35 protein-coding genes are annotated in these 42232 nt (G+C 60.2%); 16 read left to right on the plus strand and 19 right to left on the minus strand.

Features of this window, described 5'->3' with window-relative positions:
* Window positions 1-172: 172 nt before the first annotated feature.
* The 3 genes from BMY98_RS22685 to BMY98_RS22695 all read right to left on the minus strand — a co-directional run bounded on the left by BMY98_RS22685 (window position 173) and on the right by BMY98_RS22695 (window position 4578).
* On the minus strand, window positions 173-463 hold the full coding sequence (locus tag BMY98_RS22685; protein WP_074892622.1) for a DUF2845 domain-containing protein: 291 nt from the start codon (window positions 461-463) through the stop codon (window positions 173-175).
* 26 nt (window positions 464-489) lie between these two features.
* A complete protein-coding gene (locus tag BMY98_RS22690) occupies window positions 490-3450 on the minus strand; it encodes a DUF748 domain-containing protein (protein WP_074892623.1) in 2961 nt (986 codons plus the stop codon).
* Between the two features lie 111 nt (window positions 3451-3561).
* Window positions 3562-4578, minus strand: coding sequence for a class I SAM-dependent rRNA methyltransferase (locus BMY98_RS22695; RefSeq protein WP_074892624.1), 1017 nt, complete (start codon window positions 4576-4578; stop codon window positions 3562-3564).
* A gap of 902 nt (window positions 4579-5480) precedes the next feature.
* On the opposite strand from BMY98_RS22695, the gene mgtA reads away from it, so the two are divergent.
* Window positions 5481-8216, plus strand: a complete 2736-nt coding sequence (gene mgtA, locus BMY98_RS22700) for a magnesium-translocating P-type ATPase (RefSeq protein WP_074892625.1) — start codon at window positions 5481-5483, stop codon at window positions 8214-8216.
* Between the two features lie 262 nt (window positions 8217-8478).
* Here the strand turns inward: mgtA and BMY98_RS22705 are convergent, their stop codons facing one another.
* Window positions 8479-9657 carry an acetyl-CoA C-acetyltransferase gene (locus tag BMY98_RS22705; RefSeq protein WP_074892626.1) on the minus strand — a complete coding sequence of 393 codons (1179 nt, stop codon included), beginning with the start codon at window positions 9655-9657 and terminating at the stop codon, window positions 8479-8481.
* Between the two features lie 302 nt (window positions 9658-9959).
* Between BMY98_RS22705 and BMY98_RS22710 the strand changes: the two genes are divergently transcribed.
* Window positions 9960-10529, plus strand: a complete 570-nt coding sequence (locus tag BMY98_RS22710; protein WP_074892627.1) for a hypothetical protein — start codon at window positions 9960-9962, stop codon at window positions 10527-10529.
* 71 nt (window positions 10530-10600) lie between these two features.
* On the opposite strand, the gene pgi is transcribed toward BMY98_RS22710, so the two are convergent.
* The 10 genes from pgi to dksA form a co-directional block, all read right to left on the minus strand.
* Complete coding sequence (pgi, locus tag BMY98_RS22715) at window positions 10601-12265, minus strand: glucose-6-phosphate isomerase (RefSeq protein ID WP_074892628.1); 1665 nt, start codon at window positions 12263-12265, stop codon at window positions 10601-10603.
* A gap of 346 nt (window positions 12266-12611) precedes the next feature.
* Window positions 12612-13463 (minus strand): pantoate--beta-alanine ligase, encoded by an 852-nt coding sequence (panC, locus tag BMY98_RS22720; protein ID WP_074892629.1) that lies wholly within the window; start codon window positions 13461-13463, stop codon window positions 12612-12614.
* Window positions 13460-14260: a 3-methyl-2-oxobutanoate hydroxymethyltransferase gene (gene panB / locus BMY98_RS22725; RefSeq protein WP_074892630.1), complete on the minus strand. Its 801-nt coding sequence runs from the start codon at window positions 14258-14260 to the stop codon at window positions 13460-13462. The genes panC and panB overlap by 4 nt, the downstream gene beginning before the upstream one ends.
* Window positions 14261-14470: 210 nt before the next feature.
* Window positions 14471-14953: a 2-amino-4-hydroxy-6-hydroxymethyldihydropteridine diphosphokinase gene (gene folK, locus BMY98_RS22730; RefSeq protein ID WP_074892631.1), complete on the minus strand. Its 483-nt coding sequence runs from the start codon at window positions 14951-14953 to the stop codon at window positions 14471-14473.
* Between the two features lie 6 nt (window positions 14954-14959).
* A complete protein-coding gene (locus BMY98_RS22735) occupies window positions 14960-16357 on the minus strand; it encodes a polynucleotide adenylyltransferase PcnB (RefSeq protein WP_074892632.1) in 1398 nt (465 codons plus the stop codon).
* A 754-nt stretch (window positions 16358-17111) separates the two neighbouring features.
* Window positions 17112-18551: a sigma-54-dependent transcriptional regulator gene (locus tag BMY98_RS22740; protein WP_074892633.1), complete on the minus strand. Its 1440-nt coding sequence runs from the start codon at window positions 18549-18551 to the stop codon at window positions 17112-17114.
* 22 nt (window positions 18552-18573) lie between these two features.
* Window positions 18574-21528: a sensor histidine kinase gene (locus BMY98_RS22745; RefSeq protein WP_139214562.1), complete on the minus strand. Its 2955-nt coding sequence runs from the start codon at window positions 21526-21528 to the stop codon at window positions 18574-18576.
* Complete coding sequence (locus BMY98_RS27045; RefSeq protein ID WP_002552060.1) at window positions 21512-21688, minus strand: hypothetical protein; 177 nt, start codon at window positions 21686-21688, stop codon at window positions 21512-21514. The genes BMY98_RS22745 and BMY98_RS27045 overlap by 17 nt, the downstream gene beginning before the upstream one ends.
* 120 nt (window positions 21689-21808) lie before the next feature.
* Window positions 21809-22696, minus strand: a complete 888-nt coding sequence (gluQRS, locus tag BMY98_RS22750; RefSeq protein WP_074892635.1) for a tRNA glutamyl-Q(34) synthetase GluQRS — start codon at window positions 22694-22696, stop codon at window positions 21809-21811.
* Window positions 22697-22872: 176 nt separating this feature from the next.
* Complete coding sequence (gene dksA, locus BMY98_RS22755) at window positions 22873-23316, minus strand: RNA polymerase-binding protein DksA (protein ID WP_065988293.1); 444 nt, start codon at window positions 23314-23316, stop codon at window positions 22873-22875.
* Between the two features lie 350 nt (window positions 23317-23666).
* Here dksA and BMY98_RS22760 point away from each other — a divergent pair, with 350 nt between their 5' ends.
* Window positions 23667-24839, plus strand: a complete 1173-nt coding sequence (locus BMY98_RS22760; protein ID WP_074892636.1) for a pyridoxal phosphate-dependent aminotransferase — start codon at window positions 23667-23669, stop codon at window positions 24837-24839.
* Complete coding sequence (gene sfsA / locus BMY98_RS22765) at window positions 24839-25582, plus strand: DNA/RNA nuclease SfsA (RefSeq protein ID WP_074892637.1); 744 nt, start codon at window positions 24839-24841, stop codon at window positions 25580-25582. The genes BMY98_RS22760 and sfsA overlap by 1 nt, the downstream gene beginning before the upstream one ends.
* Here sfsA and BMY98_RS22770 read toward each other — a convergent pair.
* Window positions 25560-25889 carry a Rieske (2Fe-2S) protein gene (locus BMY98_RS22770; protein WP_074892653.1) on the minus strand — a complete coding sequence of 110 codons (330 nt, stop codon included), beginning with the start codon at window positions 25887-25889 and terminating at the stop codon, window positions 25560-25562. The two genes, sfsA and BMY98_RS22770, sit on opposite strands and share 23 nt — an antisense overlap.
* Before the next feature lie 212 nt (window positions 25890-26101).
* On the opposite strand from BMY98_RS22770, the gene BMY98_RS22775 reads away from it, so the two are divergent.
* The 3 genes from BMY98_RS22775 (at window position 26102) to deoC (ending at window position 28819) form a co-directional block, all read left to right on the plus strand.
* Window positions 26102-27085, plus strand: coding sequence for a FecCD family ABC transporter permease (locus tag BMY98_RS22775; RefSeq protein WP_175514206.1), 984 nt, complete (start codon window positions 26102-26104; stop codon window positions 27083-27085).
* Window positions 27085-27852 (plus strand): heme ABC transporter ATP-binding protein, encoded by a 768-nt coding sequence (locus BMY98_RS22780; RefSeq protein WP_074892639.1) that lies wholly within the window; start codon window positions 27085-27087, stop codon window positions 27850-27852. Before BMY98_RS22775 ends, BMY98_RS22780 begins: the two co-directional genes overlap by 1 nt.
* Before the next feature lie 190 nt (window positions 27853-28042).
* A complete protein-coding gene (gene deoC / locus BMY98_RS22785) occupies window positions 28043-28819 on the plus strand; it encodes a deoxyribose-phosphate aldolase (protein ID WP_074892640.1) in 777 nt (258 codons plus the stop codon).
* A gap of 189 nt (window positions 28820-29008) precedes the next feature.
* Here deoC and BMY98_RS22790 read toward each other — a convergent pair whose 3' ends face one another.
* The 3 genes from BMY98_RS22790 to BMY98_RS22800 form a co-directional block, all read right to left on the minus strand.
* The gene (locus BMY98_RS22790) at window positions 29009-29287 is read right to left on the minus strand and encodes a TfoX/Sxy family protein (protein ID WP_074892641.1); all 279 of its coding nucleotides are present in this window, start codon (window positions 29285-29287) and stop codon (window positions 29009-29011) included.
* A gap of 244 nt (window positions 29288-29531) precedes the next feature.
* Window positions 29532-29876, minus strand: a complete 345-nt coding sequence (locus tag BMY98_RS22795; protein WP_074892642.1) for a pentapeptide repeat-containing protein — start codon at window positions 29874-29876, stop codon at window positions 29532-29534.
* Window positions 29877-29977: 101 nt separating this feature from the next.
* On the minus strand, window positions 29978-31513 hold the full coding sequence (locus BMY98_RS22800; RefSeq protein ID WP_074892643.1) for a bifunctional aminoglycoside phosphotransferase/ATP-binding protein: 1536 nt from the start codon (window positions 31511-31513) through the stop codon (window positions 29978-29980).
* 133 nt (window positions 31514-31646) lie between these two features.
* Here BMY98_RS22800 and mrcB point away from each other — a divergent pair, with 133 nt between their 5' ends.
* Genes mrcB through BMY98_RS22815 form a run of 3 tightly spaced genes read left to right on the plus strand, consistent with a single transcriptional unit; the run spans window position 31647 to window position 35077 of the window.
* Window positions 31647-33968, plus strand: a complete 2322-nt coding sequence (mrcB, locus tag BMY98_RS22805; protein WP_074892644.1) for a penicillin-binding protein 1B — start codon at window positions 31647-31649, stop codon at window positions 33966-33968.
* 31 nt (window positions 33969-33999) lie between these two features.
* On the plus strand, window positions 34000-34755 hold the full coding sequence (locus BMY98_RS22810; protein WP_074892645.1) for a tetratricopeptide repeat protein: 756 nt from the start codon (window positions 34000-34002) through the stop codon (window positions 34753-34755).
* Complete coding sequence (locus tag BMY98_RS22815) at window positions 34748-35077, plus strand: YqcC family protein (RefSeq protein WP_074892646.1); 330 nt, start codon at window positions 34748-34750, stop codon at window positions 35075-35077. Before BMY98_RS22810 ends, BMY98_RS22815 begins: the two co-directional genes overlap by 8 nt.
* Before the next feature lie 3 nt (window positions 35078-35080).
* Here the strand turns inward: BMY98_RS22815 and BMY98_RS22820 are convergent, their stop codons facing one another.
* A complete protein-coding gene (locus BMY98_RS22820) occupies window positions 35081-35509 on the minus strand; it encodes a DUF4124 domain-containing protein (protein ID WP_074892647.1) in 429 nt (142 codons plus the stop codon).
* Window positions 35510-35919: 410 nt separating this feature from the next.
* On the opposite strand from BMY98_RS22820, the gene BMY98_RS22825 reads away from it, so the two are divergent.
* From BMY98_RS22825 to msrQ, 6 genes are all read left to right on the plus strand, one after another.
* Window positions 35920-37644 (plus strand): acetolactate synthase 3 large subunit, encoded by a 1725-nt coding sequence (locus BMY98_RS22825; RefSeq protein WP_074892654.1) that lies wholly within the window; start codon window positions 35920-35922, stop codon window positions 37642-37644.
* Between the two features lie 2 nt (window positions 37645-37646).
* Window positions 37647-38138 carry an acetolactate synthase small subunit gene (ilvN, locus tag BMY98_RS22830; protein WP_074892648.1) on the plus strand — a complete coding sequence of 164 codons (492 nt, stop codon included), beginning with the start codon at window positions 37647-37649 and terminating at the stop codon, window positions 38136-38138.
* Between the two features lie 46 nt (window positions 38139-38184).
* Window positions 38185-39201: a ketol-acid reductoisomerase gene (gene ilvC / locus BMY98_RS22835; RefSeq protein ID WP_074892649.1), complete on the plus strand. Its 1017-nt coding sequence runs from the start codon at window positions 38185-38187 to the stop codon at window positions 39199-39201.
* 147 nt (window positions 39202-39348) lie between these two features.
* The gene (gene pssA / locus BMY98_RS22840) at window positions 39349-40197 is read left to right on the plus strand and encodes a CDP-diacylglycerol--serine O-phosphatidyltransferase (protein ID WP_074892650.1); all 849 of its coding nucleotides are present in this window, start codon (window positions 39349-39351) and stop codon (window positions 40195-40197) included.
* A 71-nt stretch (window positions 40198-40268) separates the two neighbouring features.
* Complete coding sequence (gene msrP, locus BMY98_RS22845; RefSeq protein WP_074892651.1) at window positions 40269-41282, plus strand: protein-methionine-sulfoxide reductase catalytic subunit MsrP; 1014 nt, start codon at window positions 40269-40271, stop codon at window positions 41280-41282.
* Entirely contained in the window at window positions 41282-41902 is a 621-nt protein-coding gene (msrQ, locus tag BMY98_RS22850; RefSeq protein WP_074892652.1) for a protein-methionine-sulfoxide reductase heme-binding subunit MsrQ, read from the plus strand. The genes msrP and msrQ overlap by 1 nt, the downstream gene beginning before the upstream one ends.
* The last annotated feature ends 330 nt before the right edge of the window (window positions 41903-42232 follow it).

The raw sequence follows: 42232 nt of genomic DNA on the forward strand, positions 1-42232 counted from the left end.
TGCGGCAGGCTTGAGTCCGCGGGGGTCTAAACACATCCTACTGAAGCACCGCGCACTAATAGTGGGACCGGCTTCAGCCGGGAAGGCGTCGGGTGTCACTCCGCAAATGTACGGTGTTCACACTGGCCTCTTCCCGGCTGAAGCCGGTCCTACAATAAATCTTCCGCAGCCATTACCTCCCGCGTTTGCTATCAATCCTCACCAAGCGCCCGCCTTCAAACCGCAAATACTGGTACATGCCGTTGCTCGGGCCGTAGATCCATTCCTGGACCTGCACCTGATCCACCTGGCGGTAGTGATTGACGGTTTCCTTGTAGCCGATGATGTCCTGGCTGACCGGCTGGCCGCATTTCTGCTGCACTTCAAACATCCGGTCGCCGACGCTGATCAGCTGGCTGCCGCAGCGCAATGTATCCGCCTGGGCCACGCCCACCAGGGCGGTCATACCGAGAATCAACGCCATCCTCGTTATCGCATTCTTCAAAATCATTACTCGCTGTCGAGGTGCAGGGGGCTGATGACGCGGCCGTCTTTCTCCGGCTTGCCAAGGGTGGTGTCGATGAAATACACCCGCTCATCCGCCAGTTGGCCCTTGTCGACCAGATAATCCTTGATGCTTCCGGCCCGGGCCTGACCGAGCTGACGGAGCAGCAGTGCGCTCGAACTCCAGGAGTTGAGCACCGCCTCGCGCAGCTTGTTCTGACGCTCTTCCTTGCCCAGGTTCACCCACTCGGCCGGCGGTTGCTGTTTCAGGCGGGTGCGATAAATGCCGTCAAGCATCGGCGCCTTTTCATCCACAGGCACCGTCAGATCACTCGGCTGCGCAGGCACCTTGTCGCCGCGACGCTGAAGAATCTTGTAATACGTGCTCTGGTATTCGCGCTCCAGTCGTTGCTGGGCAAGCAATGGGCCGTCACTGGCTTCAGCGCTGGTGCCTTCAATCTCAAGACGCAACGCTGGACGTGCCTTCAGTCCCGCCGCCAGCTTGTCCAGCGAAGCCATCGCCTCAGGGCTCAATTCATCAGCCCCTGGCGCGAAGGCCACCGTACCCAAATCCTCGGATCCGCCACCGCCGCTGATCAATCCGCCGATGAATTTGAACGGCGCCGCTGCAGCCTTCACCACCAGATTGCGCAGGGTCTGCCAGACGATCGGCATGACGCTGAACTGCGGATTGTTGAGGTCACCCGTTACCGGCAGCTCGATGGAAATCTTGCCGTCGGTGTCCTTGAGCAGGGCAATCGCCAGTTTCAGCGGAAGGTTCACCGCGTCCGGGCTGTCGACCTTTTCACCCAATTGCAGCTGCTCGACCACCACCTTGTTCTCAGCCTTCAGCTGGCCTTTGGTGATCAGGTAATGCAGATCCAGATTTAAACGACCCTTGCGAATGCGATAACCGGCGAACTTGCCGGAGTAGGGCGTCAACGTGGTCAGTTCCACGCGCTTGAAGCTGGTCGCGATGTCCAGACTCGCCATCGGGTTGAACGGGTTCAGCGCACCCTTGATGGTCACCGGCGCGTAACGGTCAACCTTGCCGTTGATATTCACCGTCGCAGGTTTGTCCTGGCGGTTATCCAGCGTGCCGATCTTGCCGTTGAGCTGCTGAACGGCCGTGGCGAAGTTCGGCGTCAGGCTGAAGTCGGCGAAGTTGGCCGAGCCGTTGGTGATGTTGACCTCGCCAATGCGAATGCCCATCGGCTTTTCGCTGCTGGCGGCGGCCTTGGCTTTCGGCCCGGCAGGCGCCAGGCCGGCAGGCTGCGGAATCAGCAGATCGTCGATATTGGTCGAGCGATCGTCGGCAATCATGAACCGCGCATACGGCTGATCGACATTGATCGCAGCGATGGTCAGGCTATCGCCCAGCTGGAAATTCAGGCCCTCGACATTCAGTCGCTGCCACTTCACGAAGTCCCGCGACTTGAGCGTGTCGAGGGTGTGCAGCTGATCCACCTGCGCCTTGCCGGTAATGCCCAGCGCCAACGGCTCGGTGCTTTTCAGGTCCACCGCCAGATCGCTGTTGAGCATGCCGCTGCGCACTTCCAGACGAATGAACGGCGTGACGTAGGACTGCGCGACACGCAAGTCGATATCGCGGGTGGTGACATTGAGGTTGGCGCGAACCGGCGCCAGATTCACTTCGCCCTCGGCGGTCAGCTTGCCTTGCTTGCCCACACCGGTGTCGAGCTTGAGCTTGAAGGGCGACTTGTTGAGGCTGTCGAAGCCGGTCAGGTCCAGGTTCAGCGGGCCGACATCAATCGCCACAGGCTCCTTGGGCACTTTGTCGGCAAGGTGAATCCGGTAATCGCGCAGCTGCATATCGCGCAGCAACACTTGCCAAGGTTTGCTCGGCGCCGCCGGTTTTGCGCTGGCGGTGGTTTCCGTACTGGTAGCAGTGGCGGGCTGCTGTTTTTCAGCCTCAACCTTTTTCGCCTGGGATTTAGAAGGCTGACTGGCGAACAACTTCTGCCAGTCCAGCTCACCGTCCGACTCCCTTGTCGCCCAGGTTTCCAAGCCTTCACTGCGAATCTTGCCGACGCTCACCAACTGCTTGGCCAGATCGATCGACGTGTCGCTCACGCTGAGTTTTTTCAGGCGAGCCAGCGGTCTGCCGTCCGGGGCGTCGATGGCGAAGGGCGCGACACTCAGGGACGTTTTGTCCAGCAACAGCTCGGTTTCCTTGGCCAGACTGAGTTTGTAATGGGTATCGAAATTCAGCACGCCGTCTTTGAGCACCAGGGGCAGCGCGTCGCGCACGTAGGGCCACCAGACTTCCATCTTGCCGTCGGTGATTTTAAGCGTGCCTTCGGACGAGATGGGCACAAGGCTGATGCGCCCGACCCAGTCGATCTGACCGCCGTTAGGTCCGGCGGCAACCAGGGTCATGTCGGCGTTGTCTTCCGGCAGCGTGCTGAGGTTTTTCAGCTCGAAATTCAGCGCGTCGTAGAGAAACTCGATGGGCTCGCTGGGGCGCATGTCCTGGAAATGCACGTAGCCGTCGGCCAGCTTGATCTCGCCGATGCGCAGCGGAAACGGTTTGCTTGGGGGCTCGTCGGGTTTTGCAGGTTCGCCGGCGGGCAGCTTGAACAGGCCGGCCAGGTTGAGCGTGCCGTCTTTGGCGAACAGCAGCTCGGTCTTGGGTTTATCGAGTTCGACCGCCTTGAGGTGCAGGGCTTTTGTCCACAGGCTGTCGATTTGCAGGTTGGCGTAAAGCCGTGCGAAACCGACTTCCTCCTTGCCCGGCGCCCCGATATTCAGGCCCCAGAGGGTGACTTCCAGACTGTAGGGATTGAGTTCCAGACGATCAAGCCTGGCCGGCACAGTGGCGTAATTTGCCAGTTGCTGATTGATGATTCGCAATGCAACGCCCGGCAGGATCAGAAACCCCAGCACGCTGTAAATGGCGAAGACGGCCAGCAGGGCGCCGATGGCGCGTTTCAATCCTTTGGGCATGTAAGTCGCCGACTCTCTCGATGGGAGGTCCTTGGAGTATGGCACGCCAATCTGGTTCCGAATCCAGTCGCTTCAATCCTTGTGGGAAATTTCCTTAGGCCAGATCACGCATCACAGCTGCAAGATCAATGTCTTGAGCGGGGGCTGTTGATCCTGTGACGGAAAGTCGGCGCCCGGGGTCAGCACCTGGCAGTCGCGCACCGGCCGGCCGATCTTGCTGGCGCAACGCAACACTTGCTCGCGCCAGTCGTCCAGGCTGACCTTCGCCAGATTGTTGCAGCAGATCAGCACACCGTCTTCGGCGGTGGTCAGCAGCGCGGGTTTCAGCAGGCTTTGATAATCGCGCAGCAGATCGACTGTGCCGAACGCGCTCTTGGCCCAGGCCGGCGGGTCCAGCAGCACCAGATCATATTGGCGTTGCTCAAGGCGCACGTAACTTGGCAGCTTGTGGCCACGACGGGAAGCGATGGGCAGCCCGGCCAGTTGGCGAATGGCCGGGAAGTAATCCGACTGGACGAACTCCATGGTCGGCAGCTGCGGATTGAGCAGGCCGTTCTCGCGACCGACGGCCAGATTGCCCTCGGCGAAATCCAGGTTGCACACCTCGCGCGCGCCACCCGCCGCCGCGCTCAGGCCGACGCCGCAGGTGTAGGCGAACAGGTTGAGCACGCTCTTGCCGGTGGCATGTTGCTTGACCCAGCCGCGTGTGTTGCGCAGGTCGAGAAACAGCAGCGGATCCTGCCCGGCATGACGACCGCGCACCCGGTAATTGAGGCCCCACTCATGACCCACCAGATCGGCCAGCGCAGCGTCGTCGGCTTTGTAGATCGGGTCTGTCCGGTCGACCCGCGAGTTGCCTTGGGAGCGGTCGTTGTAAACCAGCATCAGTTCCAGGCCCAGCCGCGCATTGACGGCGGCGTGCAGCGCCAGCAGGGAATCGAGATCCAGGCTGTTGTGAAAGCTCTGCACCAGCAATTGCGGGCCGTAACGGTCGACGGTCAGCCCGCTCGCGCCCTCCTGGCTGCCGTGGAACAGGCGATAAAAGTCGGTGCCTTGGGCGTGCAGTTCCGCCAGCAGGGACTGACGATTATCGAGGGCGACGCTGAGCGCCTGATTCAACGAAGACATGCTCGGCCTTGGGGCAGGAATGAGGGCGTGGGAGTTTATCAGCAAGGCCAATGCCGGTGTTGCCGCCTGTTCGCCAGCAAGCTTCTACGGACTTTCGCACTGCCCTCGCCGCAAACCATTGCAGGAGTGAGCTTGCTCGCGATAGCGGCGTGTCAGACCACATCCTCTTCGCAGACCTATCGCCATCGCGAGCAAGCTCCCTCCTACAGAAACTGAGGTGAGTCAATCAACCTGGAGGTTTCAGATCTGACGCCATCGCGGGCAAGCGCGCCCCTACAGAAACTGAGGTGAATCAGCCGACCTTGGGGTGTCAGAACTAACGCCATCGCGGGCAAGCGCGCTCCTACAGAAACTGAGGTGAGTCAGCCGACGTTGGGGTGTCAGATCTGACGCCATTGCGGGCAAGCGCGCTCCTACAAGGGGTGTCATCGCCCGGTTCCTGAACCGTTCCTGAAGACTTCAGCAAAACCCGCACACCCTTCGTGCTGGCGATTTACTCTCATAAAACCCGGGCGTATGCTTCGCCCGTTTTCAACCAATGCGGAGACCCACAGTGGGTACTTGTTCGAGTGACAGACGTCAGCCGGTGATAACGACCGGCCAATCCTCGGCACGATAACGCGCAGTCTTTTCACTGCCGCTATCTCGCCGACAACGTGAGAAGCGGCAGTGCCCGCGGACTCTGATCAGAGCCCGCTTCCCTGTCCTTTCCCTGACGCCCAATCCTGCGTGATGACCGACGTGTCTGTCGTTCGTCTGCGCATCGGACGCGCGTGGCATTTGCTGCGCGGGCCAGCCTGCGGTGCCTGCTCATGAACGAGCGCGGCGCCTGAGGTCGGCCGTACCCGCTCAAGGTTCCTGTGCTTTCAGCTCCAGCAGCCTTCAGTCCAGGGGACATAACCATGAAGTACACCCTCCTGAAAGAATTCCTCGCAGACTTCGTCCGCACCCGCAAACTCGGCCGGCACTTCCGTCGGCTGGCGACGCTCGACAGCGTGGCCGAGGCCACCGTCAGCCGCGAAGTGCCGCCCACTCTTGCGCAAACCCTGACCCGCGGCGCCAGCAGCGATGTGCCTGAATTGCTCGCACGCCTGGGCAGCCATGCCGACGGCCTCACTGACACCGAAGCGCAAAGCCTGCGCGAGCAACATGGCCTCAACGAAGTCGAGCACGAACAGCCGCTGCCATGGTGGGTGCACCTGTGGCACTGCTACAAAAACCCGTTCAACCTGCTGCTGACCCTGCTGGCGTTCATCTCGTGGCTGACCGAAGACATGAAAGCCGCCACGGTGATTTTCTCCATGGTCGTGCTCTCCACACTGCTGCGCTTCTGGCAGGAGGCACGCTCCAATCAGGCCGCCGACGCCCTCAAGGCAATGGTCAGCAACACCGCGACGGTCATGCGTCGCGCCGACAGCACCCTCGACGCTGACGATAACGCCCGGCAAAAACGGATCGAGCTACCGATCAAGCAACTGGTGCCGGGCGACCTCATCGTGCTGTCTGCTGGCGACATGATCCCTGCGGACTGCCGCGTGCTCAGCGCCAAGGACCTGTTCGTCAGCCAGGCCGCGATGACTGGCGAATCCATGCCGGTGGAGAAATTCGCCCGGCGTCAGGACGTTGATACGGGCAACCCGCTGGACCTGGAAAACATTCTGTTCATGGGCACCAACGTGGTGTCCGGCGCTGCGACGGGCGTCATTCTGGCCACCGGCAACCACACCTATTTCGGCGCACTGGCGCAGCGGGTCAGCGCCACTGACCGCGCGCCGACCTCGTTTCAGGCCGGAGTCAATAAAGTCAGCTGGCTGCTGATCCGCTTCATGTTCGTGATGGCGCCGCTGGTGCTGTTCATCAACGGCTTCACCAAGGGCGACTGGATGGAAGCGCTGCTGTTCGCGCTGTCCATCGCTGTCGGCCTGACCCCGGAAATGCTGCCGATGATTGTTACGTCGACGCTGGCCAAGGGCGCGGTGTTTCTGTCGCGCAAGAAAGTCATCGTCAAACGTCTCGACGCCATCCAGAACTTCGGCGCCATGGACGTGCTGTGCACCGACAAGACCGGCACGCTGACCCAGGACAAGATTTTTCTCGCACGCCATGTCGACATCTGGGGCGACGAGTCCGACGACGTTCTGGAAATGGCCTACCTCAACAGCTACTACCAGACCGGCCTGAAAAACCTGCTGGACGTTGCGGTACTGGAGCACGTCGAGATTCACCGTGATCTGCAAGTCGGCACCGCGTTCAGCAAGGTCGATGAGGTGCCGTTCGACTTCAATCGCCGGCGCATGTCGGTGGTGGTGCAGCAGCAGCGCGAGCCGCATCTGCTGATCTGCAAAGGCGCGCTGGAAGAAGTGCTGGGCGTGTGCAACCGCGTGCGCCACGGCGATGCCGAAGAAGCGCTGACGCCTGAACTGCTCGAGCGCATTCTGAGCGTCACCGCTGCGTTCAACGAAGAAGGTCTGCGCGTGGTGGCCGTGGCCGCGCGTCCTATGGAGGCAGGCCGCGACACCTACGGCCTGGCTGACGAAAGCGACCTGACCCTGATCGGTTATGTGGCGTTTCTCGATCCACCGAAGGAAAGCACGGCGCCGGCCCTCAAAGCGCTGGCCGAGCATGGCGTGGCGGTGAAAGTGCTGACTGGCGACAACGAGCGCGTTACCGCGAAGATCTGCCGCGAAGTCGGGCTGGAGCGTCAGGGCCTGCTGCTGGGCGGTGACATCGAACGCATGAGTGACGCCGAACTGGCGGCCGCGGTCGAGATCACCAACGTGTTCGCCAAACTGACGCCTTCCCACAAGGAGCGCATCGTGCGGCTGCTCAAGGCCAACGGCCACGTGGTGGGTTTCATGGGCGACGGCATCAACGACGCGCCCGCGCTGCGCACGGCCGACATCGGTATTTCCGTGGACACCGCAGTGGACATTGCCAAGGAAGCCGCCGACATCATTCTGCTGGAGAAGAGCCTGATGGTGCTGGAGGAGGGCGTGCTGGAAGGGCGCCGGACCTTCGCCAACATGCTCAAGTACATCAAGATGACGGCCAGTTCGAACTTCGGCAACGTGTTCTCGGTGCTGGTGGCCAGTGCGTTCATCCCGTTTCTGCCGATGCTGCCGATGCACCTGCTGGTGCAGAACCTGCTGTACGACATTTCCCAGATCGCCATCCCGTTCGATAACGTCGATGAGCAACTGCTGAAAAAACCCCAGCGCTGGCAGCCTGCGGATGTAGGACGCTTCATGCTGTTTTTCGGGCCGATCAGCTCGATCTTCGACATCACCACGTTCGCGGTCATGTGGTACGTGTTCGGCGCCAACACCCCTGAGCATCAGACCCTGTTCCAGTCGGGCTGGTTTGTCGTGGGCCTGCTGACGCAGACACTGATCGTGCACATGATCCGCACACCGAAAATCCCGTTCCTGCAAAGCCGTGCGGCGATGCCGTTGATGGTGATGACGGGGGTGATCATGGCCGTGGGGATCTTCCTGCCAATGGGCCCGCTGGCGCACTACTTCAAATTGCAGGCGCTGCCACCGCTGTACTTCGCCATCCTGCCGGTGATCCTGATCGCGTACGTAGCGCTGACCCAGGCGGTGAAAGGGTTCTATGTGCGCAAGTTTGGCTGGCAGTGATCGGCATGTGACGCAGGTCCCACTGACTGACCGCGTGCTTTAGTGGGAACGGCTTTAGCCGGGAAGGCGCCAGGCGCCACACCGCAAAATTCAGGGTGTTCGAACCGGCCTCTTCCCGGCTGAAGCCGGTCCCACTGACTGACCGCGTGCTTTTAGTGGGACCGGCTTTAGCCGGGAAGGCGTCAGGCGTAACACCTCGAAATTGAGGGTGTTCACGCCGGCCTCTTCGCGGGCAAGCGCGCTCCTACAAGAGCCTTTGCTTTTAGCGGGCCAACGCCAGCGCCACGCCTTGTCCGCCACCAATGCACAGCGTCGCCAGGCCTTTCTTCGCGTCGCGCTTGATCATTTCGTGCAGCAGGGTCACCAGCACGCGGCAGCCCGACGCGCCGATCGGGTGGCCGATGGCGATAGCGCCGCCGTTGACGTTGACCTTGTTCATGTCCCAGCCCAACTCTTTGCCAACCGACAATGACTGCGCGGCGAAGGCTTCGTTGGCTTCGATCAGATCCAGCTCATCCAGGGACCAACCCGCCTTGTCCAGGCAGCGGCGGGTTGCGCTCACCGGGCCGATGCCCATGATCGCCGGGTCAACGCCAGCATTCGCGTAAGCGGCAATCCGCGCCAGCACCGGCAAACCCAGTTCTTCTGCTTTGCGGGCACTCATCAGAATGACCGCTGCCGCACCGTCGTTCAGCGACGACGCATTGCCTGCCGTGACCGAGCCGTCCTTTTTGAAGGCTGGCTTGAGCTTGCCCAGGGATTCAGCGGTAGTGCCCGCGCGTGGCTGCTCGTCGGTGGCGAAGGACAGCGGATCGCCTTTGCGCTGAGGAATCAGGATCGGGGTAATTTCATCCACGAAGCGCCCGGCCTCGATGGCAGCGGCGGCTTTCTGTTGCGACGAAGCGGCAAACGCATCCTGCGCTTCACGGCTGATGTCGTATTTATCGGCCAGGTTCTCGGCCGTGATGCCCATGTGGTAATCGTTGAACGCATCCCAGAGGCCGTCGCTGATCATCGTGTCGACCATCGTCGCGTGGCCCATGCGCAGACCGGTTCGCGCGCCCGGCATCACATAGTTGGACAGGCTCATGTTTTCCTGGCCGCCGGCGATGATCACTTCCGCGTCGCCACAGCGAATTGCCTGCGTCCCCAGATGCAGCGCCTTGAGGCCCGAGCCGCAAACCTTGTTCAGCGTCATGGCCGGCACTGTGAACGGCAAGCCCGCCTTGATCGCAGCCTGACGTGCAGGATTCTGCCCGGCACCCGCCGTCAACACCTGGCCCATGATCACCTCATCCACCTGCGCACCGTCCAGACCGGTCTGCGCCAGCAGTTGGCGGATGACGGCGGCGCCGAGATCCACCGCAGGAATATTCGCCAGCGAACCCTGGAAACTGCCTACCGCGGTGCGGGTAGCGGCAACGATTACGACGTCTTGCATGATGCGAATCCTCAGTGGTGTGCGACGCGGCGCCGGCCCGGGCTTGAAAAGGTGAATAAAACAGCAAGGGCAGCCGGATCAAGGGAGAGCATGGTTGCATGAATGACGATGATAATTTAAGCCCTTTTTCGCCTGGTGATGTGGTGACTGCTCAAATGGAGCCCGGGCTTTTTCCTTCAGAGATGTATGACAGAAAGTGTCTCTGATTCCCACTCAGGTTCCGGATCGGGCTGATGTCCGGCACGTGTGAACGCAGTGACAATCGCCGGCCATTCCAGCGGTGATGCTTCAGGAGCCCCCTTTTGTCCAACGATAACCATGGCACTCAAAGTGGCGACAACAGCCTGAACGTCGGCGTCGGCGACTTTCGTGGCGCCAACGTAAACATCAGTCACAACGAGCGCCCGACATTTACACCCGAGCAATTGCGCATTGAGCGCCATCCGGCGTTAGGCGGGCTCAGCGTCGACAGCAAGAACGTTTCCGTCTTCGGTTACATCACCGGGGTGGGCACCATGATCGGGCTCTACTTCACCCTGTACCGGCCGCCCTTTGGCGAGCAGAGTTCGTGGTCAACGTTCTTCATGTTTTTATTCATCGTCGCGGTCATGGCCGTCGTAATGTCAGCCGTGCTTCGTCGACGCAAATTCGAGCATTTCTTCGGCTCCCGGCACTATCTTGAAATCAGCCAGGCAGGGCGTCTGAGGGTAAATCGTCTCACCGCGCAATGCCCGTGGTGCGGGTCCTTGATGCACCTTCGCCGCGTCGGCCCCACGGAAGGGCCGCGTGACGATAAGTTCATCTGCGTGCGCAACCCGGCGCAGCACACCGTGCAACTCGACCCGACGGTGCTGCCCGACATAGAAGACTGAGGCACCCAGACGCAAGAAACCCGCTGCCTCTTGCGAGACAGCGGGTTTCGAGGGTGTTACAGGACGGCAGATCAGCCGCGGTGACGACCGCGGAAGTAGTTGATCAGGCCCTGGGTCGAAGCGTCTTCAGCGACCGTTTCGTCGGTGCCGACAAGGCGGCTGTAAACGCCTTTGCCCAGCTCCTTGCCCAGTTCAACACCCCACTGGTCGAAGGCGTTAGTGCCCCAGACCACGCTTTGCACGAACACTTTGTGCTCGTACATGGCAACCAGTGCGCCCAGGCGGCGAGGGCTGATGCGCTCGACGACAATGGTGTTGCTCGGACGGTTGCCCGGAATGACCTTGTGCGGCGCGACACGCTGCACTTCTTCTTCCGGTACGCCCTTGGCGCGCAGTTCGGCTTCGGCTTCGGGGCGGGTTTTACCCTGCATCAATGCCTGGCTCTGGGACAGGCAGTTGGCGTACAGCCACTGGTGATGGTCGGACACCGGGTTGAAGCTGACGATCGGCACGATGAAATCGGCCGGGATCATTTGTGTGCCCTGGTGCAGCAGCTGGTGGTAAGCATGCTGACCGTTCGCGCCGACGCCACCCCAGATGACCGGGCCCGTGTCGGTTTTGACCGGCACGCCGTCCTGGCGAACGCTCTTGCCGTTGGATTCCATGTCCAGCTGTTGCAGGTGCTTGGTGATGTTGCGCAGGTAATGGTCGTACGGCAGGATCGCGTGACTTTGCGCGTCCCAGAAATTGCCATACCAGATACCCAGCAAGCCCAGCAGGACCGGCATGTTCTCTTCGAACTCGGCGTTCTGGAAGTGCTGGTCCATGGTGTAGGCGCCGGACAACAGCTCCTTGAAGTTGGACATGCCAATGGCAAGCGCAATCGGCAGACCGATGGCCGACCACAGCGAGTAACGGCCGCCGACCCAGTCCCACATCGGGAAGATGTTCTCTTCACGAATGCCGAACGCAACCGCCGCGGCGTTGTTGCTCGACACCGCGATGAAGTGGCGATAGAGCTCTGCTTCGGACCCGCCCTGAGCGAGGTACCAGGCGCGGGCAGCGGTGGCGTTCTTCAGGGTTTCGAGGGTAGTGAAGGTCTTGGACGAAACGATGAACAGCGTGGTCTCGGCGCGCAGCTTCTGAGTCAGCTCGTGCAGCTCGGTGCCGTCGATGTTTGCCAGGTAATGGCAGCGAACGCCTTTCTGTGCGTAGGACAACAGCGCTTCGGACACCAGCTCCGGGCCCAGGAACGAGCCGCCGATGCCGATATTGACCACGTCAGTGATCGGCTTTTCGGTGTAGCCACGCCAGAGACCGTCGTGGATGCGCCCGACCAGATCAGTGATCTGGTTCAGCACCTTGTGCACTTCCGGCATCACGTTGACGCCGTTGACCAGCAGCTTGTCGCCCACCGGACGACGCAGCGCGGTGTGCAGCGCAGGTCGACCTTCCGAAGCATTGACCAGTTCGCCGTCGTACTGCGCCTTGATGGCTTCTTTCAGGCCGACTTCGTTGGCCAGATTGACCAGCAACTGGCGCGTCTCGGCAGTGATCAGGTTCTTCGAATAGTCGAGAAACAGACCGGCACTGCTGAGCGTGAATTCGTCGAAACGCTTCGGGTCTGCGTTAAACGCGTCGCGCATGCTGAAATTCTGCATCGCTTCGCGGTGATCTTTGAGCGCCTGCCAGGCGGGCAGGGTAGTGACGTCATGAGGAGTGCGGTAGTACGCCATCGCTGCGGGTTTCCTTGTACTTGAACTGCCTTTTGGACACTGAAAAGCAGGATTGGGACATGAATTCGTGGGTGCATCAGAGACTAGTCCCCGGCAACGCCGATGTCTGCGCCTTGCTTTAACCTTGCTCGGTACTTTTTCTCACAGAGTAGAGTTGCTGGTCTGACACGAACTGTATCGGTATGGCATTGCGGGTCTGGCTAAGTTCATCGCCAGCGTCCTGCGAAGGCCAAGGCCTGCGCTGCACAACCGGTTTTGCGAACTGAGCATAGGCGCAGATGGTCGTCCGATCACGTGACTTTTGCTTTACACATGACCGGGCGCATCCTTCAGCAGGGTGTACTGGTTATTCCTTGACCAGATGCAGGTTGTCGATCAGGCGCGTCTTGCCCATGAACGCCGCGCCCAGCACAACCAGATCATGATCATCCGGGGTCGCAGGGCGCAGGCTGACTGCATTGCGAATCTCCAGGTAATCAGGACGAAAGCCTGCTGCTTCGAGGGCTTTGATGCCATCGCTGACCAACTGCTGGTGATCCTGCTGGCCATTCTGCAAGGAGGTGCCGATCTGTTTGATCACGCGGTACAACGCAGGCGCTGCAGCGCGCTGTTCGTCAGTCAGGTAGCCATTGCGCGACGACAGCGCCAGGCCGTCGGCGGCACGCACGGTGGGTTCGCCGATGATCTGAATGGGCATGTTCAGGTCACGCACCAGCGCGTTGACGACGGCCAGTTGCTGGAAATCCTTCTGACCGAAAATCGCGATGTCCGGCTGCACCATGTTGAACAGCTTGCTGACCACCGTCGAGACGCCGTCGAAGTGACCAGGACGGCTGCCGCCACACAGACCTTCAGACACCACCGGCACGCGCACGATGGTCTGATCGGTCATGCCATGGGGGTACATTTCCTCCACCGTTGGCGTGAACAACAAGTGGCACCCGGCCTGAAGCAATTGCTCCTGATCGGCGGCCAGTGTGCGGGGGTACGATGCCAGGTCTTCGTTGGGGCCAAACTGAAGCGGGTTGACGAAGATGCTGGCGATCACGAAATCAGCCCGTTGAACGGCTTTGGTGATCAGGGCGATATGGCCGCTGTGCAAGTTGCCCATGGTGGGCACCAGGGCGATGCGTTTGCCTTCGCTGCGTGCGCGGGCGACGGCGGCGCGCAACTCGCGAACGGTTTTGACTGTGTTCATGCCGAGAATCCGTGTTCTGGGGCGGGGAAGCTGACGTCCTTGACCGCGCTGACATAAGCGGCGATCGCCGACTGGATGTCCGGCTGACCGGCCATGAAATTCTTCACGAACTTGGGCACACGTCCGATGATCGACAGGCCGAGCATGTCGTGAAGCACCAGCACCTGACCATCTGTGGCGCTGCCGGCGCCAATCCCGATCACCGGAATTTTTACGGCATGGGTGATTTCCTGGGCCAGTTCGCTCGGCACACACTCCAGCAGGATCATCGCAGCGCCGGCCTGTTCCAGGGTAATCGCGTCGGCCCGCATCTGCCGCGCCTGTGACTCCTGACGCCCCTGCACTTTATAGCCGCCCAGCACGTTGACCGCCTGAGGCGTCAGGCCCATGTGGGCGCACACGGGAACGCCGCGCTCGGCGAGCAGCCGGATCGAGTCGGCGAGCCACGCCGCGCCCTCGATCTTGACCATGTGTGCGCCCGCTTGCATCAGCGTGGCGCTGTTGGCGAAGGTCTGCTCGGGAGTGGCGTAGGACATGAACGGCAGATCCACCAGAATCAGCGCGCCCTGGTTGCCGCGTTTGACGCCGGCCACGTGGTACGCCATTTCAGCGGTGGTGACGGGCAGCGTGCTGTCGTGGCCCTGAAGGACCATGCCCAGCGAGTCGCCGACCAGCAGCACTTCCACGCCGGCCTGGCTGGCGGTGTGGGCAAAAGTCGCGTCGTAGCAGGTCAGCATGGTGATTTTTTCACCTTTCTGCTTCAGAGCCAGCAGGGACGTAACGGTGATATCGGGCATGAAAAGTCCTCATTCAGGCGCTGTGAATACTGCGGCGAGCAACGCGTGATTCATCTTGGGAGGCAGGCACATCGTCGTTTCGCGATGTTTGCAACGGCCTGATCCGCGCCTTTCGGCCGGTCGTCCGGCTTTGGGACGCTTATCTTCGTGAGGAGGGGGCGGGAAGTCAATTCCGGGTGTTGCAGGTTTCAACGTGCCCGCAGAACGGCGTCAGCTCGGCAATCGCTCCAGGCCTTCGAACGGGCACTGGGCAAGCAAATCATTCAGCGCGCGGCCATCAGCAAGGGTGAGCCCCGGCGCCAGCTCGGCCAGTGGATACAGCACAAACGCGCGCACCTGCATCTGGTAATGCGGCACCTTCAGTCGCGGCTCATCAATGACGCGATCGCCAAACAGCAAGATGTCGAGGTCCAGCGTGCGCGGTCCCCAGCGTTCGAGGCGCTTGCGGCCCTGATCGTTTTCGATGCCTTGCAAGGCGTCGAGCAGCGCGAGCGGGGGGAGTGAGGTGTCGATCGCCGCGACCGCATTGGTGTAACGCGGCTGACCCGGCAACAGCGAGTCGCTGACATAAAAAGAGGAAACGCCGGACAGGCTGCTTTGCGGTAACAGGCCCATGGCCTTGATCGCTTCGCGTAACTGTTCGGCGGGGTCGGCCAGGTTGCTACCCAGGCCGACGTAAACGCGCTCGATCATCGGGTGTTATTCCGCCCCGTCGACGCCGGCGCGTTTGCGCTTGCCGCTGCTGCTGCGACGACGTTTGCGCGGGCCCTGGCCGGTCGCGTCGGGCTTGCTGCCCAGGTCACGAATCATGTCGCGGCGTCCGGAATCATTGGCGTCCTGGTAGTCCGTCCACCATTCACCAAGGCCGTCGGTTTCTTCGCCAGCCGACTCACGCAGCAACAGGAAGTCGTAGCCGGCACGGAAGCGCGGGTTTTCCAGCAGCAGGTCGGCGCGTTTGCCCGAGCGGCGTGGCAGACGTTCCTGCATGTCCCAGATCTCGCGGATCGGCATGGTGAAACGTTTCGGAATCGCGATCCGCTGGCACTGTTCGGTGATCAGCTCGTGGGCCGCTTCCTGCATGGCCGGTATCGGCGGCATGCCGCGCTCTTGCAGACGCAGCACGCGGGCGGGCAGGGCAGGCCACAGCAGCGCTGCAAACAGGAATGCCGGCGTCACCGGTTTGTTCTGCTTGATGCGCAGATCGGTGTTGGCCAGCGCGTCGCTGATCAGGGTGTGCGTGTAAGTCGGGTTGTGTTCCAGCGCTTTGGAGCTGGCCGGGAACAGTGGCTCGAACAGTTCGAGATCGACGAGCATCTCGAACGTCGCCTCGGCGTAGCCCGAGAGGAACAGCTTCAGCACTTCTTCAAACAGACGCGCCGAAGGGATGTCGCGCAGCATGGGCGCCAGCGGGCGAATCGGTGTGGCGCTGTGCTTCTCGATGCCGAAATCCAGCTTGGCGGCGAAACGCACGGCCCGCAGCATGCGCACCGGGTCTTCCTTGTAACGCTGCTGCGGATCACCGATCAGACGAATCAGGCGATTGCGAATGTCGTGCACGCCATTGGCGTAATCGAGGACGCGTTCGGTGACCGGGTCGTAATAAAGGGCGTTGATCGTGAAGTCCCGACGCTGGGCGTCGTCTTCGAGGGTGCCGTAGACGTTATCACGCAGAATGCGCCCGCTCTCGTTGCGCGAAGACTGGTTGCTGTCTTCATCTTCGTCGTCGATCGGGTGATTGGCGCGGAAGGTCGCGACTTCGATGATTTCACGGCCGAAATGGATGTGAACCAGCTTGAAGCGGCGGCCGATGATACGGGCGTTGCGAAACTCGGCGCGGATCTGCTCGGGCGTGGCACTGGTGGCGACGTCGAAATCCTTGGGCGTGATGCCGAGCATCATGTCGCGGACACAGCCGCCAACCAGATAGGCTTGGTAGCCGGCAGTCTGCAGGCGCTCGACGATGTTGACCGCGTAGCGGCTGAATTGATTGCGTTGCAACGAGTGCTGGCTGCTGCTGAGCACTTCAGGCGTTGTGCGCACATGTTGCTGCGGCTTGCGCAGTGGGGAACGGAATGACTGGAACAGCTTCTTCAGCATGGGAGGCACTGTTTGAAGGAATATTCGGCCAATTTCGAAGAGTGACCGCACGATGGGCGGGGATTCTAGCATTTAGTCGAGGGATGGTGTAGGAGGCAGCGCGATAGGTGCGTGCGGGGCTGGCTGCACAGCGGGTGCGGGGTGTCGAGCGGGGAAGGGGTTTACTGCAGATGCTACTGGGGGAGCCGAAGCTCCCCCAAAGTGCGTGCTCTTATTTTTATTGTCTGATGGGCTTTTTATTGTTGTTGACCGCCCAATTCACGGCTTTCGCCTGTGAAACCTCCCAATCGGGAGTCAAGAGCAAACGGATTGCTTTGGTCGCTGTGCGGCAGTGATCTATCGATCCAACCAGTTCAGGCTCTACCTAAGGGTAGTTTTTGTTGTTCTCGGCCTGGTTGCGGGACAAGTCCCAAATGCAACGCCTCTCCAAAAGAATCAGTTAGCTGCGCCTCCGCCGTGTTGTTCTTGTTATGCGTGAGTCGTTTCGTCTTGTTTTTATTATGTTGGTTTTGCGGGTGACTGATTTTTGTTGTTCTTGTACGGATACATATAGCAGTACCTGTGCCAACTTTCGAAAAACGCGCTACACGCCTCTGAATTCAAGGGTGTGGCAAATTGACGCTATTTTGCGCGGGCGAAAAAAAACCGGGGGTTCGTTACCGTACGCCCCGGTTTTGTTACGTCAGCTTTTATGAGGTAACAGTTTTTTCACATTCCCCGTAACCCGCGTGCCAGAGCCTGCGCAGGGAAGCGCTTACGTTTCGCTGGCCACTCCGGTCTTGCGTCGCGGAATGCCCAGGCGTTGGCGACGCTCCCACAGGCACTTGCGGCTGACCCCCAGCTTGCGAGCCAGCTCGGTTTCAGTCATGTGGTCCTGATGCTCCAGGACGAAGTGCTGGAAATAGTCCTCCAGCGACAAGTCCTCGGTAGGCTCTCCAGCCGTGGAGCTCGACGAGCCTGACGCCTGGGGCGCAAGGCCGATGAATTCGTTGACGTCGAGATCGCTGAGTTCGATATCGATGCCCAACAGCTCTGCAGAAATGTCCGGGCTCTCGCACAGGATTACCGCGCGCTCGACCGCATTCTCCAGTTCCCGGACATTACCCGGCCACGAATAGTGCCGAATCGCTTGCTCGGCATCCGGTGCAAAACGCAGGTCATTGCGACCGGCCTTGAGGCTTTGCCGCGCCAGGAACGCATTGGCGATTTCATTGACGTCCGCGCCGCGCTCACGCAATGCGGGCAGTTTCAGCGCGATCACGTGGAGGCGGTAGTACAAGTCTTCGCGGAACTGGCCGACTTTGGCCAGGCTCTTGAGGTCGCGGTGAGTCGCTGCAATCAGGCGCACGTCGACTTTCTGCGACTGCACCGAGCCGACGCGGCGAATTTCGCCTTCCTGCAAGACGCGCAGAAGTCTCGCCTGAGCTTCCAACGGTAGCTCGCCGATCTCGTCGAGGAAGAGGGTACCGCCATCCGCCGCTTCGACCAGACCGGCACGCCCGGCGCTGGCGCCGGTGAACGCGCCTTTTTCGTGACCGAACAGCTCGGACTCGATAAGGGATTCCGGAATCGCTGCGCAGTTGACCGAAATCATCGGGGCCTTGGCGCGACGCGACAGGTTGTGCAGCGCACGGGCTACCAGCTCCTTACCCGTACCGGACTCGCCTTGAATCAGCACGTTGGAGTCAGTCGGCGCGACTTTGCGAATCTTGTTGTACATGTCCTGCATCGGCGGGCACGAGCCGATAATGCCGATCTCGCCGTTGCTGTTGTCCGGACCGGCTTTGTCACCGGTCGAAGTCTTGCTGGTGGCGGCGCGTTCGGCCTGCATGCTTTGCAGTGTCTGGCGATCACGCAGGATGCGCGAGACGGCCTGAAGCATCTCGTCGTGGTCGAAGGGTTTGGCGATGTAATCCACCGCGCCCATTTTCATCGAGTCCACGGCCGAGCGCAGGCTGGCGTAACTGGTCATGATCAGCACGGGCTTGCCCTGGCCGAGCTTGATCAGCTCTGTGCCGGGCGCGCCGGGCAGACGCAAATCGCTGACGATCAGGTCAAACGACGGGATGCTGAAACGTTCCTGAGCTTCCTGCACGGATCCGGCTTCGCTGACCTGGTACTGATTACGTTCCAACAGTCGACGCAGGGCGGAGCGGATGATGGTTTCGTCTTCCACGATCAAAATGTGAGGCATTGATTCGGTTCTCTCGACGGTCTCAGTTCACGGCGGACGTCGCTTCGACATGTCGCGGTAAGGTCACCCGAATCCGGGTTCCGCGTTGGTGCTCGGGGTCAGCCGGGCTGTCGATGGTGATTTGTCCATAATGCTCTTCAACGATGGAATAGACCAGCGCGAGCCCCAGTCCTGTTCCTTCGCCCGGATCCTTGGTGGTGAAGAAAGGTTCGAACAAGCGGTCCATGATGGCTTTCGGAATACCGCTGCCTTCGTCTTCGACGATCAGATCGACCGTGTGTTCGGAGGCCTCGCTTTTCACGCGCACCGCACTGCCCGCGGGCGATGCGTCCCGGGCGTTTGACAGCAGATTGATCAACACCTGTGCGAGCCGCTGTGGATCGCCGTCCACCCAGTGGTTCGGGTTGCACAGGTTATAGAACTGCACTTCGAAATTGCGCCGGTTCAGCGCCAGCAGACCAATGGCGTCCTGCGCCACCTCTGCCAGGCACACGGGTTCGTCGGCGTGTTGATGCCCGCCGGCGTGGGCGAAGCTCATCAGTGACTGCACGATGCGGGAAACGCGCTTGGTCTGCTCGATGATCTGGCTGCTGATTTCCGTCAGCTCGCTGTCTTCTTCGCGCTCTTCGCGCAGGTTCTGCGCCAGGCAGGCAATGCCGGTGATCGGGTTGCCAATTTCGTGGGCAACACCGGCGGCCAGTCGGCCAATGCTGGCAAGCCGTTCGGAGTGCACCAGTTTGTCTTCGAGCATCTGGGTGTCGGTCAGGTCTTCAACCAGAATCACCAGCCCGCTGTTGCCCGGCGCGAGCGGCTCATCGATGGCGGCCTTGTGCAGGTTGAGCCAGCGAGTCTGCCCGTCCAGGCCCAGGCGCTGCTTGTGCAAGTGCTCGTCAGGGACATTGATGAAACCCAGCAGGAGCTGCTTCCAGGGATCGACGATGGTCTCGAGCCGTGATCCGACGACGCGCTGAGCGCCGATGCCGGTCAGCTCTTCCATGGCCTTGTTCCACATCAGGATCTCCTGATCCTTGGCGAGCGAGCACACACCCATCGGCAGTTCTTGCAGGGTCTGGCGGTGATAACGGCGCAGGGCGTCGAGTTCGGCAGCCAGGCCGGTGAGGCGGGAGTGGTAATCCTCGAGGCGGCTTTCGATGAAGTGGATGTCTTCGGTGACGTAGTTCTCGCTGCCGGATTTGTAAGGCAGGAAGGTTTCGACCATGTCCTGCGCTACGCTTGGCCCCATCAGCCCGGAAAGGTTGGCTTCGATGCGGTCGCGCAAACGCCGCAGTGCATAAGGCCGGCGCTCGTCGAACGGCAGATAAAGATCCCGCAGCGCCTGTTCGACTTCCTTCTGCGCGGCTTTCGCGCCCAGTGGTTTGGCCAGTTGGGTGGCAAACTCCTGGGGGGAGGCTGCGTGCAGTTCGCGACGCTGTGGCCGGCGAACGTTGTCCACCGCGCAGGCCTCGGCTGCGCTCGCTTCTTCGGGGCTGGGATTGCTGAACAGTGAAATCAGGGTGAACACCAGCACGTTGGCCGCCAAGGAAGCGATCGCCGCCATGTGCCAGCTGGTGTCATCCAGCACGTAAATCATGTTCAGCAGCGGGATATAGAACCCCTGAAAGTCGCCGATCAGCGGCAGCAGCATGCTGATGGTCCAGACTGCGATGCCCGCAATCAGCCCGGCCATGAAACCGCGGCGGTTGGCGGCCGGCCAGTACAGCACCGACAGCACACCGGGCAGGAACTGCAATGTCGCAACGAACGCGACGATGCCCAGATTCGCCAGGTTCTGCTTGGCGCCGAGCAACAGATAGAAACCAAAGCCGGCCATGATGATTGCGACAATCAGGCCGCGCCGGGTCCACTTCAGCCAGCGATAGATATTGCCTTCGGCAGGCGGCTGGTAAAGCGGCAGCACCAGGTGGTTCAACGCCATGCCGGACAGCGCCAGCGTGGTGACGATGATCAGCCCGCTCGCAGCGGAAAGCCCGCCGATGTAGCCGAGCAATGCCAAGGTCTTGCTGTGGGCAGCGATGCCGATGCCCAAGGTGAAATATTCAGGGCTGGTAGTGGCGCCCAGTTTCAATCCGGCCCACAGCACCAGTGGGACCGCCAGACTCATCAGTAACAGAAACAGTGGCAGACCCCAACTTGCGCTGACCAGCGAGCGCGGATTGAGGTTTTCGGTGAAAGTCATGTGATACATGTGCGGCATCACGATCGCCGAAGCGAAGAACACCAGCAGCAGCGTCCGCCACGGGCCTTCCTGCAATGGCGTGTGCAACGCCGCCAGTGCGCTCTGGTTTTGCAGCAGCCACTGCTCAAGGCTCTGCGGCCCATCGAACACGCCGTACAGCGCGTAGAGACCGATGCCGCCGATGGCGACCAGCTTGATGACCGACTCGAAGGCGATGGCGAATACCAGACCTTCGTGCTTCTCCCGTGTGGCGATGTGGCGCGAGCCGAAGAAAATGGTGAACAGCGTGATCAGTGCGCAGAACGCAAAGGCCACGTAGTTGCGCACGGGTTCGCGGGTGAGGATGCCGATGGAGTCGGCCACGGCCTGGATCTGCAGTGCCAGCAACGGCAACACGCCAATCAGCATGAAGATGGTGGTCAGTGCGCCCGCCCAGGTGCTGCGAAAGCGGAACGCAAACAGGTCGGCCAGTGACGACATCTGGTAGGTACGGGTGATCTTGAGAATGGGGTAGAGCAGGACGGGGGCGAGCAGAAAAGCGCCGGACACCCCCAGATAACTCGACAGAAAACCGTAGCCGTATTCGTAAGCCAGCCCCACCGTGCCGTAAAACGCCCACGCACTGGCGTAGACGCCAAGTGACAGCGTGTAGGTCAGGGGGTGACGGATGATCCAGCGCGGGATCAGGCCACGTTCGCTGATCCAGGCAACGCCGAACAGCACCGTCAGGTAGGCGGCGCTGACCAGAATCATCTGGGTCAGGCTAAAGCTCATCGGCATCTCGTTGGCTCTGCAGAATGAAGGTCACGACGATCAGGATCAGCCACAGCATGTACGGCCTGTACCAGGCACCCGTGGCGTCTATCCACCAGTCCATGATGGCCGGGGAAAACAGATAGATGCCCACCACCAGCAGCAGGACCAATCGATAAATGTACATTTGGCCTCCCAGTTGACTGATCAGAAGATGGCGGAGCGGCATGGTAACGGATGGCGATGGGGCTGCAAGCGACGTTTGCGCCAGCTTTGTCCTGCCTCCCTATGAATCGGCCGCGCCGGCTCAGTCTATTCGAGCTTCCTCGATAGCGGCCAGGCGGGGTATCGAATCGGCATCCCAGTGCGCAATGGCCCAGTCCAGCACCTCCCGGGGCGTAGCGTCGTCCAGTTCACCCGGCGTCGTTTGCCCCAGGGCACGTAAACCCCGGAGCAGCAACGGCGTGGCCTGATCGGGCGGCAGTGGCGGCGAGCGGTAGGATTTACCCAGTTTATGGCCGTCGGGTTGGGTGATCAGCGGCACATGAAGGTAGCGCGGTTGCGGCAGGCCCAGCAGTTCTTGCAGGTACAGCTGGCGCGGCGTGGAGTCGAGCAGATCAGCTCCGCGGACGATGTCAGTCACGCCTTGCCAGCCGTCGTCGAGTACAACCGCCAGTTGGTAGGCGTAAAAGCCGTCCCGCCGACGAATGATGAAATCGCCCGCGTCGCGCCCCAGATGTTGACGAAACTCGCCCTGCACGCGGTCTTCGAAGCGGTATTCCAGCTCAGGTACCCGAATCCGGATGGCCGCGTCCTCGGGTGAGTGCCCCGCATTCCGGCAAAAACCCGGGTAAATGCCGTTGTAGCCTTCCAGTTGCTTGCGCGAACAGGTGCACGCGTAAGCGAGCCCGTGGCTGAACCACCGATGGATGATCGCCTGGTAAGCCTCATGCCGGTCGCTTTGCCTCACCAGTTCGCCGTCCCACTCGAATCCGTAGGCTTCCAGCGTCTGGAGTATTCCCCCTTGGGCACCCGGAACCTCCCGGGGAGGGTCGAGATCCTCCATGCGCATCAACCATTTTCCGCCGACCGAGCGCGCGTCGAGGTACGAAGCCAGGGCTGCGACCAGAGAGCCGAAGTGCAGATAACCGCTGGGGGTTGGCGCAAAGCGCCCTATATAAGAAGGGTTTTTCATGGGCGCTGATGGTACTGGAAATAAAACGTACGAAATACCGGACGACGCGTTGTCCCGTGTGGGAAAGCGCAACGCACCGGTAGGTGACTTTCCGGCCCACGCCAGCGCGTGTTCAGTCGATCTCGGCAAGAAACAAAAAAGGACGCCGAGGCGTCCTTTTTACTGGATCAACAGGATCACTTACCGACCTGTTTTTCCTTGATTTCAGCGAGGCTTTTGCAGTCAACGCACATGTCGGCCGTTGGGCGGGCCTCAAGGCGTTTGATACCGATCTCGACGCCGCACGATTCGCACCAGCCGTATTCCTTGTCCTGAATCAGCTGCAGCGTCTTGTCGATCTTCTTGATCAACTTGCGCTCACGATCACGGGCGCGCAGTTCCAGCGCGAACTCCTCTTCCTGGCTTGCACGGTCGGCAGGGTCAGGGAAGTTAGCCGCCTCGTCCTTCATGTGAACAACCGTGCGGTCAACTTCTACCATCAGTTCCTGTTTCCACTTGGACAGGATCTTGGTGAAGTGCTTGCGCATGGGGTCGCCCATGTATTCCTCACCCTTCGTCGCGACGTAGGGTTCGAAACCACTGATTGCCGGGGTGCTCTTTTGCTTTTCTTCGGTGGGCATGAACGGACCGCCTCTCACTCTTCTAAGCCATTACACAGGTTAAGATCCATCGCCGACACCTGCCGGCCCTGCGGCTGCAAGCGGGCGAACTTACCAGATCGAATCGGAGCGCGCTACTCCCGGTTGTCGAGGATGGCCCGCAGCACGCACATGGACTATGACCACAGCCTGAGCGCCCGGTTTTATCTATTTTGCGGTGCGCCGAGTTTAGCGCCTGCGGCGCAAGTCCCCGGTTTTCCGGACTGTCGGCTGCAAGTCACTGCTGTCCAGGCGGATGAACGCTGTAGCCCGCTCGGGCGAATGAGTAGAATCGGCGACTTGTCTCGCCACCCCTCACCAAAGGAAGGCCCATGCCCCAGCCCTACAGTGCGCGCAGCCGCGCCATAGAACCCTTTCATGTCATGGCGCTGCTGGCGCGGGCGAATGAACTGCAGGCGGCGGGGCATGACGTCATCCACTTGGAAATCGGCGAGCCGGATTTCACCACGGCCGAGCCGATCATCAAGGCCGGTCAGGCGGCGCTGGCCGCTGGCAAGACTCGTTACACGGCGGCCCGTGGTCTGCCGGAACTGCGCGAGGCGATCTCGGGCTTTTACGCTCAGCGTTACGGCGTGAACGTCGATCCGGGCAGAATTCTGATCACGCCGGGCGGTTCGGGCGCGTTGCTGCTGGCGGCGAGTCTGCTGGTCGACCCCGGCAAACACTGGCTGCTGGCCGATCCGGGATACCCGTGCAACCGGCATTTTCTGCGTCTGGTGGAGGGCGCCGCGCAGTTGGTGCCCGTGGGGCCGGACGTGCGTTATCAGATGACGGCCGATCTGGTCGCCCAATACTGGAACGAGGACAGCGTCGGTGCGCTGGTGGCTTCTCCGGCCAATCCCACCGGGACCTTGCTGCACCGCGATGAGCTGGCCGCGCTTTCGGCGTCCTTGAAGGCTCGGGATGGCCACCTCGTGGTTGACGAGATCTATCACGGTCTGACCTACGGCGTTGACGCGAGCAGCGTGCTGGAAGTCGACAACGACGCCTTCGTGCTGAATAGTTTTTCCAAGTATTTCGGCATGACCGGTTGGCGACTCGGTTGGCTGGTTGCCCCTGAGGCGGCGGTCGGTGATCTGGAAAAGCTGGCGCAGAATCTCTACATCAGCGCGCCGAGCATGGCGCAAAGCGCGGCACTTGCCTGTTTCGAGCCGCAGACCCTGGAGATCCTCGAACAACGTCGTGCCGAGTTTGCACGCCGTCGCGACTTCCTGCTTCCGGCGCTGCGCGAACTGGGTTTCAACATCGCCGTCGAGCCAGAGGGCGCCTTCTATCTATACGCAGACATCAGCGCGTTCGGCGGCGACGCGTTCGCGTTCTGCCATCACTTCCTGGAAACCGAGCATGTCGCGTTCACACCCGGGCTGGATTTCGGTCGGTATCGCGCCGGCCATCATGTGCGCTTCGCTTACACCCAAAGCCTGCCTCGGCTTCAGGAGGCGGTCGAGCGAATAGGCCGCGGTCTGCGGAGCTGGCAAGGCTGATGCGTTTCTCTCCTCCCCTTGAACAAGGCCGGCTGATTCAACGCTACAAGCGCTTTCTCGCCGACATCGAGACCGCCAGCGGCGAGCTGCTGACGATTCACTGCCCCAATACGGGCTCCATGTTCAATTGCATGATGCCGGGTGGCCGCGTCTGGTTCAGCAGATCCAATGACCCCAAGCGCAAGCTGCCGGGCACTTGGGAAATTACTGAAACACCACAAGGCCGGCTCGCCTGCGTCAACACTGCGCGCGCCAACAGGCTGGTGGAAGAGGCGCTTCTGGGTGGCGTGATCACGGAGTTGGCAGGGTTTACGGCGCTCAAGCGCGAAGTCGCCTACGGTCAGGAAAACAGCCGCGTCGACTTCCGGCTGGATTACCCCGATGGGCCGCTGTATCTGGAAGTCAAAAGCGTGACCCTGGGCTTTGATGACAGCCGGGTCGCTGCGTTTCCCGACGCGGTCACTCAGCGCGGCGCGAAACACCTGCGCGAACTGGCTGCCCTGGCCCGGGAAGGCGTGCGCGCGGTGTTGCTGTATTGCGTGAACCTCACAGGCATCGATGCCGTGCGGCCCGCCGCCGAAATCGACGCGGCGTATGCCGCTGCCCTGCTAGAGGCGGCTGCGGCAGGGGTTGAAGTGCTCGCGTATGGGGTGCAGCTCACCCCTGACGAAGTGCGCATTGATCGGCGTCTTGAAATTCACCTCACGGAAACGCGCCCGCTCAGTCCGGTGCAACCGGGTTGATCCAGATGCCCTGAGCGTCCTCGCCGCAGTCGATAGCCCGCAGGGACTTGCCCTCGCAGGGGCCAGCCACGCACTCGCCGCTCTCGATGAGGAACAGAGCACCGTGAGTGGCACACTGGATCAGACTGGCGCTGGCATCGAGAAACTCATCGGCCTGCCATTCCAGCGCCACCCCTCGATGCGGGCACCGATTGGCGTACACATACACCTGACCCGCTCGCCGGACGGCCAGAATCCTGATTTCATCAACCTCGAAGCCAAGGCTTTTGCCTTCCATCAGCGCAGCGCTGTCGCACAGGTATTTCAGCATGGTCTCCTTGGCGTTTGACGCTCAATTGCAAATAATTATCGAATTCCTGAGCGAGGCAGGCTGCGCATTCTGCCAGCAGTCAAACCCGCCAGTCGATGAACGAAATCCAGCCAGTCGCGCCCTGAGGTGATCGGCTGGGCCTTCCTTTATAGGGGACGCACCTATTTATGCGCTTCACCTCTCAACTGATCGCGCTGGGCATGGCCTGTTTGCTGGCGATATGGCTGTCCCTCGCGCTCGGTCCTGTCAGTCTGCCGATGATGGATACCTTGCGCGCGGTGCTCCATCTGGTGGGCGTGCCCGTGGCGGAGGACAACCTGCAGCAGGCGGAACTGATCGTGGGCCAGATTCGCCTGCCCCGTACGTTGCTCGGGCTGGCGGTGGGCGCAGTGCTGGCCTTGTCCGGCGTGGCGATGCAGGGTTTGTTTCGCAACCCCCTTGCCGATCCCGGCCTGGTCGGGGTTTCCAGTGGCGCGGCATTGGGCGCGGCGGTGGCCATCGTCGCCGGAGCATCCTTCGGCGGTTTGCCGGAGCCGTTCCAGCCGTATCTGCTGTCAATCTGTGCGTTTGCCGGTGGGCTTGGGGTGACCGCGATCGTGTATCGGCTGGGACGCCGCGATGGCAGAACCAGCGTCAGCACCATGCTGCTGGCGGGTGTGGCGATGACCGCGCTGGCCGGCTCGGTCATAGGGCTGTTCACGTATCTCGCCGATGACGCCAGCCTGAGGACGCTGACGTTCTGGAATCTGGGCACACTCAACGGTGCCAGCTACGACCGTCTCTGGCCTCTTTTGCTGGTTTGCGTGGCGGTGATCCTCTGGCTGCCGCGCCGAGCCAAGGCACTCAACGCGCTGCTGCTTGGGGAATCGGAAGCGCACCACCTGGGCATCGACGTCCAACGCCTCAAGCGTGAGCTGATTCTGTGCATCGCCCTCGGTGTGGGGGCCGCTGTTGCAGCGGCGGGGCTGATCGGTTTTATCGGCCTGATCGTGCCGCACCTGGTGCGACTGCTGACCGGGCCAGACCACCGCGTCGTGCTTCCGGCCTCAGCGCTGGCAGGCGCAACACTGCTGCTTTTCGCAGACATCTTCGCCCGACTGGTGATGGCGCCGGCGGAGCTGCCGATCGGAATTGTCACCGTGTTCATTGGCGCACCGTTTTTTCTTTTCCTGTTGGTTCGAGGGCGTAGCTGATGTTGATCGCCAATGACCTCTGCATCATGCGTGGTGGCAAGCAGGTAGTCGCCAACATCGACGTGGCATTGACGCCCGGTCAGATGCTCGGCGTGCTGGGCCCCAACGGTGCTGGCAAAAGTACGCTGATGGCTGCCCTGTGCGGCGAGCTTGCCCCGACCCGCGGCCAGGTGTTGCTGGACGACATTCCCCTGAATCAATGGCGCGGCCCCGAGCGGGCGCGCCGGCTGGCTGTACTGCCGCAGAGTTCGACATTGGGTTTCGCGTTCAAGGTCGAGGAAGTGGTTGCGATGGGGCGCTTGCCCCATGGCAGCGGTCAGCAATGTGACGGAGAGATCATCCAGCACGCCCTTGTGGCGGCCGATGGCCTTCACCTGCTGGGTCGCAGCTATCTGACGCTGTCGGGCGGCGAGCGTCAGCGGGTTCATCTGGCGCGGGTGCTGGCTCAGGTGTGGCCGGGCGAGGAGGGCCAGATTCTATTGCTGGACGAACCCACGTCGGCGCTCGACCCGCTGCATCAGCACACCACGCTCTTGGCCGTTCGCGCGTTCGCCGCACGTGGTGGCGCGGTGATGGTCATCCTGCATGACTTGAACCTGGCCGCCCGTTATTGCGATCACTTGTTGTTGCTGGATCAAGGTCGCGCGCATTTATCCGGCACACCAGAGCAAGTGCTGACGCCTGAGGGGCTGAAGTCGGTGTTCGGTCTGGATGTTCTGGTTCAGGCCCATCCCGAGCGTGGGCATCCGCTGGTGATCGCTCGCTGAAGGGGGCTCGTCTCGACCCGCATCCGCTGATTTGATCGATCTAGCAGCCCCATTTTCGTTGCCTGTGCGGGCAATGTCCTTCGGACAATTCTTGTAATCACGTAGGCCTGCTCTTTTGCGTCTTTGTGACGGTTCAGCCACAGCCGTTCTAGATTATCGTCGCCTCAAGCAAAGGCATTGGGGGTGTGTAATGAACGATGTAAACGAAGCGATTGACGTGACTGAGGTCGATGCGGCAATGGCGCAACTGGCGATTGGCCTGATGGAGCTGGCTTCGTTGAATGCCGACGACACGGCGGAAAAGATTATTGCGTTGTGTCATCGAGCCCTGACTCCTGTGGGGTACGTTGCCGCCGTCTGTGTAGCGCCCAGATTCGCGGGACTGGCGCGGCGCACGCTCGACAGCCTTCACGCGCGGGAGATCAAGGTCGTGGCCGCGGTTAACTTTCCGAGCGGTTCCCCTTCTGTCAGCTCCGCTGAGTCGGAAACCCAGGCGGCAATCCTCGCGGGTGCCGACGAAATCGATCTGGTCTATCCCTTCCATGCTTTGCTTGGCGGGGACAGGCAGATTGGCGCGGACATCATCAATGCCTGCAAAGCCAGGTGCGGTCGGGCAGCATTGACCGTCACGCTTGAAACCGGCGTGCTGCGCGATCCGCAGGTCATTCACGGCGCAAGCTGTGTGGCGATTCAGGAGGGCGCCAACTTTCTGAAAACCAGCACGGGTAAACAGATCCTCAACGCAACGCCCCAGGCCAGCCGGATTCTGATTGCGGCCATCGCCGAGTCAGGCGCGCATGTGGGAATCAACGTTTCGGGAAATGTGCGCACGCTTGAGGAAGCGCGGGTTCACATGGATCTGGTCAAGGCACGATTCGGCCCACGCTGGCTTGAGCAGGGGAGATTGAGGCTCGGGGCCACCAGCCTGCTGGATGATCTTTTGGGGCGCTTGGGCGTAGACGCGTGAATCGCAGGCAAAAAAAGACCCGGCAAAGAGCCGGGTCAAAAACCGTGATTAGCCTGATGAGGAGATAATCTGAAAATCCGAACCAAGGAGTCTTTCAGGTTATCGACCAGTCTCGCGACCGGATTTGATAATAATAGTGATTCTCATTTGTATGTCAACAGTGTTCTGCGCATTATTTTGCTCCCGTGCTCAACGCTCTCCGACTGGCTCGGGGCCGGCGTTCTTTAACCTGTTGTTCAGGGAATCTTTGTTCTCTTGTGGCAGTTCGCTCCAGCGGCAATTTGCCAACGCACCTTCCAATGAATACAGCAGCGCTTTGGAGGCTCGAAATCCCCTGATCTGAACGGCCCGATAGGCCTGGATTGCGCCTAGGCGACGCAGATCAGCGATCGTGTGAATCCCCGCAGCGTGAAGCCATTGAACCGAGGTCCTTCCAAGATTCTTCATGCCCATCAATTCGTCGTCCATGCGTGCAAACCCATCCTGTCATTCCGTGTAATAACTTCTCCGTAGGCTCGACACAAACTGAAAAGGCGAGCCATGCCCTTTAGCGTAGACGACGTTGAATTAACCTGCAGAGAGACAGCCTTCGGACGCAGCACGCGCCGCCGAACGGTAGGATCAGATTAAAAGGGGGAGGCGAATACAGGCCCGGCATGGCTGAGCATGCGGGGCGGGAAGTCGGAGCGAAGCTTGGCGGCGGGGTATGACGTTAGCGGGTTCGATAACGCAGGCGCGTGCCGAAATTGACCGACATGAGGATCTCGTCAGCACTCAGCTCAGGCGGGAAGTACGCACCGGATATCTGCGCGTGGGCGATGCTCGCACCTTCAAGCTGGCTCGTCCTGAAGTCAACGCCGCGCAAGTCGGCCGACCTGAAGTAAGCGTCAGTGAAGTCGATCCGGTCAGCGTCAATCTCACGAAGATCCAGGCCGCGAAAATCGCCCCCTGACAGATCAACCGGGTCCTGCTTGGGCCGTTCGAGATTGAAGGCGGTCACGTCGTCTTTTCGCAACAGTGCGAACAGGGGCGAGTCGAGCTGTTTGGGCTGGTTCATTTGACGTCTCCTTGTTGGAATTCTGACGCCACTATAATGCCACCAAGGTTGAGCCGTGAAGCGATATCCTTCACGACTCGACCACTGGTGGAGACGGGATATCAGAGCCCCGGCAGATGCTGACGAATGTCGGCCACCAGGGTGTCCAGATCGCCGCTGACATTGGTCTCGACGTGCCGGCTGCGCAATATTTCATCCGCCGTCAGCGCTTCGCGACTAGCCAGCTGCGCTTCTATGACTTCCATGGTGGCGTCGGAAGGATCCTGATTCTGTGCCCGACGTTGCGCCAGCCAACCCTCGATAACCGCCTTTGGCGCGGCGCAGTCAACGATCAGGAAAGGAACGCCCATCGCCTCGGCAATCTGCGCAGTCGCCTGACGCTGTGCGTGCTTCAAATAGGTTGCATCGATGACCACCGGCAAGCCTGCGCGGAGCACGACACCCGCCAACTCATTCAGGCGCCCATAAGTCGCAGCGCTCACGTCGGCGGAATACAGATCTTCATGGTCGGCGAACACTCGTTTGCGCTCGACGTCTGAACGCAGACGGATGGCACCCAGCGCTTCGACCAGGCGCATTGCAACCTGACTTTTGCCGACCGCGGAAACACCGTGGGTGATGGCCAGAAAGTTGGAAGGAATCGCGCTGTAACTTTCGGCCAGATTGGCGTAGTTGCGATACTGGCGCAGTGTCGCGGCGCGCTGCACCTGGTCGGCGTCGGCATTCAGGCTGAACAGCGCCACTTTGGCACGGACCAGTGCGCGGTAGGCTTTGTAGAAATTGAGCAGTTGCAGGCCTGCGTAGTCGCCTGTCAGCTCCAGGTACTGACTGACGAACCGACGGGAAAGGCTTTTCAGGCCGCGATCCTCAAGGTCCATGGCCAGGAATCCGATGTCCGCATAGACGTCTGTCATACGGAAGGGCTCGTTGAATTCGATGCAGTCGAAAATCACGACCTTGCCATCGATCAGCGTTGCGTTGCCCAAGTGGATGTCGCCATGGCATTCGCGAACAAAACCGTCGAGCTTGCGCTGGTTCATCAGCGGCTTGAGACGCTCGAAACTGGTGTTGGCCCACGCCTCCAGCGCTTCCAGCTGGATGAGGTCAGATTTTTCGCTGAGGAAGGGCAGAATCTGTTCAAAATTCTGTGTGACCGGCGCCATTACGCTGTCGGCGCTGCCGAGAGGATTTTCCATCGGGACTTTAGGCGACTTGAGATGAAACTCGGCGATCTGCCGCGCCATGTCGTCGATGTGCGCAGTGGTCAGTTCGCCTTTGGCTTGCAAGGTGCTGAGCAATCCTTCCTGCGGGAACTGGCGCATTTTCAGCACGTACTCGATCGCTTCGCCTTCGCCATTCAACTGCGGGGCCTCAATGCTGCCGGTGATGGGCAGCACTTCAAGGTACAGATCGTCCGTCAGGCGTTGGTTCAGCATCAGCTCCTGCTCGCAGAAATGCTGACGCGCCGGCAGGCTGGTGAAGTCCAGAAAACCGAAATTGACCGGCTTCTTCATCTTGTAGACGTAGGGGCCGGTGAGCAGCACCCAGGAAATATGCGTCTCGATGACCTGAAACTGTTCGACCGGGTGAGGAAACAGGGAGGGGTTTTGCAGCGCGGCTATCAGTGTCTGGCTCACGGACGATCCTTGAAAGGTGATAAGTCGATAGAGAAGAAGCGAAAGACGGCCATTATGGCCGCTGAAGGCATTGCTGCAAACCGCTTAAAGGGTGGTCTGTCGGGGGCTTTGAAAGTGCGTATAATCCGCCGCCATGACCCGATCCCGCACCTCGAAAAAATCCCCCAAACCCACCAACAGCCGCCTGCGCAGCCTGTTGGGCTGGGCCCTGAAACTCAGTCTTGTCGGGCTGGTGATCCTCGGCTGCTTTGCCGTTTACCTGGATTCCATCGTCCAGGAAAAATTCTCCGGCAAGCGCTGGACCATTCCGGCCAAGGTCTATGCACGGCCACTGGAGCTGTTCGTCGGCCAGAAGCTTTCACGCGACGACTTCCTGCTGGAACTCGATGCGCTGGGCTATCGCCGCGAAGGCGTGGCCAACGGCCCGGGCGCTGCAGCCGTCAACGGCAACAATGTCGATCTCAATACCCGCGGCTTTCAGTTCTATGAAGGTGCTGACCCGGCGCAGCAGATCCATGTGCGCTTCTCCGGCGATTACGTCGCGGAACTGACCGCCGCCAATGGCGCCAAGCTTGCTGTCGCGCGGCTTGAGCCTCTGATGATCGGCGGCTTGTACCCGAAGAATCTGGAAGACCGGATTCTGATCAAGCTCGATCAGGCGCCGCCTTACTTGCTCGACACCCTGGTGACTGTCGAAGATCGGGATTTCTATCATCACTTTGGGGTGTCGCCAAAGGGGATCCTGCGAGCTTTCTGGATCAACGCATCCGCTGGACAGATGCGCCAGGGCGGATCGACGCTGACGCAGCAACTGGTCAAGAACTTCTACCTGACCAATGAGCGCAGCATCACCCGCAAGCTGACCGAAGCGATGATGGCTGTTCTGCTGGAGATCCATTACAGCAAGCAGGAGATTCTTGAGGCCTACCTCAACGAAGTGTTCGTTGGGCAGGACGGTCAGCGTGCGGTGCACGGGTTTGGTCTGGCGAGTCAGTATTTCTTCAGCCAGCCGTTGTCGGAACTGAAGCTGCACCAGGTCGCCTTGCTGGTCGGTCTGGTCAAGGGGCCTTCCTATTACAACCCGCGCCGCAACCCGGAGCGTGCGCTGGAAAGGCGCAATCTGGTTCTCGATCTGCTGGAGCAACAGGGTGTCGCGACGCCTGAAGTGGTTGCTGCGGCGAAGAAGATGCCGCTGGGCGTGAGCAAAGTCGGTTCGCTGGCTGATAGCTCGTTCCCGGACTTCCTTGATCTGGTCAAGCGCCAACTCCGTCAGGACTACCGCGACGAAGACTTGACCGAAGAGGGCCTGCGGATCTTCACCAGCTTCGACCCGATTCTGCAGATGAAGTCCGAAGCCGCCGTGCGCGAAAGCTTCGCCAAAATCTCTGGCCGCAAAGGCGCGGACGAGATGGAAACGGCCATGGTCGTGACCAATCCCGAGACCGGCGAAGTCCAGGCGCTGATCGGCAGCCGCCAGGCAGGCTTCGCGGGTTTCAACCGGGCGCTGGATGCTGTTCGGCCGATCGGGTCGTTGGTCAAGCCGGCCATCTACCTGACCGCTCTCGAGCGTCCACAGCAGTACTCGCTGACCAGCTGGATTCCCGACGAGCCTTTTCAGGTGAAAGGCGCCGACGGCCAGATCTGGAAGCCCCAGAACTACGATCACAAAGCCCACGGCAACATTTTCCTGTATCAGGGCCTGGCGCATTCCTACAACCTGTCCAGCGCGAAGCTGGGCCTGGACCTGGGCATACCGAACGTCTTCAAAACCCTGACCAAACTGGGCGTCACCCGCGAGTGGCCGGCTTTCCCGTCGATGCTCCTGGGGGCGGGCGCGCTGACGCCAATCGAAGTGGCGACGATGTACCAGACCATCGCCAGCGGCGGATTCAACACACCGTTGCGCGGGATTCGCAGCGTACTCACCGCTGAAGGGGAGCCGCTCAAGCGCTACCCGTTCCAGATTCAGCAACGTTTCGACCCTGGATCGATCTATCTGCTGCAGAACGCCATGCAGCGGGTGATGCGCGAAGGTACCGGCAAATCGGTGTACAACGTGCTGCCGAGCACGCTGAATCTGGCGGGCAAGTCGGGTACCACCAACGACTCGCGCGACAGCTGGTTTGCCGGCTTCAGTCAGGACTTGCTGGCGATCGTCTGGATGGGCCGCGACGACAACGGCAAGACGCCGTTTACCGGGGCCACTGGCGCACTGCAGATCTGGACCAGCTTCATGAAGAAGGCCGATCCGCTGCCGCTGGACATGGCGATGCCCGATAACGTCGTGCAGGCCTGGGTCAATGCCAGTACCGGCGAAGGCACCGACGCCAGCTGCCCGAACGCCGTACAGATGCCGTATATTCGCGGCAGTGAGCCGCAACCCGGCCCGACCTGCGGCGGGGCAGCAGCGCCCGCCGATTCGGTAATGGACTGGGTCAAGGGCTGGTTGAACTAAGCCTGGTTGAATTAAGCAAAGAGGATGTGACGTGAACAAGTGGTGGATTCCGGCTGTAACGGCTCTGGCTTTGCTCAACGGTTGCGCGTCCCAGACGCGCAGTGCAATTCCGGTGGTGGATTCAGGGTCACGCGTTTCAAACGGCGAGCGCGTTTCGTCTACTCGCAACAACACCTACCGTGCGCCGGTGCAGGCACCTGCGCAGTCGCAGACGATTCAGGAAGATTCCGGGGTCACGGTCATGGTCCCCGGCGGCGCCAACGCCAGTGGTGCACCTATTTCGACGTTCGTGCCACCCACCACGGCGCCGATCAGCACTGCGCCGATCAATACGGCGCCGGTTAATCAGGCACCGGCGAACAACACTTACACACCGCCGCCGGCGACCAGCAATACCTACAACATGCCGGCGTCGGCGCCGACTGGCATTCCGTCTGCGTCCAGCGGCGGGTTGTCGGAAGATGAGCAACTGGATGGGCCGGTGCTGGCGTTGCTGACCACTGCTCAGCAACAGCAATCCGGTGGCGACCTCAACGGCGCATCATCGAGCCTTGAACGTGCGCAGCGCGTGGCTCCCCGTGAGCCGCAGGTTCTTTACCGTCTGGCGCAAGTGCGTCTGGCCCAGGGCGATGCGCCTCAGGCCGAACAATTAGCCCGTCGCGCTCTCACCTACGCCAATGGTCGCGCCAGCCTTCAAGCCAGTCTTTGGGGGTTGATTGCCCAAACGCGTGAGAAGCAGGGTGACGCAGCCGGCGCAGCACTGGCGCGGCAGAAAGCCAATGGATAAACGCTTCCCGAAAATCGCTGACCAATTGCTGTTGATCGAGCGCGAATTGCGAGTGCTGGGGTGGTGGAAGGAGGTGCCGCCCAGCGATGAGTCGCTGTCCAGTCGTGAGCCCTTCTGCGTCGACACGCTGGATTTTGATCAGTGGCTGCAATGGATCTTCCTGCCGCGCATGAAGATCATCCTTGAACAGGATCTGCCATTGCCCACGGCATCCGGCATCCTGGAAATGGCGGAAATGGTTTACGCCAGCCGTATCCGCGAAGCGCGCTACCTGCTGGTGCTGCTGAAAGACTTTGACCGGTTAATCACTGAGTCCGTCTGACCCTCAGTTGCATTGGTCGTCGAGGTATTTCTTGACCTCGGCGATGCGCGCTTGCCGTTCTTCTTCCGTAAACCGCCTGAACTCGCCATTCACCTCTTGTCGCACCCGCGGGTTGTTCTGCAGCTGGGCCAGGTTGGTACGCTGTTCGTCGCACGCCTCTTTGCGCTTGGCTTCTTGAGCCGCGACCTGCTTCCTGACTTTGGCATCGACTGCTTCCTGCTCGCGCGCGCCGTCCTGATTCTGCGGCGGCGGGGCAGGTGGGGCAGCGACGGGTTTCCCTGTATCGATTTCCTGTGCTGTCTGCCCGGCAGGCGGCTGGGCATCGAAATGCGTGACGCCCTTTGCGTCGACCCATTTGTATATCTGCGCCGCCTGGCTGACCGCCGGGGCGATGGCAAGTGTCAGCGTCGCTGCAAGCATCATCCAGCGCATTCCCGGTTCCTTAGTTCTGTGGCAATGGCCGGAAACCTATCACAAGCGTGACGCCACGACCTCATTCGGTGCCTTTTAGCGGGCGGCGGACGAAGAAAGCTCATCGATGACTTGACTTGAGAGGGGCGAATCCGAACAATCCAAAGTTCGCTGTAGAGGGACTGCCAGAAGCAGACCGTCTCGGTAGATCATGAGGCGCACACCCGCGCCGACCCGTAACACCCGCAACGCGTTACCTCGCGCTGGGTGGGAAGACCCCGAAACACTTAAGGGGCGATCCCAATACTTGCTCAGTCAGTGCTGACGTAGTCGGCGACCACCGTCGCTCATGCTCTGCTTTGCAGTAAACCTATTAAGACCCGTCTCCTCGCTTGTGTGGACGGTATTCTGGCGTTTTAGAGGTGAACAACGTGGAGCTTTTATCTGGCGCTGAAATGGTCGTCCGCTTTTTGCGTGACGAAGGCGTAGAGCACATCTACGGGTACCCTGGCGGTGCCCTCCTGCATATATACGACGCGCTGTTCAAAGAACCGGCTGTGAGCCACATCCTCGTTCGTCACGAGCAGGCCGCAACTCACATGGCTGACGGTTACGCCCGCGCTACCGGCAAGGCAGGCGTTGTGCTGGTGACTTCGGGTCCCGGCGCAACCAATGCCATCACCGGTATCGCGACCGCCTACATGGATTCGATTCCGATGGTGGTGCTGTCCGGCCAGGTCCCGAGCAACATGGTCGGTACCGACGCGTTTCAGGAAACCGACATGATCGGTATCTCCCGGCCGATCGTGAAGCACAGCTTTATGATCAAGCACCCGTCGGAAATCCCGGAAGTCCTGAAGAAAGCGTTCTACCTCGCTCAATCCGGTCGTCCTGGTCCTGTTGTCGTCGATATCCCGAAAGACATGACCAACCCGGCTGAAAAGTTCGAATACGTTTTCCCCAAGAAAGCCAAACTGCGTTCCTACAGCCCGGCGGTTCGTGGCCATTCCGGTCAGATCCGCAAGGCTGTGGAAATGCTGGTCGCGGCCAAGCGCCCGGTCATCTACGCCGGTGGCGGTGTGATCATGGGCAACGGTTCGGCGCAATTGACCGAACTGGCGCAGCAGTTGAACGCTCCGGTTACCAACACGCTGATGGGCCTGGGTGCCTACCCGGGCACTGATCGCCAGTTCGTCGGCATGCTGGGGATGCATGGCAGCTACACCGCCAACCTGGCTATGCACCACGCCGACGTGATTCTTGCGGTCGGCGCGCGTTTCGATGACCGCGTGATCAACGGCCCGGCGAAGTTCTGCCCGAACGCCAAAATCATTCATGTCGACATCGATCCGGCATCCATCTCCAAGACCATCAAGGCCGACGTGCCAATCGTCGGGCCGGTCGAGAGCGTGTTGACCGAAATGGTTGCGACCCTCAAAGAGCTTGCCGAAACCCCTAACAAGGATTCGGTCGCGACGTGGTGGAAGCAGATCGAAGAGTGGCGCGCCGGCGGTGACCTGTTCCCGTACAACCGTGGTGACGGAAGCGTCATCAAGCCGCAGACCGTGATCGAGACGCTGTGTGAGGTCACAAACGGCGATGCCTACGTCACATCCGATGTGGGCCAGCACCAGATGTTCGCGGCTCAGTACTACCGCTTCAACAAGCCCAACCGCTGGATCAACTCCGGCGGTCTCGGCACGATGGGGTTCGGTCTGCCTGCCGCGATGGGCGTTGCGCTGAGTTTCCCGAATGACCATGTCGCCTGCGTCACCGGCGAAGGCAGCATTCAGATGAACATTCAGGAACTGTCGACCTGTCTGCAGTACAACCTGCCGGTGAAGATCATCCTGCTCAACAACGGCGTGCTCGGCATGGTCCGTCAGTGGCAGGACATGAGCTACAGCGGCCGTCACTCGCATTCCTACATGGAGTCGCTGCCTGACTTCGTGAAGCTGGTCGAGGCTTACGGGCACGTTGGCATGCGCATCACCGATCTGAAGGACCTGAAGCCGAAGATGGAAGAGGCGTTCGCCATGAAAGATCGTCTGGTGTTCCTCGACATCCAGGTTGACGTCAGTGAGCACGTCTATCCGATGCAGATCAGAGACGGGTCCATGCGCGACATGTGGCTGAGCAAGACGGAGCGGACATAACCATGCGCCACATCATTTCGCTACTGCTGGAAAACGAACCGGGCGCGCTGTCTCGTGTGGTCGGTCTGTTTTCGCAGCGCAACTACAACATCGAAAGCCTGACGGTGGCGCCAACCGAGGACCCGACCCTGTCGCGTCTGACGCTGACCACCGTTGGCCATGATGAAGTGATCGAGCAAATCACCAAGAACCTCAACAAGCTGATCGAGGTGGTCAAGCTGGTCGATTTGTCGGAGAGCGCCCATATCGAGCGTGAACTGATGCTGATCAAGGTGAAAGCCACCGGCGCTCAGCGTGCCGAGATCAAGCGCACCACCGACATTTTTCGCGGCCAGATCGTCGATGTCTCCAGCAGCGTCTATACCGTGCAGTTGACCGGGACAAGCGACAAGCTGGACAGCTTCATCCAGGCGATTGGCACGACGGCCATTCTGGAAACCGTACGAAGCGGCGTCACGGGCATTGCCCGGGGCGACAAAGTGCTGAGCATCTAATCCAATTTTGCAAATGGCCTTGCGGCCAAGTTATCAGGGGAATTTCATGAAAGTTTATTACGACAAAGACTGCGACCTTTCCATCATCCAGGGCAAAAAAGTTGCCATCATCGGTTACGGTTCCCAGGGCCACGCTCAAGCGTGCAACCTGAAAGACTCCGGCGTTGATGTCACCGTTGGCCTGCGCAAGGGTTCCGCCACTGTCGCCAAAGCTGAAGCTCACGGCCTGAAAGTGACCGACGTGGCTTCCGCTGTCGCCGCTGCAGACCTGGTCATGATCCTGACCCCGGACGAATTCCAGTCCCAGCTGTACAAAAACGAAATCGAGCCGAACATCAAGAAGGGCGCAACGCTGGCCTTCTCCCACGGTTTCGCGATTCACTACAACCAGGTTGTTCCTCGTGCCGACCTCGACGTCATCATGATCGCGCCGAAAGCACCGGGCCACACCGTGCGTACCGAATTCGTCAAAGGCGGTGGCATCCCTGACCTGATCGCCGTTTTCCAGGACGCTTCGGGCAACGCCAAGAACGTCGCTCTGTCGTACGCGTCGGGTGTTGGTGGCGGCCGTACCGGCATCATCGAAACCACGTTCAAGGACGAGACCGAAACCGACCTGTTCGGCGAACAAGCCGTTCTGTGTGGCGGTACCGTTGAGCTGGTCAAAGCCGGTTTCGAAACCCTGGTTGAAGCCGGTTACGCGCCGGAAATGGCCTACTTCGAGTGCCTGCACGAACTGAAGCTGATCGTTGACCTCATGTACGAAGGCGGTATCGCCAACATGAACTATTCGATCTCCAACAACGCCGAATACGGCGAGTACGTGACCGGCCCGGAAGTCATCAACGCCGAATCCCGTCAGGCCATGCGCAACGCTCTGAAGCGCATTCAGGACGGCGAATACGCGAAGATGTTCATCGCCGAGGGCGCCAGCGGCTACCCTTCGATGACTGCCAAGCGTCGTAACAACAAAGCGCACGGCCTGGAAGTTATCGGTGAGCAACTGCGCTCGATGATGCCTTGGATCGCGAAGAACAAGATCGTCGACCAAGCCAAGAACTAAGATCGCAGATCAGTCCTTGCATGAAAAAACGCGGCCCTCGGGTCGCGTTTTTTCGTTATGGGGGCTCATCTGGTATAAAGCTGCATCGTTTGTCGGCCCAGAGGCCACAAGCATTTGTCGAAATTCTTCAGCTGCAAGGTATTGTCCATGAGCGAACGTCCCGAAGAGCCGAACAAGGCTTCTGACGCCGAAAGCCTGCTACCGATTGATGAACACATTGAAGAGGGTCACGACGACGAGGGGCGCAAGGTCCGTCATCGCGGTATCTACCTGTTGCCCAATCTGTTCACTACCGCGAACCTGTTCGCCGGCTTCTACGCAATCATCAGCGCCATGAGTGCGCAGAGCGCGTTGAGTGCGGGTGATCAGGTAAGCGCGAGCAAATACTTCGCGTTTTCCGCCATCGCCATCTTCGTTGCCATGGTGCTGGATGGTCTGGACGGCCGCGTCGCGCGGATGACCAACACACAAAGCGCATTCGGCGCAGAGTACGACTCGCTGTCCGACATGGTCGCTTTTGGCGTGGCGCCGGCGCTGTTGGCGTTTGGCTGGGCGTTGGGTGACATGGGCAAGGTCGGCTGGATGGTCGCCTTTATCTATGTCGCGGGAGCGGCGTTGCGCCTGGCCCGCTTCAACACTCAGGTGGGCAAGGCGGACAAGCGGTACTTCATCGGCCTGGCAAGCCCTGCCGCTGCAGGCGTTGTGGCGGGCACGGTCTGGGCATTCAGCGATTACGGCATTCAGGGTTCGAAACTGTCGTTTCTGGTCGCGCTATTGGTTGCTGCTGCCGGGATGCTGATGGTGAGCAACATCAAGTACAACAGCTTCAAGGAGCTGGATCTCAAGGGGCGCGTGCCGTTTGTTGCGATTCTGGCCGTTGTTTTGGTGTTCGCCGTGGTGTTCAGTGATCCGCCGCGCATTCTGCTGCTGATCTTCCTCGGCTATGCAGCATCGGGTCCGATCCAATACCTGCTGCGTCTGCGTCGCCAGAGGTAGTTAGTCAGGCTGCATTTCCCGCATACTCCGCAGCTATAGATGCTTCAGTTCTCTATAACTGCGGAGTCATCATGTTGATCAAGATCCCCTCCACATCCGATTGCAAAGAGTCGGATGTCACGCCCGAATCTATTTATCTATCCCGTCGTGCACTGCTCGGCAGCTCACTTGCAGGACTTGCCGTCAGTGCAATGCCGCGTTGGGCACAAGCTGAAGAAGCCTCCCGCTACGCTGACGTCGAAGCCGGCGCTGCACCTGACTGGTTCAAAGGCAAATTGCCTGCGACGAAGTGGCAAGCCGTCACCGTCAAGGACGAGACGATCACGCCGTTCAAGGACGCGACCCACTACAACAACTTCTACGAGTTCGGCACCGACAAGGGTGATCCTGCGCAAAACGCCGGTTCCTTGAAGACCGAGCCGTGGAGCGTTGTCATCGATGGAGAGGTGGCCAAGCCTGGCCGCTACGCTCTCGAAGACTTCATGAAGCCCTATCAGCTGGAAGAGCGTATTTATCGCCTGCGCTGCGTAGAGGCGTGGTCGATGGTGATTCCATGGCTGGGTTTCCCGATCTCCGAGTTGCTCAAGCAGGTTGAACCGACGGCGAATGCGAAATACATCCGCTTCGAAACGCTGCAGGACCCGAAGACCATGCCGGGTCAGCGCTCCGGCTTTGCATTGATCGACTGGCCTTATGTAGAAGGGCTGCGCCTGGACGAGGCGATGAACCCGCTGGCGATTCTGGCGGTGGGCATGTATGGACGGGAGCTGCCCAATCAGAACGGCGCGCCGCTGCGTCTGGTGGTGCCTTGGAAATACGGCTTTAAAAGCGTGAAGTCCATCGTGCGCATCAGTCTGACCAGCGAGCAGCCGAAGACCACGTGGCAAAGCATTGCGGCAAGCGAGTACGGTTTTTATGCCAATGTGAACCCGACGGTTGACCACCCACGCTGGACCCAGGCCCACGAGCGGCGTCTACCCAGTGGGCTGTTCAGCCCGAACATTCGCCAGACCGAGATGTTCAACGGGTATGGGGAGCAGGTTGCTTCCCTCTATACAGGCCTGGATTTACGGAAAAACTATTGATGCGCTTCATCTACTGGCGAGTGTCGGTGTTCATCGCTGCAGCTGTAGTACCGGCGTATTGGCTCTACCAAGCGTGGATTTTTGCTTTGGGGCCTGATCCGGGGAAGGTGCTGGTAGATCGCCTCGGGTTGGGAACGCTGGTGTTGCTTTTGATCACATTGGCCATGACTCCGTTACAGCGCACAACCGGCTGGCCCGGCTGGATTGCGGTTCGCCGCCAGTTGGGGTTGTGGTGTTTCACCTATGTGTCGCTGCACATGCTGGGTTACGGCTTCTTTATCCTGGGCTTCGACTGGGCTCAGTTGGGCGTGGAGCTGGTCAAGCGGCCGTACATTATTGTCGGTGCGCTGGGTTTTCTGGGGCTGCTGTCGCTGGCGGTCACGTCCAATCGCTACAGCCAGCGTCGTTTGGGAGTCCGCTGGAAGAAACTTCATCGGCTCAGTTACCTGATTCTGGGGCTGGGTTTGCTTCACATGCTGTGGATTGTGCGGGCAGATCTGAAGGAGTGGGCCCTATATGCAACGATCGGCGTGCTGCTTCTAGTTCTCAGGATTCCCGTAATTGCTGGGCGTATCCAGCGTCGTCGGGTCAAGAGCAGCAACGTTGCCACCAAAGTATAAATAAGTGCTTGACGCCCCTCTGGATCTGTCTATAATTCGCCCCACTTCCGGCGCAGACGAAACGGAAAACTCCTTGGTAATCAAAGAGTTGGACGAAGTAAGCAGCGAGGAATGCTTCGGTTCAGATGCTTGAATCGACAGCGGTGAAAAAGGCAGTTGACAGCAGGTTGTAACGCTGTAGAATTCGCCTCCCGCTGACGTGAGACGTTAAGTCGAACGAAGCGCAAGTGGTTGAAGTTGATAAGGAAACTTTGAAAACTTCTTAAAATAACCGCTTGACAGAGACAAGAGACGCTGTAGAATGCGCGCCTCGGTTGAGACGAAAGATCT

Source organism: Pseudomonas graminis (assembly GCF_900111735.1).
In the GTDB taxonomy this organism is placed as follows: Bacteria; Pseudomonadota; Gammaproteobacteria; order Pseudomonadales; family Pseudomonadaceae; genus Aquipseudomonas; species Aquipseudomonas graminis.

Excerpts from the sequence above, each read along its gene's own strand:
- BMY98_RS22685 (WP_074892622.1), bottom strand. The coding sequence starts at position 463 with ATGGCGTTGATTCTCGGTATGACCGCCCTGGTGGGCGTGGCCCAGGCG.
- BMY98_RS22690 (WP_074892623.1), bottom strand. The coding sequence starts at position 3,450 with ATGCCCAAAGGATTGAAACGCGCCATCGGCGCCCTGCTGGCCGTCTTC.
- BMY98_RS22695 (WP_074892624.1), bottom strand. The coding sequence starts at position 4,578 with ATGTCTTCGTTGAATCAGGCGCTCAGCGTCGCCCTCGATAATCGTCAG.
- mgtA (WP_074892625.1), top strand. The coding sequence starts at position 5,481 with ATGAAGTACACCCTCCTGAAAGAATTCCTCGCAGACTTCGTCCGCACC.
- BMY98_RS22705 (WP_074892626.1), bottom strand. The coding sequence starts at position 9,657 with ATGCAAGACGTCGTAATCGTTGCCGCTACCCGCACCGCGGTAGGCAGT.
- pgi (WP_074892628.1), bottom strand. The coding sequence starts at position 12,265 with ATGGCGTACTACCGCACTCCTCATGACGTCACTACCCTGCCCGCCTGG.
- panC (WP_074892629.1), bottom strand. The coding sequence starts at position 13,463 with ATGAACACAGTCAAAACCGTTCGCGAGTTGCGCGCCGCCGTCGCCCGC.
- panB (WP_074892630.1), bottom strand. The coding sequence starts at position 14,260 with ATGCCCGATATCACCGTTACGTCCCTGCTGGCTCTGAAGCAGAAAGGT.
- folK (WP_074892631.1), bottom strand. The coding sequence starts at position 14,953 with ATGATCGAGCGCGTTTACGTCGGCCTGGGTAGCAACCTGGCCGACCCC.
- BMY98_RS22735 (WP_074892632.1), bottom strand. The coding sequence starts at position 16,357 with ATGCTGAAGAAGCTGTTCCAGTCATTCCGTTCCCCACTGCGCAAGCCG.
- BMY98_RS22740 (WP_074892633.1), bottom strand. The coding sequence starts at position 18,551 with ATGCCTCACATTTTGATCGTGGAAGACGAAACCATCATCCGCTCCGCC.
- BMY98_RS22745 (WP_139214562.1), bottom strand. The coding sequence starts at position 21,528 with ATGCCGATGAGCTTTAGCCTGACCCAGATGATTCTGGTCAGCGCCGCC.
- BMY98_RS27045 (WP_002552060.1), bottom strand. The coding sequence starts at position 21,688 with ATGTACATTTATCGATTGGTCCTGCTGCTGGTGGTGGGCATCTATCTG.
- gluQRS (WP_074892635.1), bottom strand. The coding sequence starts at position 22,696 with ATGAAAAACCCTTCTTATATAGGGCGCTTTGCGCCAACCCCCAGCGGT.
- dksA (WP_065988293.1), bottom strand. The coding sequence starts at position 23,316 with ATGCCCACCGAAGAAAAGCAAAAGAGCACCCCGGCAATCAGTGGTTTC.
- BMY98_RS22760 (WP_074892636.1), top strand. The coding sequence starts at position 23,667 with ATGCCCCAGCCCTACAGTGCGCGCAGCCGCGCCATAGAACCCTTTCAT.
- sfsA (WP_074892637.1), top strand. The coding sequence starts at position 24,839 with ATGCGTTTCTCTCCTCCCCTTGAACAAGGCCGGCTGATTCAACGCTAC.
- BMY98_RS22780 (WP_074892639.1), top strand. The coding sequence starts at position 27,085 with ATGTTGATCGCCAATGACCTCTGCATCATGCGTGGTGGCAAGCAGGTA.
- deoC (WP_074892640.1), top strand. The coding sequence starts at position 28,043 with ATGAACGATGTAAACGAAGCGATTGACGTGACTGAGGTCGATGCGGCA.
- BMY98_RS22790 (WP_074892641.1), bottom strand. The coding sequence starts at position 29,287 with ATGGACGACGAATTGATGGGCATGAAGAATCTTGGAAGGACCTCGGTT.
- BMY98_RS22795 (WP_074892642.1), bottom strand. The coding sequence starts at position 29,876 with ATGAACCAGCCCAAACAGCTCGACTCGCCCCTGTTCGCACTGTTGCGA.
- mrcB (WP_074892644.1), top strand. The coding sequence starts at position 31,647 with ATGACCCGATCCCGCACCTCGAAAAAATCCCCCAAACCCACCAACAGC.
- BMY98_RS22815 (WP_074892646.1), top strand. The coding sequence starts at position 34,748 with ATGGATAAACGCTTCCCGAAAATCGCTGACCAATTGCTGTTGATCGAG.
- BMY98_RS22820 (WP_074892647.1), bottom strand. The coding sequence starts at position 35,509 with ATGCGCTGGATGATGCTTGCAGCGACGCTGACACTTGCCATCGCCCCG.
- ilvN (WP_074892648.1), top strand. The coding sequence starts at position 37,647 with ATGCGCCACATCATTTCGCTACTGCTGGAAAACGAACCGGGCGCGCTG.
- ilvC (WP_074892649.1), top strand. The coding sequence starts at position 38,185 with ATGAAAGTTTATTACGACAAAGACTGCGACCTTTCCATCATCCAGGGC.
- pssA (WP_074892650.1), top strand. The coding sequence starts at position 39,349 with ATGAGCGAACGTCCCGAAGAGCCGAACAAGGCTTCTGACGCCGAAAGC.
- msrP (WP_074892651.1), top strand. The coding sequence starts at position 40,269 with ATGTTGATCAAGATCCCCTCCACATCCGATTGCAAAGAGTCGGATGTC.
- msrQ (WP_074892652.1), top strand. The coding sequence starts at position 41,282 with ATGCGCTTCATCTACTGGCGAGTGTCGGTGTTCATCGCTGCAGCTGTA.